Here is a 57,066-nt window from a genome sequence, read left to right as displayed (position 1 = left end):
CAGCCCCACGTCACCGGCGTCGCCGCCCGCCTCCAGCACGGCGAACGCGGCGGCGATCGTCGCCCCGTTGCTGCCGAGGTTCGTCACCACCGCCGATGCGGTCAGGAGGCTGTAGTTGCGGCCCGCCCAGTCGGGGCGGCGTGGACGTGTGGTGGGGGAGCCGGCGGAGGTCACCGGGCGACTATCGCCGCCCACCGCCGACTTGCCAATTCATTTCCTGACCCGCCGCGCCCCGGACCGGCCGGTTTCGGCCGGTCCCGCTCCGTACGTCCCGCACGCCCGCGTCACGCCCCGGTCGGGTCCCCGTGCAGTCGGACCGTGCTCAGGATCTGCATGATCGTCTTCTCGGACACCTCCCCGGTGACGCCTGTGGCGCCGTAGAGGCTCCATGCCACGTAGTCGCCGACCGAGTTCTTGAAACCGAAGGTGATGGCCTTGCCGTCGCTCGCGCACTTCCCCGTCTGCGGGGTGTTCTTCGAGTGGGCCCGGGCGAAACTGCCCTTGATGCCCGACTTCGTCGTGTACGGAGTCGCCTTCTCGTCGAAGACGAGGCTCTTCTTGTCGGGCTGTGTGTAGCCGCCGTAGACCCACCAGGGGACCTGGTTCAGGGCGACCTCGTCGGCGTTCTTGGCGCCGCTCGCTCCCTTGGTGCCCACGGCCGCGAGCGCGGTGTCCGACGTACGGCCGTCCTTGTCGTCGTCCGAGACACACCACTTCGACTTGTAGTACGCGGGCGCCGACATGGTGATGAGCGGCTTGGTGTCGGCCTTGGCGTCGGTCTCCTCGAAGCCGATCAGCGTGCCCGGCGACTTCACCTCCCAGCCCGCCGGTACGTCGAAGGCTGTGCCCCACTTCGGATTCACGACCACCTTCCAGCCGGCGACGGTCGGTTGCTCGGCCTGGGAGTCCCGAGGGTTGTCGTCGGAAGCCGACGGGGACTCGGACGCGGGGGCCGAATCACCGGGGTCCGCCGATTCGGGGGCGGGTGTCGACGCGGGCGCGGACTGCTTGTCCTTGGCCGGGCCCGCGCCCGCCTGCTCGTCCTTGTCGCCGCCCAGGACCAGGAAACCGGTCACCCCGGCCGTGATCACGACAGCGATGGCCGCCACGATCGCGGTGACCTTCGTCCGGTTCCCGCCTCCGTCCGACGGAGGCTGCGGGGCGCCTGTCGGCGCCGGAGCACCCCAGGCCGGTTGCGGCTGCTGCTGCGGGGGCTGGGTATAGGGGTTGGGCTGCGGATACCCGGTCTGCTGGTAGCCGGGTTGCTGGTACGGGTTCGGCTGCTGATAGCCCGCCTGCTGGTAGGGATTGTGCGGCGGGACCTGTGCCTGCTGCGGATGGTGCGGGTCCTGCGGGTTCTGCTCGCCCCCGGGCGGCTGCTCTTCTGGCCACATGGCCGGTAACGATACGGCGATCGGCGGGCCGGATCCGGCCGGAGTGGCCTCGGGGTCGTCGCCGACCGGTGGGACGACGGTGTCGGCGGCGATGCAATGGCGATGAAGTGGCAATGAAACGGATGTTGTCCGCTCCTGTCCGAACATCTGCCGTTACAGGTGATCAACTCGACGCGGATGGGCGCCAGTTGGCTCTGGTTCCCGGCTCGGCGGGGGCGTCCCTCGCGGTGCTGGAAGATGAAGATTGTGTGTGCCACCCGGGTGTTCGTGCACACAACTCGGCAGGCGACGGAGGGGCAATTTCGAATGCTGGTGCGGATACCGTCGGTAACACATCTGAATTCTTTTCGTTTTGAACTTTGGTCACTCGTACTTCTTGTTTACTGTGAGACGTGTGTGCGAGTGTGAGCCAACTCGCGCGGGGGCGGAGGTCAGACCCCCTTGTCCCGCTCGGGATTCCGTGCCGGTCGACCCGAAAGTCCCCCAGCTGACGAGTCGTAGGTACGCACCAATCGGGCACCTGCTTTCCCGTGGATGTGCAATTAGCTCGTGCCGTCCTGCGGCTTGGAAGGAAATAGGTTCTGTGCAATCCCCTCCCCCACCGCGTCCGCCCTACCCGCCTCGTCCTGGCATGAGCCAGGGGGAATCCGACATGAACCTCGCCGCGCGACTGCGAGGGCGAGTGGAGGGCGAGAGCGCCTACGCCGTCGCACTCCTGTTGGCGCGGCACTGGCAGTCGACGTACGACTACGCGGCCATCTGTCTCGCGGTGGAGGGAGACCTTGCCACGATGGCCGCCACGTCGGCCTTCCACCGTGTGCTCGGGTTGCTGGAGCGCGGTGAGTCGAATCGGGCGCTGCGACCCCAACTCCTCGTAGCGGTAAGGGAAACGGTCCGGGAGTGGTCTGCCGACGACGGTATTTCGGTGGTGCTTCCGGAACTCCGCAAACCCACCGGTGGACGTGGTCTACGCGCGGCGAGGGCTCGGACATCCGAAAATCGGCAACTGGCCGAGCGGTCATTCGGTGTCCTGCCGAGAGCGGCCCAATGTCTGCTCTGGCACACCGAGGTCGAGGCCGAGCCCCTTTCCGTACCGGCCGGTCTGTTGGGGGTGGACTCCGTAAGCGCTTCGGCAGCGCTGGAACAGGCCCGTGAGCAATTCCGCACCGCTTGTGCACGCGCCCATCGTGAACTCGCGCCGACCAACGAATGCCGCTTCTACAACCGCCTCCTCGACGTTCCGATCCGACGTGGCGGCGCCCTGTTGCCCGATGTCGAGCAGCATCTGCTGTCGTGCCGTCACTGCCGGCACGCCGCCGAGCAACTCAGCCATTTCGAAGGGGAACTCGGCACGCTCATCGCCGAGGCCGTGCTCGGCTGGGGAGCCCGCCGTTATCTCGACTCCCGTCCGGGACGCGGTGGCCCGGGTGCCTTCCCCCGCAAGCCGGCCGCCCGCGGCGGCGGCAGCGGGCGGGGCCCCGGCAGCGGTGGCCGCCATCGGCTCATGGCCCATTTCCCCCTGACCGAGGACCGGTTCGCCCTCCCGGGAAGGCGCAGGCGCGCCGTGGCCGTCGGAGTCGGTGTGATGTCGTTCGCGCTGCTCGCGAGCGTGCTCGGCGCCCGCAACTGGTCGCACGACAGCACTGTGCCGACGGCCACCTGGGGGACGGCCAGCGGCTACTCGGCCGGACCGGGTGTCGGCTCCCCGAGCCCCGCCGACCCCGGGTCGGCCTCGCCGTCGCAGACCGACGGTTCGTCGCCGGCCCCCGCCGCCTATCCCGGCGCGGGGCAGCACGGCAGGCTGCACCACGACGCCACGGGCCTGTGCCTGGACATCCAGGGCGGCCGGGTCCTGGCCGGCGCCGGGACGCGGCTGGCCGTGTGCTCGTCCGCCGAGACCCAGCAGTGGTCGTACGAGTACGACGGACTCCTGCGCAGCCTCGCCGACCCGAGGCTGTGCCTCGACTCCCACAGCGCCGACGGAGACGTCGTCCTCTCCGGTTGTGTCGGGACCGCTGCCGACGAGGTTCGCTACGACCTCACCGTCCAGGGCGAACTGCTGCCCCGCTGGCGCGAGGAACTGGCTGTCGTGCCCGTCTCGCTCCGGGCCGGTGCGGACGTCGTGGTCAAGCCGAGGTCCGGGTCCGCGGGGGAGACCTGGACGCTCGTGCCCGGGCGGTCCGCCTCCGACTCCGCCAAGAAGGGTGACCGGGAGGAGAGCGACGGGGCGGCGACGGGTGACAAGGGAGACAAGGAAGGCAAAGACGCGAAGGGCGGGGAGACGGGACAGAAGCCGAAGGGAAAGGGGGAGGGGGAGGGTGGTTCGGACGGCACTCAGCAGGGGCCCGAGTCCGATACAGGTGACGGGACTTCGGGGGCACCCGGGGCGTCCGAGCCCTCACCCGAGGCCACTTCCGACCAGCAGTTCGAGACGCGTTATGTCGCGGACGACGGCACCGAGGAGCAGCCCGCGCCCGTTCCGGCGGCGGACCTGCAGCAGCCGATGGACGCGGTGAAGGCCGTCGTGGTCTCGGCGGTGCGGGCGGTCGGCTCGTTCACACAGGTATCGGGTCGCTCGCCCAGCTGACTGACACGAGTCGGATCCGAACGGCAGCGTCAGCTGCGGGCTGCGGGCTGCGGGCGGCGGGCTGCCGGCTGCCGACGCGGAGTCGGTGTCACCTCGACCCGGTAGGCTTCCCGGCGTGTGCCCATGGCCGGGCGCGCGCCGGGAACGCAGACGTACCGGGCGTAAGGCGAGATCGGAAGGAACCGGCGTTGCACGTGCAGGAATGGCTCGAGACGATCCCCGCGGTCAGTATCTACGCGCTGGTTGCACTGGTCATCGGCCTGGAGAGCCTGGGCATTCCCCTGCCCGGCGAGATCGTTCTGGTCTCTGCCGCGCTGCTCGCCTCCCAGCACGGTGAGATCAACCCGTTCGTCCTCGGCGCGTGCGCGAGCGCCGGCGCGGTCATCGGTGACTCCATCGGCTATGCCATCGGTCGCAAGGGAGGCCGGCCGCTGCTGGCCTGGCTCGGAGCGAAGTTCCCCAAGCACTTCGGCGAGGGGCACATCGCCACGGCTGAGCGGTCCTTCGAGAAGTGGGGCATGTGGGCGGTCTTCTTCGGCCGCTTCGTCGCGCTGCTGCGGATCTTCGCGGGGCCCCTCGCGGGAGTGCTGCGGATGCCGTACTGGAAGTTCCTGATCGCCAACGTGCTGGGCGGGATCATCTGGGCGGGCGGTACGACGGCGGTCATCTACTACGTGGGCGTGGTCGCGGAGTCCTGGCTGAAGCGGTTCTCGTGGCTGGGCCTGGTGCTGGCGGTGCTGATCGGGCTGACGTCGATGCTGGTGCTCAAGCGCAAGGCCAAGAAGATGCAGGGTGAGAAGCAGGGTTCTGAGCCTGACGCCGAGACCGTAGGGGTTGCCGAGTAGTTCCGGGCGCGGGCCGTCTGCGGCTTGTCGCGCGGTTCCCCGCGCCCCTCCGGACGGAACGCCCTACTCGTGGATTTCCTGGTGGGCCTTCGCCAGTTCGGCGTACATCGTGCCGTTCAGCGAGACCCCCTCCCTCTCCTCCACGGTCAGCTCACGCCTCACCTTCGCCGGTACACCCGCGACCAGTGAACCAGGCGGGACCTCCATGCCCTGCGGTACCAGGGCCTGGGCCGCCACCAGCGAACCCGCGCCGATGACCGCGCCGTTCAACACGGTCGCGCCCATGCCGATCAGACAGTCGTCCTCGACCGTCGCGCCGTGCACCACCGCGTTGTGGCCCACGGAGACCCGCTCGCCGATGGTCACGGGGAAGCCAGGATCGGCGTGCAGCGTGCAGTTGTCCTGGATGTTGCTCCGGGCACCGACGGAGATCCGCTCCACGTCGCCGCGCAGCACCGCCCCGTACCAGACGCTGGCCCCCGCCTGAAGGGTCACGTCCCCGATCACCGAGGACGTGGGCGCCACGAACGCCTCCTCATCCACCTTCGGCTCCCTGCCGCCGATGCCGGTGATCAACGCCTTGTGCGTCATCGCGCCTCCTCGTCCTCGAATGCGTAGACGGTACGCCACCTCTGTGGGGCGAAGATCACAGGTGTACGGCATGCTGGCCCCACCCGGCCGTGAGTACGGTGTGCGGGTGCCCAAGCCCAAGAACACGTTCTCGTCATGGCGGCGTCGGCAGGCGCAGCGCGCGGTGCACGCGGTCTGGGACTGGGTGCAGCGCACGGGTTCCGTGACCGCCGAGAGCCCCGGGCGGCTGACCTTCCGGGCGATGGGAACAGGTACCAGACTGGCCTTCCCGCTGGGCACGGTCTTCGGTGAACCCTGGATCGAACTGGGCTCGCACTGCATCGTCGGCGAGCAGGTGACCCTGACGGCCGGCCTGATGCCGGACCTCGACCTCGGCCCCGACGCCATTCTGCGTATCGGCGACGGGGTCGTCCTCGGCCGCGGCAGCCATGTCATCGCCGACACGACGGTGACCATCGGCAGCGACTGCTACTTCGGACCGTATGTGTACGTGACGTCCACCAACCATTCGTACGACGATCCGCACGAGCCCATCGGCAAGCAGTGGCCGCGGATGGAGCCGGTGGAGATCGGCCCGGGCTGCTGGATCGGCACCGGTGCGGTGATCCTTCCGGGGGCGCGGATCGGGCGGAACGTGGTGGTGGCCGCCGGTGCGGTGGTACGCGGAACGGTGCCCGACCACGCGGTGGTGGCGGGGGCCCCGGCCCGCGTCGTACGCCGCTGGACGCCGACCGAGGGTTGGTGCCCACCGCTGCGGACACCGGCCCCGACACCGATACCGGAGGGGACCACTCCGGACCAGTTGCGGGCGTTGGCGGAGCTGGACGAGGGGGCTGTGGCGCGGCTCGCGGAGCTGGACGTCGAGGAGCAGGTCGGGGACGTACGCGCCGAGTCCTGATCCCGGCGTATGCCGTGACCGGCGGTCAGCCTGTGGCGAGCAGGAGGGTGCCCACCAGGGCCAGGCCCGCGCCCGCCGCCTGGACCGCGCGCAGCCGTTCGCTGAGGAAGCCGCGTGCCGCCAGGGCGGTGACCACCGGGTAGAGCGAGGCGAGTACGGCGGCCACGGTGACCGGGCCGTGCTGGGCGGCGATCGAGTAGGTGCCGTTGGCGGCGACGTCGGCGAGGCCGACGAAGCCCAGCGCGGGGAGCAGGCGCCAGGGGAAGCCGCCTGCCGGGAGGGCGGCGCCACCGCGCCGGACCGAGACGTACAGTGCGGCGCCACCGGCGGCCACGTTCGTCACGCGCTGTACGAAGAGCGCGAGGAACAGGCCGGTGAGGGTGGTCGACGCCTCCGCGATCAGCGCGAACACCGTGCCGAAACCGAACGCCGCGAGCAGGCTGAGCAGGATCGCCTGCCGTTGCACGGGCGCGCCCTTGAGCTGCGGTCCGCCCGCGAGCACGACCCCGGCGACGGCCACGGCGATCCCCGCGAACTGGAGCAGCCCGGGGCGCTCGCCGAGGAAGAGCCCGACGCTGATGGGGACGGCGACACCGAGGGAGCCGAGGGGGGAGACGACCCCCATCGGGCCGAGGGCGAGCGCCTTGTAGAAGGAGAGCAGGGCCACCGGTCCGGCCAGGCCGGCGGCGACGGCGAACCAGAGCCGGGGGCCCGCCTCGGTCCACCCGCCGGTCAGAATCACGATCGTGCCGAGCACGACCGCCGCCATCGACTGGGACACCACGACCACCGTCAACGCGGACATGCGCCGGGTCAGCAGGCCGCCGCCGAAGTCGGCCAGCCCCCAGAGCAGGCTGGTGACCAGGGCGAAGAATGCGGTCATGAGGACGCCTCGCAGTACAGTGGAGTGAACGATTCGGTGCACCACACGGTAGTACAGTGAAGTGAACCTTGTCATCCAAGATGTTGCACTCAGGATTGTGCGGCAGGATGAGGGCTGAAGCCGAAGCGCTAGCCGCGGCGGATGACTGAGCCGAAGACAAGAGTGTCGGACGAGAACTGGGACGGAACATTGTCGGACCTCGACCTGCTGACCCAGTCCCTGGCGCGCAGCGTGAAGCGCTGGCGCGCCGAGCGGGGCTTCACCCTGGAGACGCTCGCCGCCCGTGCCGGGGTGAGCCGCGGGATGCTCATCCAGATCGAGCAGGCCCGCACCAACCCGAGCCTCGGCACGGTCGTGAAGATCGGCGACGCGCTCGGCGTGAGCATCACCACCCTGCTCGACTACGAACAGGGCCCGAAGGTCCGGATCGTCCCGGCCGACCAGGCCGTGCGGCTGTGGCACAACGACGCGGGCAGCTACAACCGGCTCCTGGCGGGCACCGAGGCGCCGGGCCCGCTGGAACTGTGGGACTGGCGGCTCATGCCCGGCGACAGCAGCCCGTCCGACCCGCACCCGGCGGGCACGTTCGAGATCCTCCATGTCACGGCGGGCGAACTGACGCTCACGGTCGACGGAGTCGAACACCGCGTCCCGGCCGGCGCGAGCGCCACCTTCGAGGCCAACGTCCCCCACACATACGGCAATGACGGCACCCTGCCGATGGAGATGGTGATGTCGGTGTCGGTCCCGCCGGTGAGCTGATGAGCTTCTCCGGTGTCAGTGGTCGGCGTCCCTGCCGATGTACACGTCGGCGAACGCCGCTGCCGCCGCAGGGGAGTTGAGGATGCGGCGTAGACGGGCGAGGGTGGTGCCGGAGCGGAACGGGTCGCCCGACGATGCCCCGTGGTAGATGTCGGACAGCCACAGGGAGAACTCCTGGTACTGCCAGACGCGCCGCAGACACGCCTTGGAGTAGCCGTTGAGGGCGTCCGGGTCGCCCTTCGTGAGGTAGTCGACGAGTCCGTCGCCGAGCAGGAAGGCGTCGTGCAGGGCGAGGTTCATTCCCTTGGCGGCGATGGGCGCGGTGAGATGGGCCGCGTCACCGGCCAGGAAGAGCCGCCCGAACTGCATCGGCTCCACCACGTAGTTGTGCATGTCGAGGACGCGCTTCTCGATCAGACGGCCCTCGTTGAGCGGGGGCGCCCCCAACGCGCCCAGTCGTTCGTGGAGTTCGGCCCAGACGCGGTCGTCCGGCCAGTTCTCCGGATCGTCCCCGGGCGGGCATTCCAGGTAGTAGCGGGTGACCTCGGGCCCCCGCGCCATGTGCCCGGCGAAGCCGCGCGGATGGATGCCGAACATCACGCAGTCGTTGGACGGCGGCGCCTCGGCGAGAAGGGCCAGCCAGCCGATGCCGTAGTCGTGCCGCGCGACCCGGGCGTGCTCCGCCGGGATCGCCGTACGGGTCACTCCACGTGCCCCGTCGCATCCGGCGATGAACTCGCCCTGCACATACTCTCGTTGACCTGTCTCCGCGGAGACGTAGGACACGGCGGGCCAGACGGTGTCGAGGTCGTGGACGAGCACGTCCCGGACGCCGAAGCGGATGTCGCCGCCGCGCACGTCGGCGTACTCGCGCACCAGGTCCGTCACCAACAGCGGCTGGGGATAGGCGAAGTGGCGGTGGCCCGACAGCTCGGCGTACTCGAAACGATGGCGCCGGCCGTCGAACCGGAACTCGCACCTGGTGTGCGTTCCCGCCCGCTCCAGCAACGTGTCGGCCAGGCCGCGCTGTTGGAGCGCGCGCACCGCCCACTCCTCGATGAACCCGGCCCGGGGGTGCTGCTCGATGAACTCCCGGCTCTCCGTCTCCAGCACCACACAGTCGATGCCGGCTGCCCGCAGGATGTTGCCGACGGTGAGACCGGCGGGTCCGGCGCCCACGATCACCACCGGGAAGCGTTGCGCGGAAGGGGAGTTGGGCGTGGGGCCGGGGGGCGGTGAGGCGAAGGTCACTCGTGCATTATGTCGACCCGTCATGTCGACCGCCCGCCGTGGTCGGGTATCCCGCACTTTTCGTTATCGGCGGTCCTGGGGCGCGTCTCCTCTCCGAATGGCCTCTCCGTATCTCCGAGAGCACCTCATCTCCGAGAGCACCTCACCCCCCAGAGCCAAGGACCGGAGCTTTGAACACAGAGATCAGCCGTCGCGGCTTGCTGAAGTTCACCGGCACGACAGCGGGCGCCGTCGCCATCGGTACGACTCTCGCCACCCCCCGGGCCACAGCGGCCGGCGCGAGTCTCGTCCACCCGGGCATGCTGCACACCCGGACGGACCTGGACCGGATGGCGAAGAAAGTGAAGGCCGGGGCTGCGCCGTACACGGCGGGCTTCAGGCGACTGGCCGCCAACCGCCATGCGCAGAGCGGCTGGACGGCCAACCCGCAGGCCACGGTCTACCGGGGCGCGGGCTCGCCGCAGAACTACGCGATCCTCTACAACGACATCCACGCCGCCTACCAGAACGCCCTGCGGTGGCATGTCACCGGCGAGAGCGTGTACGCGGACACCGCCGTCGCGATCCTGAACGCCTGGTCGGCCAGGCTGACCGAGGTGGCGGGGTCGGCCGACCGGTTCCTCGCGGCGGGTCTGTACGGCTACCAGTTCGCCAACGCGGCCGAACTCGTCCGCGACCACGCGGACTTCGACCTCGCCCGCTTCCAGAAGATGATGCTGGACGTCTTTCACCCGCTCAGTGAGGACTTCCTGGCGAACCACAACGGCGCTGTCATCACCAACTACTGGGCGAACTGGGACCTCACGGCCATCGCCTGCGTCCTGGCCGTCGGCATCCTGTGCGACGACCGCGCCAAGATCGACCGGGCCGTCGAGTACTTCAAGCACGGCGCCGGCATGGGCTCGGTCAAGAACGCCATTCCGGTCGTGTACGACGACCAGGGGCTCGGCGAGTGGGTCGAGGCGGGCCGCGACCAGGGGCACGCGCTGCTCGGCGTCGGCCTGATGGGCACGGTCTGCGAGATGGCCTGGAACCAGGGCATCGACCTCTACGGCTACGACGACAGCCGCTTCCTCAAGGGCGCCCAGTACGTGGCCAAGTGGAGCTTGGGCGGCGAGGTGCCCTACACGGCGAACACCCGCAGGAAGGGTGCGGTGAACGGCTGGTCCGGCAGCGAGAGCGCGACCCGGGCCGCCGGTGTGGACCCGGCGATGACCCGCCCGATCTGGGCCATGATCGCCAACCACTACACCAAGCGCCGAGGACTGTCCGCGACCTATCTGACCCGCGTCGCCGCCCAGGCGTCCCCCGAGGGCGGCGGCGGTGACTATGGCCCCAACAGCGGAGGTTACGACCAACTCGGCTTCGGGACACTGGCGTTCACCCGGGACAGGTCGATCGAGAGCGCGAGCCCCAACCCCGGCCTCACGCCCGGAGCGAGTGCCGGCAGTCCGAGTGCCGACGGCCGGGGTGCGGTTGCCGGCGGGGCGGGTGCGTCGCCTTCGGCCGGTGCGACTCCCCAGGGCGGCAAGGGCGAGGACCTCGCCGCCACCGGTACCACGGACGTCGTCGCCTGGACCGCCGCCACCGGCATCACCGCTCTCGCGGGCGGACTTCTGCTGCTGCGCCGGCGGGGGCGGTCCGGCGGCGGTCCGGCACAGTGAGGCTGCCGGAGATCTGAGACCGGGGAGGGTTCCAGGGTCAGCCGAGGCGGGGCAGTTCGATGGCCGGGCAGCGGTCCATGACCATGTCGAGGCCGGCGGCCCTGGTGCGGTCGTACGCGGCTTCGTCGATGACGTCGAGCTGGAACCAGACGGCCTTGGCGCCGACGGCGGTCGCCTCGTCGGCGACGTGACCGGCGAGGGCACTGTTCACGAAGACGTCGACGACATCGACGTCGAAGGGGATGTCGGCCAGCGTGGCGTAACCCTGCTCGCCGTGGACGGTCTCGGCCTTCGGGTGGACGGGGACGATCCGCTTGCCGTGGCGCTGAAGGACCTCGGCCACCCGGTAGGCGGCCCGGTTCGGGTTCGACGACAGGCCCACGACCGCCCAGGTGTCGCCTCCCGCGGTCAGGATCTTGCGGATCGTCGCTGAGTCGCCGTACACGCCCGGCCTCCTGGGAATTCGAACAGCCTCTGTTGTGCGTGACAACAGCGGCTGGGCTGCGGTGATTCCCCGCTGTTGGCGCCGGCTTGGGCGGTCGGGGGCCCGGCCGGGTGAGTACCGGGCGGGTGGTGAGGGCCAGGAAGGGGCGACCTGTACGGGCGGGCCGCGAGGCCCAGGGGGTTCGTGCCGCAGGTGTGGTGGGCGGTGCCGAGGGACCGGTCGTCGTTCAGTGTCTCGGGGGTCGGGTCTACGAAACCGGCCGAGATCTTGCGAAGGCGGGGGTGGCCCGTAGCGCGGCGTTCGTGCGGACCCTCTCGTGCATCCGGCGTCTGTCGTCGGGCGTCCGCTTGGTGTCCGCCGCGGGTGCCGTGGGCCCCTGTACTGGCAGTTCCGACAGTTCCGGCCGTACTGGCAGTTCCGGTCGGCTCAGTTCACCAATGCGGCGGGCTGCCACACGGACTCGGGGTCGAGCGGGTCGCGCTTGAAGGCGGCGGCCTCCTCCTCCACGTCCGGGAGGGTCGCGCCGGGTGCTCCGAAACCGCGCAACAAGGTGTCGCAGTGGCCGACCGCGCCTACGGGTGCGTGTCCGTGATCGCGATGACCTGGTCCAGGCGGTCCAGGGCAGCCCGCAGGTCGTCGGCCCTGGCCTGGATGCGGTCACGCTCGGCGCGCAGCATGGCTCGTTGTCCGGCGTCGGTGTGCCCGGCGTCCCAGCACGGAAGGAGTTCCATGATCTTTCGGCTGGTCAGGCCGGCGGCGAACATCTCCTGGAAGAAACGGACCCGGGGGATGGCGTCCTGCCGGTAGAGGCGCTGGCCGGATGCGCTGCGCTCCGGGATGAGCAGCTGCTGCTGCTCGTAGTAGCGCACGGCGCGTACCGAGACGCCGGCGCCCTGTGCCACCTCGCCGATGCGGATCAGCCGCTCGGTCGAGGGCTCTGTGACGGTCATGGTGATTCCTCTCACCCCGGCCCTGATGACCAGCGCTTGCCTCTGACGTTGGCGTCAGGTTTTAGCGTACCGGGCATGGACATCAACAACTCAGTTGCCCTTGTCACCGGAGCCAACCGCGGCCTGGGCCGCGCCTTCGCCCAGCGCCTGCTCGAACGGGGCGCCCGCAAGGTCTACGCGACGGCCCGCCGACCGGAGACCGTGGACCTGCCCGGGGTGGAGGTGCTGTCCCTCGACATCGCCGATCCCGCATCCGTGAGGGCTGCAGCCGAGGCCGCCCCGGACGTCACGCTGCTCATCAACAACGCGGGAATCAATACGGGCACCGACCTGGTGACCGGTTCGCTGGACGCGGTACGGCAGGAGCTGGAGACCAATGTGTTCGGCCACCTGGGAATGATCCGGGAGTTCGCGCCGGCGCTCGCCAGGAACGGCGGGGGCGCGGTCGTGAACGTCATCTCCGCCATGTCGTGGTTCGGGATCAAGGGCGCCAATGCGTACCATCTGACCAAGGCCGCCGCCTGGGCCATGACCAACGGGGTCCGCCTGGAGCTCGCCGAGCAGGGCACGCTCGTGACAGCGGTGCACCTCGGCCTGGCCGACACCGACATGACGGCGGGCTGGTCCGCGGCCAAGATCGCTCCGTCGGACCTGGCGGACGCGGCGTTCGACGGTGTCGAGGCGGGCTCCGCCGAGGTCCTCGCCGACCAGTGGAGTCGGGACATCAAGTCCCGGCTGCCGCTGGCACCGGAGGAGTTCAACGCCGCGATGGATCGCGCCTTGGCGGCGCTGATGGCAGCCTGAGGGGCCCCTCGGGCCGCGCAGGTGTGGATCTCCATGTGGTGGCCTCGCGTCGGTGCCGGTGCCGGTGCCGGTGCCGGTGCCGGCACCGGTGCCAGTGGCAGTCGCGGGCGGCCTGATGTCGACGACACCACCCCATGAGATCCGCACCTGTGGCCTGCCCCGCAGCTCGCCGGCCGCCTCATCGGCCGCATGTCCGCCGTCGACCCGTCGCCGACCGCAGGTCAGCGCGCTCGCCCGCCAACGGCCGTTCGCCGTCAGCCGCGTGCCACCATCCGTGGCCCTACGTCCCCCCCCGGGCCTCGCTCGCCGCCCCCTCCAGTCGCCGACCGGTCGTCAGCACCACGGTCACCCTCCACCGGCGCCTCCTTGGCGCCCTCGGCGAGCGGCTCGACCTTGACCCACTCACCGCATCACGCCCGGGTACACCCGACACACCACGGCACGCCGGACTCACCACCATCGCCATACGTGCCACGGGCCGGCTCTGCCGACGCCCCTCAAGGGGCGCGAGGAACTGCGCGACGACTCCACCAACCCGGGCCGAACCGACCCGCCGAACCAGCGGAGCGTTACGCTCGGCACCGTGCTCCGCATCTCTGACGCCCGAACCGGCGAGTCCGTCGTCGCCGCCCCGGCCCGCCGGGCCCTTACCCGTGTCGAGGCGCATGCGCCGGGCTTCGGCACCACAGCCCTGCGCGTGGTCCTGGTCGCCGACGTCCTCGTCCGTGCCCTGGAAATCGGCGGCACCCCCGTGTGGCCCGTGCTGGCCGGCGCCGAACGGGTGGCCGAACTCCGGGCGGGTGCCACGGCTCTCGGCATCCGGCCCTTCGAGGACCGGGGTGATGTCGGGACTGAGCCGGCTCAGTCCCGGGTGATCCATGTGGTGAGCCTGGGCGACCGAACGGCGGACGGTGTCCGACTGGATGTCGCTCCCGCCGACTCCGCGACCGACCCCGGAGACATCGACCCCGCCACCCTCCGCCTGGCCCTGCTCACCCGCCCTCGCTCCGAGCCTGTCGACCTGACCCCGGCCGCCCTGGCCGACGCGGGGAGCGCGCTCGCGCACTGGCGCCGATCGGTCGCCGGCTGGGCACGGCAGCCGTCCCGGCCGGTGCCCGAGGAGGTACGCCAGGAGCTGCGCGCCGCCTGGGAGGACGACCTGGACACGCCCGCCGTACTGGACGTCCTGCGCCGCGTCGAGACCCTCGACGGGCTGCCGGACGGCGCCCGCTTCGAGACGTACGCCTACGCCGACCGCATCCTCGGCCTCGAACTCACCCGCGAGATCGGGTCGTTGACGTGACCGCCCGCCACAACGCGGGCCAGCCGCGTCGGCTGGTCGTCCTGCGGCACGCCAAGTCGGCCTGGCCGATGGGCGTCGACGACCATGACCGCCCCCTCGGGCCGCGCGGTCTGCGGGACGCGCCGGCCGTCGGACGCGCACTCGCCGAGGCCGACTGCCTGCCCGACCTCGTCCTGTGCTCCACGGCCGAACGGGCCCGCCGTACCTGGGAGTTGGCGTCGGCCGAGTGGGGTACCCCACCGCCGGTCCGGCACGAGCCGAGGCTGTACGGGGCGGACGTGGCCGAGTTGCTGGCTGTCGTCGGTGAAGTCCCCTCCGGGGTCGGGACGTTGCTGCTGGTCGGCCACAACCCCGGCCTGGAGGAACTGGTGCTGGAGCTGGCCGGGGAAGCGCTCGACGGCGCGCTGAACGACGTACGGACGAAGTTCCCGACCTCCGCGATCGCCGTCCTGGCCTGGCACGGCGACAGTTGGCGCGACCTCGCGCCCGGCACGGCCCTGCTCACGGGCATGACCGTGCCGCGCGGGACGACAACCGGCTGATCCGAGCCGGTCAGCCCACGTGGACGCGCGGACGCCGATCGAGGTCCGGTTCGGCGCGGCGCAGGACCTCACGGGTGACCGGGGCGACCTCGCCGTGGCCGAAGATCAGAAAGCGGACCAGATGGCTGAAGGGGTTGCCCTCGGTCCAGTTGAAGTAGGCGTGCGGAACCTGGCCGGTGCGGTCGCGCAGCTGCATCAGCACCGCCGCGATGGTGTTCGGCACGGTCGCGCCCTCGACCCGCAGCCGGCGTGCCCCGTGCTTCTCGTCGCCGCGCACGGCGAGGTCGGTCGTGAAGTCGGAGGAGTCCCGCACGAACACCTCGAGGAACAGCACGGGACGGCCGTCCGGGATGTGGGTCTGTTCGCGCTGGCTCTGTTCCTTGGCGCGGTACTCCCGCGTGCTGTGTTCCTGCGGCTCGTTCGCCACCAGGAGAAGCGGGCCGCTGGCGGCCGCCTCGTCGATGATACGGACGGCGGCCTGGTCGAACGTCACTTCCGCGGCCCGCAGTTCGAAGGCGCGGCGCACCCGTGACGCGAACGACAGGACAAGGATCGCCAGGATGAAGATCATCGCGATCTTGATGCCGTCGGGACGCTCGATCACGTTCGTGACCAGGGTGTACCCGAACACCGCGGTGATCGCGCCGAAGCCGATCGTGGCAGCCCGGTGGCCGCGCTGGTGCACGGCCACCGCCGACGCGAACGCCGCGGACAGCATCAGCACCAGCACACCGGTCGCGTAGGCGCCGCTCTGGTCGTCGACGTTCGCGTTGAACCAGAGCGTGATGAACACGGCCGCCGCCATGAACACCAGCACCAACGGCCGGACGGCCCGCGTCCATTCGGGCGCCATGCCGTAGCGGGGCAGATAGCGCGGTACGAGGTTCAGCAGACCGGCGAGCGCGGAGGCGCCCGCGAACCAGAGGATCGCGATGGTCGAGATGTCGTAGACCGTGCCGAACGCCTCGCCCAGGTGCTCGTGCGCGAGGTAGGCGAGAGCGCGCCCGTTCGCCGGGCCGCCGCTCTCGAAGGCGGACTGCGGGATCAGGATCGTCGTCGCCAGACTGGACAGCAGCAGGAAGCAGCTCATGATGACGGCGGCCGTGGTGAGCAGCTTGCGCGTCTCCCGGATCCGTCCCTCGGGCCGTTCGTAGGTGTCCGTCGCGTCGCCCTTGACCTGTGGCATCACCGCCACGCCCGTCTCGAAGCCGGACATGCCGAGCGCCAGTTTCGGGAAGACGAGCAGTGCCACGCCGATCATCGCGATCGGCGAGGAGTGCTCCGCGGTCATCGCGTCCGTCCAGTCGCCGATCTTGGTGGGGTGGCTGAACACCTCCCAGGCGGAGACGGCGAGGACGACGACATTGAGGGTGAGGTAGGCGCCCACGAGTGCCACGGCGATGCCCATGGCCTCCTTGAAGCCCTTCAGGAACACCGCGCCGAGGCCGAGGACCAGGACGAGTGTGATCCACACGTTCCCGTTGTGCGTCCAGTGCGGGGCGAAAGGATTCTCCACGACGTGCGCGGACGCGTCCGCCGCCGACAGGGTGATCGTGATCATGAAGTCCGTGGCCGCGAAGCCGAGCAGCACGAGTACGAAGATCTTCCCCGACCACCAGGGCAGCAGCCGCTCCAGCATGGCGATCGACCCCTCGCCGTGCGGACTCTCCCGCGCGACGAGGCGGTAGACCGGCAGCGCTCCGAGGAGCGTCAGGGCGATCAGCACGAGGGTGGCGAGCGGCGAGAGGAGACCGGCCGCGAGGGCGGCGATGCCCGGCTGGTAGCCGAGCGTCGAGAAGTAGTCGACGCCCGTCAGGCACATGACCCGCCACCACCGGTGGCCCTGCTGGTCCTCGGCCGGAGTGGCGTGCGGCCCCGGATGCCGGGCCGACTGCTCGCTGAGCCCCTCCAGCAGCCAGGCCCGCCAGCGAGGTGCGGGCTGCGCGGACACCGTCGCGGAGGACCCGGGCTCCCCGGGCCCGGCGCTGTCCATGCCATCCACCTCGACGCCGGTCATGCGGTGATCTCCTTGGGGTCTTCTTTGTGTGTTGTTTGCTTCTTTGTTGCTTCTCTGCGCATACGGAATGGCCTGCGGCCTTTTGGCAACGAGGAGTGAGTATCCACCACGTCTGCCCCCGTAAGGTGGCCGGATGCCGGACGAGTACCGAACAGTCGCCCAGGCGGGCTTGCACGAGACCGAGGTCAACCGCTCCCGCTTCCTGTGCGCCCTCTCCCCGGCGGCCACCGAACAGGAGGCCCAGGAGTTCGTCGCCGCCGTCCGCAAGGAGAACGCCGACGCCACCCACAACTGCTACGCCTACGTCATCGGCGCCGACGCCTCCGTCCAGCGGGCGAGCGACGACGGCGAACCGGGCGGCACCGCCGGCGTCCCCATGCTCCAGATGCTGCTGCGCCGGGACATGCGGTACGTCGTCGCCGTCGTCACCCGCTACTACGGCGGCGTCAAACTGGGCGCGGGAGGCCTGATCCGGGCCTACGGGGGAGCGGTCGGCGAAGCCCTCGACATCCTCGGCACCCGCACCCGCCGCCGCTTCCGGCTGGCCACGGTGACCGTCGACCACCAGCGGGCCGGAAAGGTCCAGAACGACCTGCGGTCCACCGGCCGCGAGGTGCGCGACGTGCGGTACGGGGAGGTCGTCACGATCGAGATCGGGCTGCCGGACGCCGAAGTGGACGCCTTCAGGGCCTGGCTGGCGGACGTGACGGCGGGGACCGCCGGGTTCGAACTCGGGGGAGAGGCGTACGGGGACGCGTGAGCAACACGACGCCCTCGGGGGCCGCACAACGGGCCGATACGGGAGTAACCGCCCGTGATGTCAGACCCGGCTGTTAGTTTCGGGGATCATGAGACTGCTGCACACCTCCGACTGGCATCTCGGCCGCGCCTTCCACCGGGTCAACATGCTCGGGGCGCAGGCCGAGTTCATCGGCCATCTCGTCTCCGTCGCGCGGGAGCGCGAGGTGGACGCGGTGGTCGTGTCGGGTGATGTGTACGACAGGGCGGTGCCTCCGCTGGCCGCGGTCGAGCTCTTCGACGACGCCCTGCACCGGCTAGCCGACCTCGGTGTGCCCACGGTGATGATCTCCGGCAACCACGACTCCGCCCGCCGCCTCGGCGTCGGCGCCGGGCTCATCGACCGCGCCGGCATCCACCTGCGCACCGACCCGTCGGCTGCCGGCACCCCCGTGGTGCTCCGCGACACCTTCGGCGACGTCGCCTTCTACGGCCTGCCGTATCTCGAACCGGCCCTGGTGAAGGACGAGTTCGGCGTGGAGAAGGTCGGCCACGAGAGCGTCCTCGCCGCCGCCATGGACCGGGTCCGCGCCGACCTCGCCACGCGCGCGGAGGGCACCCGTTCCGTCGTCCTCGCCCATGCCTTCGTCACCGGCGGCGAGGCCAGCGACAGCGAGCGGGACATCACCGTCGGAGGGGTCGCCGCCGTGCCCTCCGGGGTGTTCGACGGCGTCGACTACGTGGCGCTGGGTCATCTGCACGGCTGCCAGACCATCACCGGGCGCGTGCGCTACTCGGGCTCCCCGCTGCCGTACTCCTTCTCGGAGGCCGACCACCGCAAGAGCATGTGGCTGATCGACCTGGCGGGCGACGGCTCGCTCACCGCGGAGCGCCTCGACTGCCCGGTGCCGCGCCCGCTCGCCCGTATCCGGGGGGCGCTGGACGACCTGCTCGCCGACCCGGGCCTCGCCCGCCACGAGGACGCGTGGGTCGAGGCGACCCTCACCGACGCGGTGCGCCCGGCGGACCCCATGGCCCGGCTCATGGAACGGTTCCCGCACACCCTCGCCCTCGCCTTCGATCCGGAGCGCTCACCCGGGGACCCGGACGTGACGTACGCACGGCGCCTGGCGGGGCGCGGGGACCAGGAGATCGCGGAGGACTTCGTCCTGCATGTGCGGGGCGCGGGAGCCGACGAGCACGAACGGGGCGTGCTGCGGGAGGCGTTCGACGCGGTGCGGGCCGACGAGACGGTACGGGAGGTGACGCGGTGATCCCGGCGCGGGCTGTGGGGATGGGGCGGAAAAGTGCGGGGCAGCAGGGCGGGCGCGGGCCGGTGGGGCTTCTCGCGCAGTTCCCCGCGCCCCTGAAAGGCGGGGGCTGCGCCCCTCGCCTTTCGGACCACGACACGGGCCGCACCGATTCGCACAGCGACTGGCACACGGAGGGCGCCCGGTGAGGCTGCACCGGCTGGACATCACAGCCTTCGGGCCCTTCGGCGGCACCCAGCGGGTCGACTTCGGCGAGCTGTCCGCCGCCGGGCTCTTCCTCCTGCACGGCCCGACGGGCGCGGGCAAGACCTCCGTCCTGGACGCCGTCTGCTACGCGCTGTACGGCTCGGTGCCCGGCGCCCGCCAGGGCGGCTCGCTGCGCAGCGACCACGCCGAGGCCGGCACCCGCACCGAGGTCACCCTCGAACTCACCGTCGCCGGACGCCGGTTGGAGCTCACCCGGCAGCCACCCTGGGAGCGGGCCAAGAAGCGCGGCGCGGGCACGACGCTGGACAAGGCGCAGAGCTGGCTGCGCGAGTACGACGCCTCGGCCGGCACCTGGAAGGACCTCAGCCGCTCCCATCAGGAGATCGGCGAGGAGATCACCCAGCTGCTCGGGATGAGCCGCGAGCAGTTCTGCCAGGTCGTGCTGCTGCCCCAGGGCGACTTCGCCCGCTTCCTGCGAGCCGACGCCGAGGCCCGCGGCAAGCTGCTCGGCCGCCTCTTCGACACCCACCGCTTCGCCGAGGTCGAGAAACGCCTCGCGGACCGCCGGCGCGCCGCCGAGGCCGAAGTGCGGGACGGGGACACGGAGTTGCTGGCCGACGCCCACCGTATGCAGCAGGCCGCCGGGGACGCCATGGAGCTGCCCGGCCTCGCGCCGGGTGAACCGGGGCTGGCCGAGGCCATCATGGGCGCCGCCGCCGTCGCCCGCTGCACCGCGCGTGAGCTGCTCACCATCGCCCACTGCGCCCGCTCCGCCGCCGAGTCCGCGCAGGGCGTCGCCGACCGGGCGCTGGCCGACGTACGCGAAGTGGCCCGGCTGCAGGGCCGGTTCGCCGAGGCACGGGAGCGGGCCGGGAGGCTGGAGGAGCGCGCGGACGCCCATCGGGAGGACCGGGCGCGGATGGAGCGCGCCCGCAAGGCCGAGGCCGTGGCCCCCGCGCTGGAGTTGCGGGAGGCGGTCGAGAGCGAGCATCGGCGCGCGGCCGACGCCGAGACCCGCACGCGTGCCCTGCTGCCGGGCGGTTTCGCGGACGCCGGCGCCGGTGGACTGGCCGCCGCCGCGCGCCGGACCGCCGAGGAGCTGGGCGGGCTCGAGTCCGCCCGCCGCGCCGAACAGCGGCTGGGGCGACTCGTCGCCGAGCGCGCCGACCTGGACCGCCAGGAGCGCGCCGACGAGGACGTCCTGCACGACGCCGAGACCTGGCTCGGTGAGTGGGAGACGACAAGGGCGGGCCTCCAGACCCGCATCGAGTCGGCCCAGGAAGCCGCCACCAGGGCCGAACAGCTCGCCGTCCAGCGGGAACCCGCGCAGAACCGGCTCAGGGCCGCCCGGCAGCGCGACACGTTCGCCCGCGACACGGACGAGGCCCAGACCCGTGTGCTGGCCTCGCGCGAGAGGGCCACGGAGGCCCGGGCGCACTGGCTCGACCTCAAGGAACAGCGGCTGAACGGCATCGCCGCCGAGCTGGCCGCCGGCCTGAGCGACGGCGAACCCTGCGCCGTCTGCGGAGCCACCGAACACCCAGCGCCCGCACGGAAGATCGCCGGGCACGTCGACCGTGACGCGGAGGAGCGGGCGCTCGCCGCCTACCAGCGGGCCGACGAGCGGCGCACCGAGGACGAACGCCGGCTGGGCCTCGTACGCGAGGCACTGGCGGCTGCCACCGCCGAGGCCGGAGACACGCCCACCGGTCAACTCACCGAACAGTACGAGGAGTTGGAGCGGAGTTACGACGTGGCCAGGCGGGGCGCTTCCGGGCTGCACGCCGCACACGAGGAACTGCGCCGGGCCGAGCAGGAGCACCAGCGCCGCAGCGCCGCCCGGCAGGAGGCAGCGCTCAGGGCGGCGTCCAGGGCCGCCCGCCGGGACACGCTCGACGGCGAACGGGTGTCCCTGGAGAAGGAGTTGGCGCAGGCCCGGGGCGACGCCGAGAGCGTCGCCGCGCGAGCCGCGCAGTTGGAGCGGCAGACCGCGCTGCTCACCGACGCGGGCGAGGCGGCGCGGGCCGCCGAGGACACCGCCCAGCGGCTCAAGGACGCCGACGCCCGGCTCGCCGACGCCGCCTACCGGGCCGGCTTCGAGACACCGCGCGCGGCGGCGGACGCCCTACTGGACGACGCGGCGCATCGCGAACTGCAACGGCGGCTGGACGCCTGGCAGTCCGAGGAGGCCGCCGTACGGGCCGCCCTCGCCGAGCCGGACACGGTGGCCGCCGCGCAGCAGTCGCCCGCCGACCTCGCGCGCGCGGAACAGGCCGCCTCGGACGCGGCCCGGCGGCTGCGGCAGGCCGCCTCCGCGCGCGACGCCGCCGCGAGCCGTTGCACCGAACTCGACCGGCTGTCCGCCCGCTCGGCCACGGCGGTACGCCGGCTCGCGCCGCTGCGGGCCGCCCACGACCGGGTGGCCCGCCTCGCCACCCTCACCGCGGGCACCTCGGCGGACAACGAACGCCGGATGCGGCTGGAGTCGTACGTCCTCGCGGCCCGCCTGGAACAGGTGGCCGCCGCCGCGACGGCCCGGCTGCGGCGCATGTCGTCCGGGCGCTACACCCTCGTCCACTCCGACGACCGGGCCGGGCGGGGTCGCAGCGGCCTCGGGCTGCATGTCGTCGACGCCTGGACCGGCCGGGAGCGGGACACGGCGACCCTGTCCGGCGGGGAGACGTTCTTCGCCTCGCTCGCCCTCGCCCTCGGTCTCGCGGACGTCGTCACGGACGAGGCCGGCGGAGTCCGTCTCGACACCCTCTTCATCGACGAGGGCTTCGGCAGCCTCGACGACCAGACGCTGGACGAGGTCCTCGACGTCCTCGACTCGCTGCGCGAGCGCGACCGCAGCGTCGGCATCGTCAGTCATGTGCCGGACCTGCGCCGGCGGATCCACGCCCAACTGGAGGTGGTGAAGGAGAGATCGGGGTCGGTGGTGCGGCAGCGGGGCGGTGAGTGAGGGGCGGGGAGTGCCGCTCTTTCAGTGAGGCTCACTGACCGACGGGCCGGCGGGGGAGCGGCGAGGAGTAGACGACGCTCGTGGTCACCGAGCCCAGCGCGCCGATCTTGCCCGACACCTCCTCCAGATGGCGCATCGACCGCGCGACGACCTTGATGACGAAACAGTCGTCGCCCGTGACGTGGTGCGTCTCCAGGATCTCCGGCGTCACGGCGACCAGGTCGTGGAACGGCTTGTAGTTGCCGGTCGGGTACCTGAGCCGGACGAAGGCGAGAATCGGCAGGCCGAGCCGCTCCGGGTCGACGACCGCCGCGTACCCCTGGATGACACCGGCCTCCTCCAGCCGCCGCACCCGCTCGGTGACCGCGCTCGGCGACATCGCCACGGCGCGTGCCAGCTCCGCGAAACTGGCGCGGCCGTCCCGCTGCAGGACGTCGAGGATGCGCCAGTCGGTGGCGTCCGGGGAAAACATGCTCATGCCCGAGGAATAGCAGGGGAATCCCCGGCTGATCAAGAAGAAGGCCGTGGATCACTCCTTCAGGTGAGGTGATCGTCGGCCGTAGATTTCTGGCCATGGAGCCCTGCCCCGGGCTCCCTTCAGGGAAAGGACAGCAGCTGATGAGCGTCAGTACGACAGTCGTCAACCCCGTTCTGCGCGTCGCCCCCGCGTCCCCGGCCGACGCCGCCGCCTATTTCGGCGCGAGCCTCGCCTTCCACGCCGACGTGTCCGACGTGGCCGCCGCACTCGCGGCCGACGGAGACCCCGGGTTCGTGGTCGTCGACTCGCGCTCCACCGAGTCCTGGGACCAGGGCCACATCCCGGGCGCCCTCCATCTGCCCACGGCCCTGATCCCCGAGCGGGCCGCCGGGCTGCTCGACAGCTCCGTACCGGTGGTGACGTACTGCTGGGGACCCGGCTGCAACGGGGCGACCCGTGCCGCCCTCGCTCTCGCCCAACTCGGCTACCAGGTCAAGGAGATGCTCGGCGGCTTCGAGTACTGGGTGCGCGAGGGCTTCGAGTTCGAGACGTGGGAGGGACGGGAACGCCGCGCCGCCGACGCGCTGACGGCCCCGGTGGACGCGGCGGAGTGCGGCTGCTGAAGCAGCGAAGCCGGGCCACCGAGGGCCCGGCCCCGCCTCACGGGGCGCCTCAGTCCCGCACGACTTCGGGCAGCGGACGCAGAAAGGCACGGTCCGCAGGGCCGAACTCCCCTTCCGGGCGGGCAGCGTGGAGGACGACATCGAGGGCGGCATCCGGATCGCAGGCGTAATGCCCGCTCGCCCAGGCCGCGTTGGCCTCGACGACCGCCCACCGCGACCCCTCAACTAGCAGCCCGACGTCCACGACCACGGCACTCGGCAGATACGGGGACGCGAGGTGCTGCGCGAAGGCGAGTACCTCCGCGCGCCGAGGGTCCTCGTCGAGCGGGACGACATCCAGCTCGCCATGGGTCAAGTACCGGCTGCCGGTGCGGACTTCACCGTCCAGCAGAAACAGCCGGTACTCCACGGCGAACGCCACGATGTCGCTCACCAGCACCGGCGTGCCGTCGTCGACCGCGTCGGGGCCCGGCAGCCGGCTTCCGTCCGGATAGACGCGCGCGGGGAAGCTCTTGTCGTTGGGCGGCTTCACGAAGGCGGGCCGCCGCAGCTGCCGGGCAACGCCGACCGTGCTGAACTCGATCTCCCTGCACGTGAGTTCGTACGGCAGCCGGGCCAGCCAGTCCGGCGGCGCCTCCAGCAGCCCGAGCCCCAGCCCGGTGGCCACCGCGTCCGCGAACAGCGGCCCGGCGTACAGGGTCGCGCCCTGGGCCGCTTGCCACTCCTCGGGCACGCGCCACTCGCGCAGGACCTCGGTACGCATGCCGCGCCGACGCGCCGCGTCGGCCAGTGCGTGTCCGGTGGCGGTGACCCGGGGGGAGAGGAACAGAGTTCGGGCGTTCATGGAACCGAGGGTGGCCCACGGGGAGGGTCGTCCGACACCGAATTTACTCGCGCGTACACCGTGTAGGTTGCTGCGTATGGCAGTTGAGTGGGTGGAGTCGGGCGGTGGACCGCTCATCGCAGTACCGGAAGCGGTGCTGCCGTTCTGGGCGGGGGCGGACGGCGACGAGCTGTCGACGGACTACGACCGGGCCTGTGAAGTGGACGGCCTCATCGGCTTTGTGCCCGTCGGCGACACCACCGCTCTGGTCCTCGGCGGCGAACCCGCCTCGACCGCGTTCCTGCCGGAGCACGACACCTTCGTACGGTGGTGCGCCGCCGACTCCGAGGACGAGGTGCTGGCCTGCGTCCCGGCAGCGCTCGCCGCGGCCGAGTGGGAGCCGGACACGGCGTGGGAGACACCGGGAGACGTGCTCCTCTTCGACTCCGCCTGGCCCGGCAAGGAGACCGACCGGACCGATCACCTGCGGGTCGAGCTGACGCCGGGACGGTACGCGGTGCGGGCGGCGTACGTGGAGCCGGGACCGGAGACGTGGGTGGGCCTCGTACAGCTGCGACGGCTGTCGGACTGACCCGCGAGCGAGGCGGGGGCCGGGGGTGCGGGGTGTACCCCCGAACCCCACAACCCCCGTTTCTCGTCGCCGAGTTGACCTTGGCGAGCTACCTCACAGCCGGGACAGCTCGTCCACCAGGTCGTCCAGTCCCAGTGAGCCCTGCGACAGCGCGGCCATGTGCCACGCCTTCGCGTCGAAGGCGTCGCCGTGGCGGCGCTGGGCGTTCTCCCGGCCCAGCAGCCAGGCCCGTTCGCCCAGCTTGTAGCCGATCGCCTGCCCGGGGATGGTCAGATAGCGCGTCAGTTCGCTCTCCACGAAGTCCGCGGGGCGGCTGCTGTGGGAGCCGAAGAACTCCTGCGCCAGTTCCGGCGTCCAGCGTTCACCGGGGTGGAACGGGGACTCCGCCGGGATCTCCAGCTCCAGGTGCATACCGATGTCGACGATGACCCGGGCCGCCCGCATCATCTGCGCGTCGAGGTAGCCGAGTCGCTGCTCCGCGTCCGTGAGATAGCCCAGCTCGTCCATGAGACGCTCCGCGTACAGGGCCCAGCCCTCACAGTTGGCGCTGACGCCGCCGACGGTGGCCTGGTAGCGGGAGAGGTTCTCGGCGACGTGCACCCACTGCGCGAGCTGGAGATGGTGGCCGGGGACGCCCTCGTGGTACCAGGTCGAGACCAGGTCGTACACGGGGAAGCGGGTCTGGCCCATCGTGGGCAGCCAGGTGGTGCCCGGGCGTGAGAAGTCCTCCGACGGGGCCATGTAGTACGGCGCCGCCGCGCTGCCGGGGGGCGCGATACGGGACTCCACCTTCTTCACCCGCTCGGCGAGTTCGAAGTGGGTGCCGTCCAGTGCCTCGATCGCCTGGTCCATCAGGCCCTGGAGCCACTCGCGGACCTCGTCGACGCCCTCGATGTGCTTGCCGTGCTCGTCGAGATGGGCCAGCGCCACCCACGGTGTCGCGGCGCCGGGCAGTACGTTCTCGGCCTCCTGCTTCATCTCACCGAGGAGCCGGTGGTACTCGGCCCAGCCGTACGCGTACGCCTCGTCCAGGTCCAGATCCGTGCCGTTCCAGTAGCGCGACCAGTGCGCGTACCGCTCGCGGCCCACCGTGTTCGGCGCGCCCTCGATGGCAGGTGCGTACACCTCCCGCATCCAGTCCCGCAGCTCGTCGACAGCCGTGTCCGCACCCCGGGCCGCCTCGTCCAGCTCGGTGCGCAGCGCCTCGGGGCCGGCCGACGCGAAGTCCGCGAACCAGCCGACGCCCTTGCCGTCCAGGTCGGACCACTCGCCGAGCTGCCCGATGAACGTGGCGGTGGGGCGCGGACCCGCGTACAGCCCGCGTTCGAGGCCCAGGGTCAGGCTCTCCCGGTAGCCCAGCAGGGCGGCCGGGACCGCGCGCAGCCGCTCCGCGACCGCCGTCCAGTCCTCGTCGGTCTCCGTCGGCGTCACGGTGAACACCTCGCGCACCGAGTGCGCGGCCGTGTGCATGTTGCCGACGGCGCGCAGGCTCTCACCGGCCTCGTGCACGGCGAGTTCGGCGGTGAGCCGCTCGCGCAGCAGTCGCCCGCAGCGCCGCTCGATGTCACTGTCCGCGCCCGGCCGGGCCTCGGCCTCGTCGAGCCGGGCCAGCGTCGTCCGCGCCAGCTCCGCCAAGGCCTCCTGGCCTGCGGGCGAGGTGTCCGGAAGCCTGCTCGAACTCTCCTTCACGCCGAGGTACGTTCCGGTGACCGGGTCGAGGGCGATGAGATCGTCGACGTAGGTGTCGGCGACCTCGCGGGGCAGCGGGTTCTTGATGTCTGACATGCACTCATCCTCGTACGCGACGGCGGTCGACGTCACCTCGATTCGCGCCGGAACGGTGATCAGTACAGGAGATCAGTACGGCAAGTCAGTCCCGCGCGCTGTGGTCGTACGGCCTCGGGGTGGTGGTCTGGGTCGTGTCCAGGCGGGCCGTGATGACGAGGGTGCCCTCCTCGATCTGGTAGTCGAGGGGCAGACCGAGGCCGCGCATCGCGGCGACCATCCCGGTGTTGGAGGACTGAGTGACCGCGTACACGTGCTCGCAGTTCGCCTCGCGCGCCATCGACACCAGCCGGCGCAGGAGTTCCCCGCCGACGCCGCGCCGCTGCCACTCGTCCTCGACGAGCAGCGCGATCTCGGTCTCGTCGCCGTCCCAGAGGAGGTGACCGAGGCCGACCACCCGCCCCGACGCGGTCTGTACGGCGAGTGTGCGGCCGTAGCGCGGGCTGAGCAGGTGGCCCAGGTATCGGTCGGCGTCGCCCATCGGGCCGTGGTAGCGGAGCGAGAGGGTGCGCGGCGAGCAGCGCTCGTGCATCGCCTTCGCCGCGTCCAGGTCGCGCGCGTCGGCGCGCCGTACGGTGATGGGGTTGCCCCGCGGCAGCGTCAGCACGTCCTGGCCGTGCGGGACGCGGGGACCGAGCCGCGCGTCCAGCTCCACCAGTGCCCGCGCCCGCGCGAACTCGGTCGGGGTGAACGGCAGATAGGGCCGCTCCACGGTGATCACTCCGCCTTCCGGCGCGCGCAGCCGCATCACCGTGTCAGTTTCGTCGAGGGCGCCCTCCACCGGTACGCCGCCCCTGGCCGCCACATCTGTGCCGGGCAGCGAACGGATCGTGCACCGCCCGAGCAACTGGCGCAGCGCGAGCGGCAGTTCGGCCGCGTCCAGGGCCGTACGGGTGGCCAGGCCCAGGACCCGGGTCGGCGCGTCGACGAGATCGTGGGCGTCGGCCCGTTCGATCCACGTCCCCTGGCCGCCCGCCCGGGACACCGACCCGGAGATCTCGGCGGCGGAGAGGTCACCGGGGGCACGCAACAGGAACTCGTCGACCGTGCCCAGGGCCAGCGGATGCGTCTGGAGGCTGAGAATGTCGATACGTCGCTCGGCGAGGGCGATGCACAGCGAGGCGAGCGATCCCGGCTGGTCACGCACTGTCGTCCGCATCCGCCACAGGACACTCGCGCCGGAGTCGGCGTCGGTGTCCGCGTCGGTGGCGCCCGGCGGTGCGTGACCGTGGCGGCTTGCCCACCATGTGCGCAGCAGGGCGGCGAGTTCGACGACGTCCCGCCGCCACCGGCGTACCGGGTGGCGGCCGTCCGTCATAGGGGTTCCCTCAGATATCTCTCGAGTCATGCAGCCACCATGCGCCAACGGTGTTGCGTGATCACGAACGGACTGTGACCGAAGGGTTAAGTTGCATTCCGCCCCTTTTGTTTACTCCTGGACGATTACCGCCCTGTGTGCGCCTACTGGCCCACCCGCCCCGGCTGGAGCACCTTCGTGAACAGCACGGTCCCGTCCTGCTCGCGCAGCCTTACCGTCAGCTCGCCGCTGCCGCCGTCGATGTCGACCTCGCCGAAGAACTGGTAGCCGCCCGCGGGCGAGACGTTCGCCGCGGTCGGCGCCTTCACGAAGACCCGCTCGGGACCGAACGTGTTGTCGAGCGCGCTGGCGGGGAACGCCCCGGCGTTCAGCGGGCCCGACACGAACTCCCAGAACGGCTCGAAGTCGGTGAAGGCCGCCCGCGAGGGCTGGTAGTGCTGCGCCGAGGTGTGGTGGACGTCGGCGGTCAGCCAGACCGTGCCGGTGATCCGCCGGTGCTTGATGAACCGCAGCAGCTCGGCGATCTGCAGCTCACGCCCGAGCGGCGCACCCGGGTCGCCCTGCGCGACGGCCTCGATGTTGGCCTTGCCCTCCGTGGCGTCCGGTACGACCAGGCCCAGCGGCATGTCGGCGGCGATCACCTTCCACACGGCGCGCGAGCAGGACAGCTCCCGCTTGAGCCACTCCAGCTGCTCGGCGCCGAGGATGCCCTGGGGGTCGACCGTCTGGTCGTCGGGCGAGTTGGCGTTGCGGTACGTCCGCATGTCGAGGACGAACACGTCGAGCAGCGGGCCCTGCCGCAGCACCCGGTGGACGCGGCCCTCCCGGGCGCCCGGCCGGAGCGTGGAGATCGGGAAGTACTCGCTGAAGGCCCGCCGGGCCCGGCCCGCGAGGACGTCGACGCTCTTCTCGGTGTAACGGGTGTCCGAGTCGAGGACCCGTTCCCCCGGGTACCAGTTGTTGCGCACCTCGTGGTCGTCCCACTGGATGATCGACGGGACCTGGGCGTTGAACCGCTTCAGGTTCTCGTCGAGCAGGTTGTACCGGAAGTTGCCGCGGAACTCGGCGAGCGTCTCGGCGACCTTCGACTTCTCCTCGGTGGTGATGTTCCGCCAGGTGGAGCCGTCGGGCAGGGCGGCGGTCGCGGAGATCGGGCCGTCGGCGTAGATGTTGTCGCCGCTGCACAGGAAGAAGTCGGGGTCGAGCTTCCCCATCGCGTCGTAGATCCGGTAACCACCGAGGTCCGGGTTGATGCCCCAGCCCTGACCCGCCAGGTCCCCCGACCACAGGAACCGCACCCCGTCCCGCCGCCGTGCCGACGCCGTACGGAAGGTGCCGGTCACCGGCTCGCCGGTGCGGCGCGGGTCGTCCGGGTCGGCGAGCAGTACGCGGTAGTGGATCTGCTCGCCCGGCGGCAGACCGTGCAGCCGCGTCGTACCGGTGAAGTCGGTGTCCGCTCCGAGCAGCGGACCGTGCCAGCGGCGGGGGTTGCGGAACGACTCGGTGGCGGACGTCTCGACGACCATCCGGGCCGGCCGGTCGGACCGCACCCACACCAGCCCCGAGTCGGCGGTCACGTCGCCCGTCTGGACCCCCCACCCGGCCTTCGGCCGCCCGGACAGCGCGAACGCGGGCGCCGCCGCACCGATGGCGCCGGGGAGGGTCAGGGCCGCCGAAGCGGCGAGCGAACCGCGCAGCACGCTGCGACGACCGGGCAGGGAGAAAGCTGACATGGGGCGTGCCTCCGGGGACAGGATCCGGCGAGTGTGCACAGCCACAACTACTGGGGCGTCGCAGCGCCCACGCAAACCACAGATGAACAACCACCGGCGGGGACAAGGGAACCGGTGTGCGAACCGCCGTCAGGGAGCGAGAGCTTCGGCCATCAGCCGGATCCCCTCCCGGATCCGTGCGGGCGACAACTGCGCGTACCCCACCACCAGTCGTACGCCCCGGCTCCGCACCGCCGCGTGCGTGAAGTCCGTCAGCGGCCGGACCGCGACCCCGGCCGCCGCCGTCCGCTCCAGGAACCGGTCCTGCGGCCCGTACCGCTCCGGCAGCGCGGCGATCACATGGAGCCCGGCCGCGATCCCCGACACCTCGGCCGCGGGAAAGTGCTCCGCCAGCGCCGCTACGAGGGCATCGCGCCGTTCCCGGTACGCGCGCTGGCACCGGCGCAGATGCCGGTCGTAGTCGCCGCGTTCCAGGAACCGCGCGAACAGCTCCTGGTCGAGGGCGGGATGGCCCAGGTCCGTCGTCCGCTTCCGTTCGACGACCTCCGCGGCGAGCGACTCCGGTACGAGGAGCCAGCCGAGCCGCAGCCCGGGCGCCAGCGACTTGCTGACGGACCCCGTGTAGGCGACGCGCTCGGGGTCGAGCCCCTGCAGGGCGCCCACCGGGGCGCGGTCGTAGCGGAACTCCCCGTCGTAGTCGTCCTCGATCACCAGCCCGTCCACCGACCTGGCCCAGTCGAGGACTTCGGTGCGGCGGCCCGCCGAGTAGGCGATCCCGGAGGGGAACTGGTGGGCGGGCGTGACCACCACCGCCCGTACCCCGGAGACGCGCAGCACATCGAGGTCGAGGCCCTCGGCGTCCAGCGGCAGCGGTACGGCCTCCAGGCCGGCCGAGACGTACAGGGAGCCGTGTTCCGGGCTCCCGGGATCCTCCACGCCGATGTCCCGCATCCCGCGCGCGTGGAGGACGTGGCCGAGCAGTGTCGTCGCCTGCGCCACCCCGGAGACGACCACCACCCGTTCCGGGTCCGCGACCACGCCCCGGCGCCGCGCCAGCAACTCCGACAGGGCCGTCCGCAACCGGGGCAGCCCGCGCGGATCCGGATAGCCGAGGGCGTGATGCGGGAGCTCCGCGAGCACCGAGCGCTGGGCGGCGGCCCACGCGGCACGCGGGAACAGTGACAGGTCGGGCGTCCCCGGGAGGAAGTCGGCCCGGGCACCGGGGGAGCGCGGAGCGAGGTCCCGCGCGCGGGGACGGGCGGCCCGGGTGGCGTCACCCACCCAGGTCCCGGCCCCGCGCCCGCTGCGCAGATAGCCCTCTGCGGTCAACTGCTCGTACGCCTCCGTGACCAGCCCCCGCGACACCCCGAGGTCGGCCGCGAGATCCCGGCTCGACGGCAGCCGTGTCCCCGGAGCGAGCCGGCCGGACCGGACCGCTTCCCGGAACGCCTCCTGCAGCGAACGCCCCCGCGCGCGAGGCGGCGCGGCAGCGGCCGGGAGCAGCAACTCCCAGGCGGCGGAGCCCGGCAGGCCATCCGGACTGGTCCCCGATGACGTCATGGAAGTGGACCTTAATCCGGTCCGCCGCGATCCCTAGCGTCACCTTCATGAACGCCCTCCCCGACCCCGCCGACATCACCCCCGCGCGTGGGGCCCTTCTCACAGCCCTCGCGGCCGTTCTCGTCGGCTGCTCCTTCACCGCCAACAGCGTCCTCGGCGACTACCCGTACGCGGGCGGCCAGTTCCTCCGCTACGGCCTGGCCTGTCTACTTCTCGTGCCGCTGGTCGGCCGGGGTGGGGCGGCCCCGCTCAGAGTGCTCGCCGCCCGCCACTGGGTCCGCCTCGCGCTGCTCGCGGCCGTCGGCATGGTCGGCTTCAACCTGGCCGTCATCGCCGCCGAACACAGCGCGGAACCGGCGGTGCCCGGGGTGTTCGTGGGCTGCGCGCCCGCAGTCGTGGCGGTCCTGGTGCCGTTGTCGGACCGGCGGAGGCCTCAACCGACCGTCCTGTGCGGGGCGTTGACCGTCGCGGCGGGCGCGTTCGCGGTCCAGGGATGGGGCCGCACGGACGGTGCCGGTCTCGCGTTCTCCGGGTGCGCGCTGGCCGGTGAGGTCGGTTTCGCGCTGCTCGCCGTGCCCTTGGTGCGGCCCCTGGGGCCCCGGCTGATGTCCGCGACCGTGTGCGGTCTCGCCGCCGCCGAGTCCGCGCTCGCTGGCGTGGTCCTCGACGGCGCCGACTGGCTGCGGGTGCCCGACACCACCGAGGCCGCCGCACTGCTGTGGCAGGCGGCGGTCGTCACCGTCGTCGGCTTCGTGTGCTGGTACATCGGCCTGCAACGGATCGGCGCGGAGCGCGCCACGCTCTTCTCCGGCCTCATCCCGGTCGCCGCGGCCTGCACCGCCCCGCTCGTCGGCACGGGCTCCTACGGCGCCCCGCAAGCCGTCGGAAGCGCCCTGGTCGGCGCCGGAGTCGCCCTGGGATCCGGCGCGTTCACGTTCTTCCGCCGGTCAGCGGCTGCCGTCGAGGATCACCCGGGCGACCAGCGCCGGGTCGTCGTTCATCGGGACATGGCCGCAGCCGGGGAGCCGGATCAGGCGGGCCTTGGGGATGATCCGCTTGGCGCGGATGCCCTGGCGGCGCACGAGCAGCAGGTCCCGGGTGCCCCACGCGACGGTGACCGGGATGCCGGGGATGTCGTCCGTGAAGCGGATGTCGCGGCCGGCCGCGAGGGTCTCGGTGAAGCGCTGGGCGTTCGCCAGGGCGAGCGTCTCGGCGACGACGGCCTCGGGTGACCGGCGGCCGGGACGGGCGTAGATGCTGCTCGTCAGGACGGCCCGTCCCGCCGCCGAGCGCGACAGCCGCTCGACCAGCGGCAGCGGCATGCTCCGCGCGGCCCGCCGCATCGCGAGCAGCACCCCGAACGCGTACCGCCGCTCCGCCTGCGACCAGAACCCCGCGGGGGAGAGCGTGGTGACGGACCGTACGCGCTTCTCGCGCCCGAGTTCGAGAGCGAGCAGACCGCCCAGCGAGTTGCCCGCCACATGCGGCCGGTCCAGGTCCAGCGCCTCGCACAGGGCGGCGAAGACGGCGGTCATCGTCGGCAGGTCGTGCACGAAGTCGTCCGGCAGCGCCGGGGACGCGCCGAACCCGGGGAGATCGACGGCGATCACCTCGCGCTCGGTGGCCAGGATGTCGATCACCGGGTCCCAGGCCTGCCGGTGGTGCCCGATGCCGTGCAGCAGCAGAAGCGGCTCGCCGGCACCCACGCGCGCGTAGGACAGGGTCACGGTCCTGGTCCCGGCCGGCGGGCCGTACGGAGAGGGGACCTCGAAGGCGACGGTGGCGGACATGGGGCTGCTCCTCTTCGTACGCGTCTGCGTATCGGCGTGGCTGTCCGCGTGGCTGTCCACGGGGACCGCGTAGACAGCTTGTCAGCAATTACTACCGACGGGTAGCCCCCAATGGGCGTCGGCCGACAACTCGCTGGACATCACCCGCGGTGCCGGGTTGGGTTGGAGTCGTGACCGCCGACACCGTGACCGACGTCTTCGAAGAACACCGGCCCGTCCTCATGGGCGTCGCCTACCGGATGCTCGGCCGGGTGGCCGACGCCGAGGACGTCGTCCAGGAGGCGTGGCTGCGCTGGTCCGGCGCCGACCGGACCGACGTACGCGAACCGCGCGCCTATCTCGTGCGCGTCACGACCCGGCTCGCCATCGACCGGCTGCGCCAGGTGAAGTCGCGCGGCGAGACCTACGTCGGACCGTGGCTGCCCGAGCCGTACGTCACCGAACTCACCGGCGCCGCGCGCACCGTCCCGGACGCCGCCGAGCGGGCCGTGCTCGCCGACACCGTGTCCCTCGCGGTCATGGTCGTCATGGAGTCCCTCTCGCCGCTGGAGCGCGCGGTGTTCGTCCTCCGAGAGGCGTTCGGATACCCGTTCGCGGAGATCGCCGGCATGCTCGACCGCTCCGAACCGGCGGTGCGTCAGCTCGCCGGACGCGCCCGCCGCCACGTCGACGAACGGCGCCCCCGCTACGAGGTCGACCCGGTCCAGCGCCGCGACCTGACCGAACGGTTCCTGGTCGCCGCCGAACAGGGCGATCTCGCGGGCCTCATGGAACTGCTCGCCCCGGACGTCTGCCTCGTCGCCGACAGCGGCGGCCTGGCGCAGGCGCCGCGCCGGATCCTGGAGTCCGCCGACCACGTGGGCCGCTTCGTCGTCGGCGTCGCAGGCAAGGGCCTCGCGGACGCGTCCTTCCGCTTCATGGAGGTCAACGGCGGCTTCGCCGTACTGGTCCTGGACGGCGACAAGCCCGACGCCGTGTTCCAGATGGATGTCGCGGACGGCCGTATCCAGCGCGTGTACATCATCCGCAACCCGGACAAGGTGCGCTCCCTGGCTCTTCCCCAGGACGGCTGATTGGTCTTGACCAAGCATCGGGGCCGCCCTATGGTCGCAGGAAAGTGCAACAACCTTTAATAAACAAGGGCGCCAAAACGCCGATGGGCCACGGCGATTGCGGAGGACACGGTGGGGACCACGCAGTTGGAGACGGTGCCGGAGCCGAAGTACTGGCATCTGAAGACAGTGCTCAGTGAGGCACTGGACTCGGAGTTCACGGTGGGCGAGATCCTGCCGAACGAGCGCGACCTCGCGGCCCGCTTCGGCGTCGCCCGGGCCACGCTCCGCCAGGCACTGGAACAACTCGAACTCGAAGGCCGGCTCCAGCGCCGCCGAGGTGTCGGTACGACCGTCGCCCCGCCGCGCATGGGCGTCGCCGTCGGCACGGCCCAGCACGCGTGGCCGGGCGCGGCGGGCGACGCCTGGCAGGCCGTGGACAGCGGACTGGCCGTACCGGCCGTGGGGGTGGCCGCCGCCCTGGAGACGGGCCCGGACGAGCCGGTCCACACCGTGCGCCGTTCCCGCGTCTCGCACAACCAGCCGGTCGCCGCCGAACTGCTCTACGTTCCGGCCGCGTCGGTGCCCGAACTGTCGGGGATAGACGCTCCGTCCGGCGCGGCACGCGCGCGTGCGGTGCTGCGCGAACTCCAGCGACTTGAGCTGGAGGGCCAGGACCGCTCCGTGGAGCTGGGTTCGGCCCGCGCGGACGACGCCAAGGAGCTGGACCGCCTCCCCGGGGCCCCCGTCCTCGTCGTCACGACCCGCTTCTTCGCCCAGGGCCGCACAGCCGCACTCTCCGTGGCGACCTACCGGGCTGACACGTGCCGCCTGACTTTCGGCGACACCGGAGGAGTGGAGATCCACCACGGCCCGGAACGCCGCGCGTCCTGACGCCCCAAAGGGGCGCGGGGAACTGCGCGACCAGCCACAACGGACCCGCAGCTCATAAAACCGCGCCCCCCGCGGAGCGCTCAGCGGCGGGCCGTCACCGTCCCCTCCACCGCGAACAACTGCTCCTCGACATGGTCGAGAGCGAGCCGTAGCGCGCCTGTCGCCACGGCCGCCTCACCGAGGAGCGAGAGGGCCACGCCGGGCGGGCGCAGACAGTAGCGCGCCAGCTCGTCGCGCAACGGCTCCAGTACGCCGTCCAGCCCCGCGGCCCAGCCGCCGACGACGACCAGCTCGGGGTCGAGGGCCAGCACGAGCGCGGCCACGTCGTGGACCAGCCGCTGGATGAAGCGGTCGACGGCGGCACGCGCCTGCTCGTCACCCTCGCGGGCGCGGCCGAACACCCCGGCGACCGCCACCTCGTCGAGCGGGTGCAGCGGCTTCCCCGTGGTCGACAGCAGCGCCTCCGGGGTGGCCTCCCGGCCCAGCAGATGCAGCGCGCCGATCTCCCCGGCCGCCCCGCCGTACCCCCGGTGCAGCCGCCCGCCGATCAGCGAACCGGCGCCCGGACTCAGCCCGGCCAGGACGAACACCACGTCGTCGGAGTCGATCGCCGCGCCCTTCCAGTGCTCGGCGACAGCAGCCGCGTTGGCGTCGTTCTCGACCAGCACCGGGCACTTGAAGGACCGGCTGAGCCGCTCACCGAGGCGCAATCCGGTCCACTCCGGCAACGCGGTGCACAGCCGTACGACCCCGTCGGCCTCCACGATCCCGGGTGTGGCCACGCCCACGGCCCGCAGCGAGTCGCGGGCCACCCCGGCCCGGCGCAGCAACTCGGCGACCGCCGACCGCAGCCGCTCCAGCCGCTCGTCTGCGGGCGCCGCCTCGTCGACGTCCTTCGAGATCGACCCCAGAAGGTGCCCGTCGAGGTCGGACAGCAGCGCGGCGACCCGATGGGAGCCGATCTCCAGCCCCAGCAGATGCCCGGCCTCCGCCCGGAACCGGAACCGCCGCGCGGGCCGCCCCTGCCGTCGGGCGACACTCTCGTCGGCGGCCTTCTCGACGACGAGCCCGTTCTCGATGAGCCCCTCGACGACGCCCTCGACTGTCGGCCGGGACAGGCCCGTCACCCGGGTGATCTCGGTCAGTGTCGCGCAGTCCGTGGCACGCAGCGCGTGCAGCACCACCGCGGAGTTGATCCTTCGCAGCAGCGAGGGATCCCCACCGGTCAGCTGCCCCAACGTCCGTCCTCCCAGCCAGGCGGACCTGCTGAAAGCAGGCGCGCAGGTCCGACACCGCGCTTCCAGCGGAGCGCTCCGTGCAGTGTGGGGCGGATCGTACTCGGCGTGGAGCAGCCGGGCGAGAGCCGCCCACCCCCGACCTTTCGGACGGGCCGGGATCAGCCGGGCGCCACGAACCCGGACTCGTACGCCACGATGACGGCCTGGGTACGATCCCGGGCCGCCAGTTTCGCCAGCACCGCGCTGACATGCGACTTCACGGTCTCGGTCCCGACGACCAGCCGGGCGGCGATCTCCGCGTTGGACAGGCCCCGGGCCATCAGCCGCAGCACCTCCGCCTCGCGCTCGGTCAGCCGCGCCCGCTCCAGAACGGCCCGGGCGGCCCGATTTCCCCCGTCCCTGCCGCCGTCCCCGAACTCGGCCGCCAACCGCCGCACCGAGGCCGGGAACAGCAGCGACTCACCCTCGGCGACCAGCCGCACCGCGTGCACGATCTCGGCCGGCCGGGCCCGCTTGAGCAGAAACCCGTCGGCACCGGCCCGCAGCGCCTCGTACACGTACTCGTCGTTCTCGAACGTCGTCACGACCAGGATCTTCGGCGGCTCCGGCACGGTCCGCAGCACCGCGCGCGTGGCCTCGATGCCGTCCATCAACGGCATCCGTACATCCATGGCGACCACATCCGGCCGCAACCGCCTGACCAACGGAATGACGGCGGCCCCGTCCGCGGCCTCCCCGACGACCTCGATATCGGGCTGAGCCTCCAACACGGCCCGCAGACCCGCGCGTACGAGGGGTTCGTCGTCGACCAGGAGCACGGTTACGGGCATCCGGTCAGCGTAGATCAGCGCAGCGGCAGCTCGACGTGCACCTGCCAGTCGCCCTCGTCGGGCCCGGTCCGCGCACGGCCGCCCAGCAGCGCCGCGCGCTCCCGTATGCCGCGCAGGCCACTGCCCCGGCCGGGCCCGCGTATCGCGGCGGTGAGCGGATTGCGGACCTCCAGGGCGAGAGTGCCGTCGGCGACCCCGATACGGACCCGCACGGGAACGGCCCCCGCGTGCCGCAGCACATTGGTGAGGGACTCCTGAAGGATGCGGTAGCCCTCGCGGGACACCGGCCCCGGCACACCGTCGACGGGACCGGTCACCTCGATGTCGACCTTCGCCCCGGACAGGCGCGCGGACTCCAGGAGCCGGTCGGCCTCGGTGAGGGCGGGGCGACCGCTCGCGGGGCCGCCCGACTCGCGCAGTACGCCGAGAACCCGCTCCAGGTCCTCCAGCGCGACCCGGCCGGTCTCCTCGATGGCGGCCAGCGCCCGGTCGGTGAACGCGGGATCGCCCGCCGCACGGGCCGCGCCCGCCTGCACCACTGCCACCGTGAGAGCGTGCCCGATGGAGTCGTGCAGCTCACGGGCGATGCGATTGCGCTCCAGGAGCTGCTCGGTGCGCTCCTCCAGCGCGGCGAGCCGCTCGGACGGGGAGGGGCCCAGCAGCCCGCGCGCGACGGCGGTGACCAGTTCACCCAGGCCGACCACCACGCCGTAGAAGGCGAGCAGCGGCAGCGGTGCGAGCAGGGCGTACACCCAGCTCGGCTGCGCCACCGGCACGAACGGGTTGTCGTCGGGCCGGTTCCCCGTCGCGGCCAGGACCAGACCGACGGTGGTCATCGGCAGCCAGACACTCGCCCCCGCCGCGACCACCCCGAGAGCCATCCGCACCTCCAGCCACAGCACCGTCCGCAGCCGGTCCCGCCAACTCGCCGAAGGGGCGACGGAGATCGCCGACTCGCGTGCGCCCGGCGTCAGCAACAGCCGCGCCTGTACCCCCTCGCCCAGCCGCACGGCCGGAATCAGCCCGACCGGCAGCAGAACCACGGCGGGAACCCACGGCTTCGACATGTCGATGAACAGCCACACGCTCACGACGAGCATCGGCACCCACAGGTGCAGTAAGCGGGTGTACGTCGTCCCGCGCAGCAGCGGGCGCAGGAAGCGGGCCATGGGGACATCGTGACAGCCGCCACTGACAACGGGCCTCCCCCGGACGGGGGAGACGAAGCCCTCCGGCGGGGGAGGCGCGCACCCCGGGCCGGCGGCCAGGCTGCTGCCATGACCAGCATCGACGTCCAGAACCTCACCAAGGAGTACGGCGCGACGCGAGCCGTCGACCACCTCACCTTCCGTGTCCTGCCCGGCCGCGTCACCGGTTTCCTCGGCCCCAACGGCGCCGGAAAGTCCACCACCATGCGGCTCGTGCTCGGCCTGGACCGGCCGACGTCCGGCACCGCCACCATCGGCGGTCGGGCCTACGCCACCCTCGACGAACCGCTGCGCCACGCGGGCGCCCTCCTCGACGCGCAGGCAGCGCACGGCTCACGCACCGCACGTGACCATCTGCGGGTGCTGGCGACGAGCAACCGCATCCCGGAGCGCCGGGTGGACGAGGTCCTGGAGGAGACGGGCCTCGCGTCGGCCGCGAGGCGCCGCGTGAAGACGTACTCCCTGGGCATGCGCCAACGCCTGGGCATCGCGGCCGCCCTCCTCGGTGATCCGCCCGTGCTGCTGCTCGACGAGCCCTCCAACGGCCTCGATCCGGAAGGCATCATCTGGATCCGGGAGTTGCTGCGCCGACTGGCCCAGGAGGGGCGTACGGTCCTGGTCTCCAGCCACCTCATGAACGAGACCGCGTCCTTCGCCGACCACCTGGTGGTCCTGGGCCGCGGCCGTCTTCTCGCCGACACCCCGGTGCGGGAGTTCATCCACGCGCGCGTGCAGCCACGTGTCCGGGTGCGTACGACAGAGGGCGCCGCGCTCAAGGGGGCCCTCGCCCGCCACGGATACGAAGCCGCCGAGCACGCGGACGGGCACCTGACGGTGCACCACGCCCGGGTGGACGACATCGGGCGACTGGCGTCGGACGCCGGTGTACCGGTCCTCGAACTGGCCACGGAGGAGGGCACGTTGGAACAGGCCTACCTCGATCTGACGACGTCCGAGACCGAGTTCACCGCCCAGCGACACTCCGCGCAGTCCCCGGCGCAGCCTCAGGAGGCCTGACCATGCCGTTCGCACCCGTGCTGCGCTCCGAGCTGCTGAAGATCCGTACGCTCCGCTCGCTCTGCTGGGCGCTGCTGGCGGTGCTCGCCGTCTCCACGGCGTTCTCCGCGCTCGCCGGGGTCTCCAGCACCTCCGACCCGGAGTTCGACCCCCTGTTCACGGCGCTCTCCGGGGTCTGGCCCGGCCAGATCGCCGCCATCGCCTTCGGCGCGACCGCCGTCTCCTGCGAGTTCCACGGCGGACTGCGACTCACCCTCGCCGCGGTGCCCCGGCGCAGACGGTGGTTCGCGGCCAAGATCGCGGCCATCGCCGTACCGACCCTGCTGGTGGGGCTGGTCACCGGCCTCGCCTCGCTCGCCGCCGCGAGGACGGGGCTGGGCGACGCGGCGAACGGCCTCACGCTGGGCGAACAGGCGCGTGGTGTCGCCGGCTGCGGCCTCTACCTCACGCTGATGGCACTGCTCGCGGCCGGACTCACCGCCCTGTTGCGCAGCGGCGTCGCCACGCTCAGCATCCTGATCCCGTTCATCCTCATCATCTCGTTCGTGATCGGGGACGTGGCAGGCGGACTGACCGACTTCCTGCCCGACCGGGCAGGCCAGGTGATCCTCTACGAGACGACCGACAGCTCCCTCGGCCCCTGGACCGGCCTCACGGTGACCGCGCTCTGGACGGCGGCAGCGCTGCTCGCGGGGGCATGGAGCGTACGCCGCCGGGACGCGTGACGGACGGACGGCGCCGTCGTCACCGCCCACCGTGCACGAGCTCGTCAGGCGGTGACGACGGCCAGGTTGAAGTCCACCGGGCCGAGCACCCCGTAGAGCCGCAGCCACAACGCCATCAGAGCTTCGGTGGCGCGGGCGCTCGAGAGGTCGCCGAGGTCGGTGATCTGCTCGGGTGCCCAGCCGAAGGACCGCAGGAGCGCGGTGGTTTCGGCCTTCGCGTCGGCGTCGTCGCCGCTGACGAAGACGTTGTGCATGCCGGGGACGCGGGCGGGCTCCACCATGACGGCGTTGTTCATCGTGTTGAGGGTCTTCACGACGCGGGCTTCCGGAAAGGCCGTCTGCAACTGCTCGGCGACACTGCGGCCGTCCGGGGTGACGACCTTGGGCGGAAACCCCTCGGAGAAGTCCAGTGCGTTGGACACGTCGACGATGGTCTTCCCACGCAGGTTCTCCGCCCCGGCGGCCTCCAGCACGGCCAGGGAGACCAGCCCGCCGGTCGCGTTCACGACGAGATCGGCGCGGGCGCAGGCATCGGCGAAGGTCCCGTGGGCGCCGCCGGTCTCGGAGGCCCACTGCTTGGCGTCGGCGTTGTCCGCCATGCGGGAACCCATCGTGACCTCGTGGCCGAGGGAGACGAGCTTGCCCGCGAGCCGTCGGCCGACCTCGCCGGTACCCAGTACTGCGATCCTCATGTGCGTCCTCATGTCGGTTCGTTGCGAATCCCAGCCCGGCCGCGGCCGTTGGCGTAACGCGACCCTAGGCGGATGCGCAACGGAACCCAAGCTTCCGCCGCGCCCGACAGCTCCCTCTGCCCGAGGGGTCGGAGTACCATTCGGACCATCCCCTGGGCTGTCATCGCCCACTGTCTTCTGAGTCCATGATCTTGGAAGCCGTGCCCCGGGGCTGGTGCCCGCGTTGCTGGCGCTGGTCGAGCCGGACCAGCGCGGCGCGTCAGGGACACCGGGTCGGTTCGGACACGGTGGCCGCGCTGTTGAAAGAGGAGCGCTTCTCTCTGCAGGGCACCTCCAGGACCACCGAGGGGCCCGGCATCCGGACCGTGACGCCCAGTTCCGCTACGTCAGCGACCAGGTCACGGCCTGCCTCGCGGACGGCAGCCGGTCATGGGCGTGGACGCGAATCTGTCCATGCCGAGTTCGACCCCGGCGCCTACCCCACCGGCGACAAGCTCCCCATGGGGCTGCGGCACCCCAGCCTCAATTGTTCGGCAGGTCCCTGCACTCCATCCTCGTCCCGGTCAGGTGGCGGGCCGTGACGGCAGTCATCATCAAGGAGTGACGTCTATCTACCTTCGTCATCAAGTTCAGGGCTTGAATTCTTCTTCTTCCGATTGCGTGCTCGGGTCACGAAGAGGGCTATCACGGGGATCAGTAGGATCACTGTCGCATATGTCGCGACCCTGACGGCGACATGATACCAACTCCGCTGGTGCTGGAACCCCTCGTACACCGGCATAAGCGCAAAAGCCAGGAACAGAGCGAACAAGGGTGGAAGAATTTTCCTGAGTGTCTTCTTCATTCCGAAATCCTCAATTATTTTGCGTGAATATCCGGCGGAGGATCGGCGGGAACTTTGCGGTTCCTGTAAATCCTCCGCCGGAGGCTTTCTGCGTCACTGGAGTGCGGATCTGATCGCCGATGGTCGTTGACTCAGTGTGTGAAGTTTTCCAGCGCGGCGGCCAAACGCGTCAGGACACTGGTTATCCCGCGTGAAGAGACGTGGACTCGGTGCAGGAGTCTTTCGAGTTTCACGCCCAGGGATACGATCTTGTTCGCTATCCACGTGATGACCCTCCTTCCTGGGCTTGTTCTTGAGAGGCGTTTGATAGCGCCACCAGCAATAGTGCCGGAAACCAGGCCGGCGATGAACTTCTGACTGGCTTTCTTCCAGCTCCATCCGCCGTCGAACCTCGTTTCGACGAAATACCCTGCGACATTTGCGACGCCGCCCATGGCGGCTGCGCAGACCAGGAATCCGGGGCCGCTGACCGCGGCACAGATGGTGTCGCCGGCAACGCCGAGGGACACCAGCCCCGCGGCGATTTCGCAAGTCGTCCCCGAGATCAGGCTGGAGGGGCACTGGCCGTTCAGGTCCGAGCAGTTGACCGGGTCGCCGTTGCAGTAGTCGTACGAGGTGGCGCTGCCGTTCTGGACGGGGTCCGTCTGGAGGAAGCGGCCGGTGGTCGGGTTGTAGAGGCGCAGGCCCATCAGGGTGATGCCGGTGGGGGTGTCACTGGCCCGGAGGGCGTCGCCCTGCCAGCCGTAGCGTGGTGTGTTCGTGGTGTTGCCGTACTCGTCGTAGGAGTAGGCGGTGGCGGTCGTGGTGGCCGTGGCCAGGGTGACCGCTATGTCGCCGTGCAGGTCCGCGAGCTGGAGGGCGATGGCGCCGTTCGCGGAGGTCGTCGCGCCCAGGGCTCCGGCCACGTCCAGGACCGAGCGGGTGACCGTGCCGGAGGAGTCGGCGGTCCAGGTCGGGCTGTCGGTGTCGTCGGCGTAGTGGTTGGTCGCCGTCGTGCCGTCGGTCCAGGTGGTGCCGCCGTCGGTGCTGGTGGCGTTGGCGGTGACGGCCTGGCGCTGCTCCGCGTCCAGTGTCCAGGTCTGCCTGGTGGTGCTGGTCGCCTCGCTGCGGGCCAGGTCGTTGGTGTAGTAGGCGAGCGTCGCGTCGGGGGTTGTCAGGGTGCGGCCGTAGGCGTCGTACGTGTAGCCGGTGTCCGTGATGCGGTCCGCGCTGTCGTAGGTGTGCGTGGCCGTCGACGTCGTGGTCGTCGTCGTGTCGGCGCAGTCCGTAATGCCGGTACTGGTGGTGAGCTTGGTGCGGTCCCAACTGGTCGCGGACGCGAACGTGTAGGCGCGGGTGGTGCAGGTGGCGCCCGTGTCGTCCTGGGCCTGGGTCAGGCGGCCGGCCGCGTCGTAGGTGTAACCGGTGCCGGTGGAGGCGCCGTTGTTCTCCGCGTGGCCGGACTCGGTGCCCAGGATCGTGTAGTCGGCCTGGTCGTCGAGGACGGCGGTGTGGGAGGAGTCGGTGTAGGTGCGGCCGGTGGGCGCGCCGTTGGTGTCGTATGTCAGGGCGAAGGTGTAGCCGCCGGGCAGGGTCTCACCGGTCAGGTTGCCGTCGGCGTCGTAGGACGTGGCGGTGAAGGTGCCGGCGACGGAGTCGGTGGTCTTGGCCGGATAGCCGGTGGTGCTGTCGTAGCTGTACGTGGTCGTCGACGGAACCGAGTCCGTGACCGTCACCAGGCGGTTCGCGCCGTCGTACGCCGTGGTCGTGGTGTTGCCGGAGCCGTCGTTGTAGGAGATCTGCCGGCCGAGGCTGTCGTAGGTGTGGACGATCGTCTGGGCATTGCTGGTCTGAGTGGCGAGCAGACCGGTGGCGGAGTCGTAGGTGTAGGTGGTGTCAGGGATGGCGGTGCCCTTGCCGCCGCTGATCACCTTCTTGATCACACGGTCGACTGCGTCACGGGAGTAGGAGGTGGTGCGGGTGGAGCCGTTCGCGGTCTCGGTGAGGGTGTCGGGCGCGCCGTAGCGGTCGTAGGTGTAGGACTTGGTGACCAGTTCGGACGGGTTGGAGCCACCGCCGGTGATGGCGCCGCCGGGCGCGACGCGGCAGGTGAGGCCGGCCCACTCGGGGTGGCCCTGACAGGCGCCTGAGCCCGTCGCGGACCAGTAGGTGGTCACCGTCTGGGTGGTGGAGTTCTTGTTCGGCCCGGTCGTGGACAGCAGGTTGCCGTCGCTGTCGTAGGTATTGGTGGTGGTCAGAGCCAGACCGGACGGGTCGGTGACGCTGGTCAGTTGGAGGCCTGTCGACCAGTCGTAGGTGCTGATGTCCTTGGACTTGTCGCCGTCGGCCGGGTAGCCGGTGACGCTCGCGCCGACCGTGGTCGAGGTGAGCAGGTCGGAGACCTTGGCGTCGCTCGGACGGCCCTCGTCATAGGCGTAGACGGTGTGCGCGTGGGCCAGGGTCTCGGAGCCCGCGGCCAGGTCGACGTCGCTGGTGCCGCCGGAGAGCGCGTGCTGGAGCGTGACGGTGTGGAGTGGTTCCCGTACGTCCGAGACCAGGGACACACCGTCCGCGCTGGTGGTGTAGGTGGTGATCGTGGACAGGAGGTCGGCCGCAACTGCCGTGTTGTTCGGGGCGGCGATCGCCCCCGCGAGCCGAGGGTCGGAACTGGTGGTTGTTCCGAGTGCCAACTCGCGGTTTCCTGCGGTCAGTTCACGGATCACGTTGCCGTCGGCGTTGTACTCCGTGGTCGCTATGTGTCCGCCGGGCACGGCGGTGTTGACCTCGTGGCCGTTGGCGTCGAGGTAGCTGATCTTCGCCGTGGTGTAGTCGCCGGAGCCCAGTGTGGCGCCGTCGTGGGAGGACGGGGCGGGGGCGGAAGCGGGGAAGACGGCTGCGCCGTAGACCGGGTTGTCGTGCTGGCCCCAGGCGGTGGTTGCGGTCGGGGCGAGCTGGTTCGGCGCGGAACCACCGGAGACCGGGACGTCGTAGACCACGCTGGTGGTGGCGGTGCCGTCGGTGGTCGACGCGGTGCCCTGCTTCAGGGTCGGACGGGAAGCGGACAGCAGCATGCCCTCGCCCGCGTCACCGTTGTTGCCGACCTTGTCGTAGGCGAAGGTCCAGGGCAGGTCGCCGGGGTCGGTCTCGGTGGCCACCCGGCCCTTGCTGTCGTAGGTGTACGCGGTCTTCAGCGGGGTGCTCAGGCGCGGGTCCCAGACTTCCCGGAGGCGGCCCGAGGAGTCGTACGTGTACTGCGCGACGGGTGTCGAGGTCGCGGCCGAGCCGCCGGGGGCGGTGGCCCACAGCCTGATCTCCTGGACCTGCCCCGCGTAGTTGCCGAGTGTGGAGGAGGTCGCGGTGGTACCGGAGGCGTAGACGAATTCCAGGACCCTGCAGTAGGCCGTGGAGGGCTGGGCCACGCAGGTCGCCGCACTGACCGCACTCGTGGGCGCGACGACGTACTGCGGCTCGGCGAGGACCCTGCCGTCGGAGAGACTGACCGCCCGTGAGAGTACGGTCGTGGTGTTCGCGGAGGAGTCGTTCACCGTGTACGAGGTCTTCATCTGCCACGTCTGTGTCGCGCCCGGCACCTTGTCGAAGGTGGTGACGCTGCCGCCGGAATCCTTCAGCGTGTACGTGTCGCCGGCGAGGGTCAGAGTGAGGCTCTCGGCACCCGGCTCGGGTGTCCAGCCGTGGGCCGCGTTGAGGGTGAAACCGGTCTGGCCGCCACTTGAGTCCATCACCGCCACCGAGGTGGGCGTGGTCTGGCGGATGTACGTCCAGTTGGACGTCGACGCGGTGACGCCGGAGGCCCAGTTGGGGCCGAAGACGGCGACCTGGCCGGGCTGTCCCGCCCCGGCCATCGGGTCGCGGGAGGAGAACGTACGGGTCACCGCGGGCGCCGAACGCGCCGACGTCCGTGGCGTCGAGGGAGAAGTCACCGGTGAGCAGGTTGACCGTGCCCGGGCCGATCGCGCTGACCGGCGCGTTGTCCGCCTTGCGGTCGACGGTGACCGTGGCCGCGTCGGTGCCGTAGGTGTTGGTGCCGTCCGTGAACAGCGCTCTCACCTGCACGGGACCGTCGTCGGCGAGCTGGCCGGTCGCCGCCCAGGTGAGGTCTCCGGGGTTCGCGGAGGAGGAGAAGGAGACCGGCCAGGAAGAGATCGCCGAGCCGTCGCTCTTGGTCACATACGTCACCGGGATCGGCTGCCAGCCGACGCTGTCGCCGATCCGGTACTGGTACGTCACCCCGGTGAACGCGCCGGACTGAGTGGCGGACAGGGACACGTCGTCGTCCGTGGTGTCACCCGTGACCGGGGAGGTGAGCCCCGCCTTGCCGACGCCGAAGGCGTAGGAGGTGGCGGAGGCGGAGAGGTTGCCGCCGGAGTCGATGGTCCGTGCGTAGAGGGTGTGCCAGCCGTTGCCCGGCTTGATGGTGATGGTCTGCGAATCGCCGCCGTTGCCGTCGCTGGTGTCCAGGGCATGGTTGGGGAGGGTCTTGTCGTCCAGCCCCCATTGGTAGCCGGCGCCGTCGGTGGAGGACGTGCTCAGCGTGCAGGTGGCACCGCTGCTCGACTGGTCCGTCCAACTGCCGGAGGAGTAGGGCGAGCAGGAGATCGTCGACGGGTTCGGCTTGGCGACGTTCGGCACGAAGTAGATGTAGGAGGACCAGGCGCCGTAGTCCGTCCCGTCATACCCTCGCACCCGCATCCGCAGATGCGAGGCGGCCAACTGGTTCGCGGACGGGACTGCCAGGGTTGCGGTGGAACCGGAGGGGACGGAGGCGGAGGTGGCGGTGTAGGAGTACGAGGTCTCGCCCGAGTAGGCCGGGTCGTTGGTGATCTCGAACTGGGCCTTGACCGTCGAGCCGTCCGGGTCGGAGACCTTCGCGGACAGGGTGGGGGTGTACGTGGTCACGTACTGCTTGCCGCTGTAGGCGTTGACGGCGGAGGGTGACACGCCTGCCGAAGTCGGCTTGGCAGGGTACGAGTTGTAGGTGACCGTCAGCTTCGGGGCGTAGCCGGTCGTGGTGTAGTTGGCGGAGCGAAAGCGGCGCCAGGTCTTGGAGTCGGTTTCGTTGGTGCCGTAGACCATGAGGCCGTAGTTGGGGGTGCCGTCGGCCCAGGCCTGCACGATGGAGTCGATGTCCCAGGTGGACCAGCCGGCCGGGCAGGCGGAGGAGTAGCCGCGCGGCACCAGGTTGTTCACGGCGCCGGTGCCGGTGGACGAGGGCCGGGTGGCCCAGGTCACCGAGGTCGAGGACCAGTCCGTCGTGATCCGGCGGACGGTGGTGCCCGATCCGTCGGTGGCGCAGGTCGCGGAGTAGTAGTTGTAGAGGGCGAGGTTGGTGTCAGTGATGTGCTTGCCGGCGAACTTCGACACGTCGAACTTCAGGAACGACCGCGCCAGGTCCGTGCCGCCGTCGTAGGTGCCCGACTTCAGCTCCTGGGAGGAGACCTGGGAGTCCAGGTAGTCCGGGGTCTGGATCCAGGTGTCGGTCGTGACCGCGAGGGTGGTGGTCGGGTCGACCGTCACCGGGTAGGTGGCGGTGGCCAGGAAGGTCTGGTCGGGGGTGAGGACGAGGGTCTGCGTGCCGTCGGCGGCGGTCTCGACCCTGGCGGCGACCTGCTCCTGGTGCGCGGACTCACCGGAGGCCGGGTCCTTGCTTGCGTCCCACATCATCGGCGCGGGCGCCTCGGCGACCAGTTTGCCGGTGGAGTCCTTCAGCAGGAGGTGGCCGGAGTCGGCCCGGGAGAGGGTCAGGCCTTTCAGGTTCAGCGGAATCCGGTACGTCAGGGACTGGTCGGCCGGGCGCGCGGCGAGGGCGATGTTCTCGGAGAAACCCTGCGCGAGCGCGGTCGCCGTCAAGGTCTGGCCGGCGCCCAGGGCGTAGGAGGCGGTCGCGTCGCGCACGGTCGGCGTGGGCAGCTTGTCCTCCCAGCCGAGACCGAAGGACCTGCCGCTCTTGGTCACCGAGGCGAGAGCGGTGTCACCACCGTCCGACACGGAGATGTCCGCCGCGGCCACCCGGGGCTCCAGGGCGGGGCCGGTGTCGGACAGGTCGGTGTCGATGTCGTGCCAGTCACCGTCCTGCTTCACCCTGATGGGGCCTGCGTAGGCGGCCGTCTGCATGCTGCCGTCGGGCAGCGCGTACGTCGTCGAGTCCGGCGTCCGCTCCGACAGGATCTCGATCTTCCGGTTCTGCAACCGGGCCATCAGCAGAGCAGAGGTGGCGTCCTGAGCCTCGGCGGCGCCGTACTTCGCGGCCTCCGATTTCAGGGCAGACGTCGACGCGACGTTGTCCGGCAGAGCGACGGCTGTCCCGGTGCCGGCGACGGTCATCGCTGTCTCGACGACAAGGGCTGCGGCGGCGATCATTCCGATCGCACATATTCTGGACCGGGACCAGCCGGGACTGCTCGGTCGGCTGGTTCCGCTGGATCTGCCGGTTCTGCCGGATCTTGATCTGCTGCGCACGGACAATCCCCCGTGATCTTTCCATTGGCGAAGGCTATGGGCAGATCTTCACATCGATCACACACAGGTTCACGTAACGGGCATTCAGGTCGTCAAGCGGGGGCAAAAGGTGCCTCAGGAATCAACCGGGCGGGCCTCGGGGGGGCGAGCCTGGAGATCATTGCAAATGGTCATATTCACCCCGGGGCGTGCTTGCCGGTCGTGACCTTGCGCCGGTTTCCGGGTGGGTGTTTTTTGATTGGATCTTTATCCAAAATCATTTGAAATCGCTATAAAGGGGTCATGGATGGTGAAGATCTGATGTTGTGTCGCGTCGGCCCTGGGAGGGGATCGGTGCTCGGCAGATCGATGAACTCGGTCCGGGGAGTGGTGGATTGAGTGATCGGCGCGTCCACCGCCTGTGTCTGCGTCGGTGTAGCCGTCACCCACTCCCTCGGCCACTGTGCGCTCCGCAGTGTGGGCCGAGTTGCTCTCAGGTTCTGGGCTGCGTAGAGGTGGCCCCTGTGGTTCCTGCGGGGACCCCAGCGGGGTGCTCGACGCGGAGGCAAAGGCGGAGACGGGAACCGGACCGGGACTGGAGGCCGAGGCCCTGCGGCTGCGGTGGCTGGCCGAACAGGGGTTTCCGACGGCCCGAGTCGCCGACCTGGGCTCCGCCGGCAAGGCGCCATGGCTGGTCACGGAGGCGGTGCCCGGGGTCTCCGCGGCGGAGGAATGGCCGCGTGAACAGCGCCGGTGCGTGGGGGAGACTGGAAGAAGGCGCAACGGTGACGACAGACTCCTGTCCCGCCCTCCGCGCACGCCTCCTGGAGGCGGACACCCTGCTGTCACGTCGGTGGGTCGAGTGCGTCAAATGCATCGAACGCAAGTCGTTCGACGACGGAAACACCGACGTGCAGGAATGGGCGGCGGACCACACGCGTCTGTACGCGGGACACGACCGGTACCGGATCGTGAGCCAGGTCGGTCTCATTCTCGCCCCGACGATGGCGCCCTGATCCGACGTCAAGGGCCGTCCGGTGCAGTCACTGTGAGTGGTTACCCCTTGAGCCCGCGGCCTGGCACCTTGCGTCGGCTCGCGGTGGGAGCGGCAGGGGTCGGTGAGCCGGTGAGGTCGGCCCTCCCGGCTCCTGCCCGCTTCCCGACATGCGGGGCCCATGAAGCCGCCTCCCGCAGCCGCCCGTACTCCTCGGCCATGGTCGCCGCCGTCCAATGCGCGTTCAGGCCACTCGGGTTGGGCAGAACCCACACCCGCGTGTCGCCGAACCGGCGTTCCTGCGGGCCCACTTGAGCCTTGCGCTCGTCGAAGGCGGTCCGATAAGCCGTCACGCCCACGACGGCCAGCCAACGTGGGCGCAGCCGCGTCACCTTCTCGGCCAGCAGGCGTCCGCCCGCGCGGTACTCCTCCGCCGACAGTTCGTCGGCCCGTGCGGTCGCCCGGGCGACGACGTTCGTGATGCCGAGGCCGTACGAGAGCAACTCGTCCTGTTCGGCGGGCATCAGCAGCCTCGGGGTGAACCCGGAGAGGTGCAGGACGGGCCAGAAGCGGTTGCCGGGGCGGGCGAAATGGTGTCCCGTCGCCGCTGTCATCAGGCCCGGGTTGATGCCGCAGAAGAATCTCCTGAGCTGGGATACGGCAGGTCAGAGCGGCGCCGATCCCCTGACCTGCAACGCAGCATGCGTGTTCGGGTAGTTCGCTGCGTCTTCGTGTAGTACGGCGCCGAGATTTGCATGATCGTTTTCCCATAGGTTTCCCAGTTTCCCGCCTGATCGGGCGGGAAACTGGGAAACGCGAGCGAGGCGTCACAGGGGCCGGAGGTCAGCAATGGCCTCCGGCCCCCGGCCTCACGCGCGGGCGGCTACCTCATCTGCACTGCGGACCGCACGTCGTGCCAGCCAGTCCGCGAGCTGCTTGACGCCGGCTCGCTGCAGGGCGGCCGGGGTCTGGTACTCGGACAGCAGGACGACCGGCCCCTTGGCCGCTGAGTAGTCGAAGGCCCGCTCCAGAGCGGGGCACACGCAAAGCTACGAAACCGCAAGCACCAACCAGGAAACCGCAGACCAAAGGCGTGTACTACCAGCACAGAAATCACCCGGATGATGCACAGCCGGGGACGCCGCGGCCGCGCTCAAAACTGCCGCGTGCAGGCCAGACAGAGCCGCGCCGCCTTCCACTCCGACAACGCGCCCCGATACCGCTCGCCCGCCGCACGGCCAGCCGCACCCCACACCAGACCCGCCACCGCCAGCAGCACACCCAGCAGCACCATCCCCGACGACAAGAACGCGACACCCGCGGCCACAGCCAGCAGCGACTGCCACAACTGGCCGGGCACCTCAGCCGGCGGCGCATACCGCTTCTTTAACGGCGACCCCGCAGGCAACGACTCCCAAAACAGGCTGAGGCTCTGCACGTTCACTGACGAACACGTCTTGCACTCCACGGCCAACTCCCTGCACCCTCAAGACACTTGGCGGAAGACTGGCCAGCTGGGAGGACGGCGGCAAGACGTACCGGCGAGTGTGTGAGCGGCATCACCGAAGGCCCGCACCAGGCGCCCCGCCAGACACGGGCGGAGCGCACGCGTGACGACGCCACTACCCGCTGACGAGGCCGGCCTCAACCGATGACGGCATAGACTCAAAGCTCCGCTACGCGGGCCCGTATCGAAACGAGCCCGGCTGGTTCGCCTGCGCCCTCTTTCTCCTGAAAGGTCGAAGCATCCTGAGCAGCGGGCCGGACGGGAGACTGCGCACCGTCTTCACGTTGTTCTGGGGCGAAGTCGCCGGCGCTGGCCCGGTATTCCGTCGCTGTCGGATCAGTGGGGACCCAGCAGGTCAGGGCAGCCTCGGGTAACGGTTGCGAAGCAGGACCCTGTCCAAGGTGCTGTGCGGCTGTACGTTCCGGTGTAGTCCGAGTAGGTAGCCGGCGGCGCCACCGCGTAGTTCTCGGGCTGCCGTGTGGGCCTGCACGGCCGACGAGAGAATCAGTGCACCCAGGAGTCCCGCCTGCGCCGCGGTGTCAGGGATCGCGAGCGTGGCAGCAGCGAAGGCGGGCAGTAGGGGCAGCTTGAGTGACTTGATTCCCATCGTCGCCTGGACCGGTTGGAGCCCGACACTGCGCAGCCCCCGTCGGAGCTCCGCCAGCGGCGCCCTTACATGGCGATCGGCGAGTGCTTCCAGGCGCGTGGTGAGAATCCCCGGGTCATCTGTCTCGGCCAGTCTGGTGAACTCGTCGGTCAGCGACTCCAGGTGATCCCGGAACGCGTCGAACTCGGCATGGAGCGTCTTCCGCGCGGCCACGATCTTCTCGACAGGAACGTTCTCCAGGGACGCCGGCACCACGGTCTGGATGGCGAGAACCGCATACATTGCGGCAACCCCGTCGGCCGAGTACGGCTTCGGCCTTCCCCACGCTGGGCCGTCGAGTATTGCTCCCGCGATCGCCTCGGAGGTCCAGCCCTCCACGTCGCCGAGACTGTCCGGCTGGTCCGTGACGAGCTTGGCCTGGTTGGCATCCGCGACACGCTGCGCTAGCGCAGTGAGGAACACGGCCGCAAGACGCGGGTGCATGCCAAGCCATCGTCGACCGTAGCGGTCGTCGGCCGTCACCGCGAGCCCCGCCTCGACAAGTATGTCCTCAGCCACGCACATGCCCTTGGAGTCGAGATCGACCCACTCCAAGAGGTGGCGGGCCGGTGTCCCCGGCACTCGGTGGAACGGAGCGTCGCGAACCGTCCGCGACGGAAGAGCTGGTAGCTGCTCACGTAGGTCGTGGACCCGGCTCTCTACAAAGTGGAGGAAGTCCCTCCCGGTTTCTTGGCTATACCACTCCGGGGAGACGTTGACCATCAGACCGAGCTCGCCGTTCAGGACCTCGGCCGTGCGGCTCTCCTGAATGGGATAGTCCTCCGGAACGATCCGGCCGATGTTCGGCCAGTACAAAGCTGCCGCCTTCAGCCATGTGTCGTCCTGGATGTGAATGTACGGGTAGTAGATCGCGAAATCGCGCATTCCAGCCTCCCCCATGGCATCCGCAAGATTGCTCCGCCTCAGGATAGACGCGGCCATGCCCTCCCCGAGACGCGAGAATCTCGTACGACTGGCCCAGGGTGTTCCATTCGAAGGTGGAGCATTCCCGGTCGAGGTCGCGGGGAGCCGATTTCCACAGGACAGACAGGGCGCCGCCCCGGGGTCATCTGCCTCACGCGCCGTGGGAGGTGTCGGACTGGGCCTCGCGGGCGGCCTGCTTCGCTCGGCGCTGAGCTCGCGTGCCCGTGCCGGACTTGTCCAGTGCTTCCCAGCCGGGTTCCGGTCCGGGATCCTTCGTGGGGATCTTGGTCACCTCCAGACCGGCTGCCCGGCCGCGGGTGTGCTGTCCGGTGTCGCAGGTCAAAAGCCGTACCCGGCGTGCGGCAAGCGACTGGATAGCCACGGCCCGGTCGATGATCTCGTCATCCGCGATGGGGAGGCGCACATGGCCGGGCGGATCCAGGACGATCTCCATGTTCACCTCGCCCCGTACCTCGCCGTCGTGCGAGATGAGCTCTTGGCGGTGCAGGATCCCGAACGTTGAGCCATCGAGAATTTGGTCGAGGAGGCCAAGCGTGTGGGGGGCGCGCCAGCGAGCCTGTTGCTTGCCCCCCTCTTTGAGGGCATCGAGTTCGTCGACCACGACCATCGGGAACAGCAGCCGGATGTGCTCGCCGCTGGGAAGCCCGAGCACCTTGTGCAGGTCGACGTCTGCCAGCTTGATGGGGTTGTGGATGTAAAAACTGGAGTCCGCGACGACGAACCACTCCGGGCCGTTCCAACGGCCGATCTGTGCGTCGAGGGCCGCCTGGGCCTCCTCAAACGCCTGGACGCGTTCAGTGATTTCGAGGTCCACCAGGCCGTTGACGAGTCGTTCCTGGGCCGTGCCGGCGAGCGTCCCGCACTTGGCGAGCAGAACCTGGTAGCGGCTGGTGAAAACCAGGGTGTCGATGTCCTTGGCGCTGACCTGGGAGCGCAGGACACTCGCCGTGTCCGTGGCCCAGTTGAGGTACCGCAAGAGGCGCTTGTAAGCGTTCGCCTCTGGAAGCCGGAGGTTGAGGGCGTTGGTGTGGGCCTCTGCAAGTAGGCGGCGGATGTATTTCCGGTCAGCCCCCGGTCGGGGTGTTATGAGCATGGCGTTGATCCTGTCAGGGAGACCGACAGCTTCGTCCTGGTGGGGGCGGACCGTTCAGGAGGTGCCTCGGGTCCAGGCCGAAGCTTGACGGGGCGCTTGTGAGAGACGATCAGTCTTCACGAGCGGACAGGCCGTTCTCAGAGTGCGGTACGTGATCTTCTGTCCGGCTTGTGATCGCTCGATGGTGTGATGTTGGGGCATCGCGGCCGGTTGGGCGTTCGGGGTTCGCTTGGGTTGTGGCATGAGCATGCGCAAGCCGTACTCGAGTGATGCTTCCGACGAGCAGTGGGCCCTGGTCGGTGCGACACGAAGTCGCGCATTTCGAGTGAACTCGCAGATCGGAGGCCGGTTATAGACCGGATGCGTAGTTCCTGATCAGTGTTCGAGATCAGTCCCCGCCCTGGCGTGCGTTCACAGGTCCCGCTTGTGAGGGTGCGAAGCCCAGGGAAGAAGCCCAAGGGCCCCCGCTCCGTCCGGGGGAGCAACCGGGCGAGGGGAAGGCCGGACGGGCGAACGCAAGTGAACCCCCGATGATGCCTCGTCAGCCCAAGCCTTGGGTGACGGGACGAGGACCAGGGTGCAAGGGCCTGGCCGCTGGAAGAGGCGGCAAGCGGCGGCCGGGGACGATCAACCGGTCGTGGGAACACCGCTGGCCCCGGGGTGTAGGGGGCGCCCTCCCCGGCCGTGTCTCGTGTGCGCGGAACGTGGAAACCCCGTCGGGGTCCGGACCTTTTGGCTCGGTAGGCCGATCGTGAGAGGGGCGGAACTCTTCGGCGGGACAGGAAGCCCAAGAAGCAGATGCCGGCGGCCGAAAGGCAGCGGGACTCGGGACATGTGGTTGCCTCTCCAGGCGGCTGTCTCGGGGAACCGGCCGGATGCCGGTCCTGGCGGCCGGGTCCCGAAAGGGGAGCTGACGTGGGCTGGTGAGCCTTTGACGACCGAGGCCCGGGGCCTCCCGAACCGAGGGGCAAGTTGGACACCGCGGTGAACGGACCCAAGGACGTTGGCGAATGGGACGACGTCGCATGGCGTCACCACGAGGACAACGTAGTGAGGCTGAGGCAGAGGATCTTCAAGGCGACGCGGGAAGAGGACTGGGCCCTGGTCCGGTCCTTGCAGAGACTGATGCTGAGATCATGGTCGAACACGCTGATCAGCGTGCGGCAGGTGACTCAGCGCAACGCTGGACGTCGGACGGCCGGGATCGACGGGGAGACCGCCCTGTCACCCGAGGCCAGGATGGACGTGGCTTTGCGTGTGCACCATACGCGCTCGTCCTGGAATCCACTGCCGGTCCGACGCGTGTACATTCCAAAGGCCAATGGAAAACAACGGCCGCTCGGTATCCCCGTGATTATGGACCGATGCCATCAGGCGCGCGTCCGTAACGCACTGGAATCCGAGTGGGAAGCGCGCTTCGAGCCGAAATCCTATGGGTTCCGGCCGGGCCGCAGCTGTGCGGACGCCATCGGCGCCCTCTACTCCACGCTGAAAGGCTCCCGGGCCAGGAGGCTGTGGATCCTGGATGCCGACTTGTCCGCCGCGTTCGACAGAATCGACCACGAACAACTGCTCAAAGCGATCGGGTCCTTCCCGGCCAGGGAAATGATCCGGGGATGGCTGAAAGCGGGAGTGGTCGAGGACGGCCTGCACACGCCGACCGAAGAGGGATCACCTCAAGGCGGTGTAATCAGCCCGCTGTTGATGAACGTTGCACTCCATGGCCTGGAGGAAGCTGCCGGAGTCCGCTATCTCGCATCCGGACGTACTTCCGGAGAAACGGCGCGAGGAGCTCCGGTGCTGGTGCGATACGCCGACGATATGGTCGCCTGCTGTCACTCTCGGCAGCAAGCAGAGCAGGTCAAGGTACGGCTTGCAGCGTGGCTGGCCCCCAGAGGACTGACCTTCAACGAGGAGAAGACGCGCATTGTGCATCTCTCCGAAGGTTTCGACTTCCTGGGATTCACTCTCCGCCAGTTTCACGGGTCCAAGCTGATCATCAAACCAAACAAGAAGGCGATCAAGCGGATACGGAAAAGGCTCACGGACGAGATGCGAAACCTTCGCGGATCGAATGTGGTGGCGGTCATCGCCAAACTCAACCCGATCATTCGGGGCTGGGCGGCCTACTACCGTGGGGTGGTGTCCAGCCGGGTCTTCTCGGATCTGGACTCTCATGTGTGGCGGCTCACATACAAGTGGGCCAAGCACTCCCACCCCAACAAGCCGAAGAAGTGGATTGTGCGTCGCCACTACGGCAAGTTCAACAAGTACAGGAACGACTACTGGGTGTTCGGCGATCGCGGCTGTACCAGCGAAAGCGGCGGCACCTTTCACGTGGTCAAATTCTCCTGGACGAATATCGTCCGGCACCAGCTGGTCACGGGCGGGGCGTCACCCGACGACCCCGGCCTGCAGGACTACTGGGCCAAAAGGCGGAGGAAGGTCAAACCCCCGCTGGACAACTACAACCTGAACCTGCTCGCCAAGCAGGAAGGACGCTGTCCACTCTGCGGGGACTACATCCTCACTGCCAACCAGCCACCGCAGTCCCCGCACGAATGGGAACGCTGGTGGCTGAACACCGTCCGCAGAGCGGTAGCCGCCAGCTACCTCACTCACCACGGGCGGAGCGGCACGCCGGACGGACCGCAGACTCGCCTGGTACACGCCTCTTGCCATCGTGGTCTCCGAGCCAGAACACGCAGGAGACTCGCAGTCTCTGCATCACCGTGAAGCCCTCGGGGCTTGCTTGAGCCGTGGTGCCTGGAAAACGGGCATGCCCGGTTCTGAGGGGGCGGGGACGCAGCAATGCGTCCCCGCTACCCGACAGGCCGTGATCACAGCCTGGAAGGCCGCGCATCCGTCGGTCAGCGGCCATCAGGGCAGATACGAAATGCGGGAGATCGTGAACGCGATCCTGTACCAGAACCGCAGTGGCTGCCAGTGGGACCTGCTGCCCCACGACCTGCCGCCCGCCGGCGCGGTGAAGTACTACTTCTACAAGTGGCGCGATGACGGCACCGACCAGACCATCCACGATCTGATGCGGTGGCAACTTCGGGAGAAGAAGCGGCGGTTAGCCGATCCGAGCCTGGTGGTCCTGGACACGCAGAGTATCCACGTCGCGGTCGGCGTCCCCGCCACCACGACCGGCAAGGACGCCGCGAAAAGAGTGCCGGGCAGGAAGAGATGCCTGGCCGTGGACGTGTTGGGCCTCGTCATCGACTGCGTCGTCCTGCCCGCCTCCGCGCACGACAACACCGCCGCCATCGCCCTGCTGGACGGTGTCGCCGCACAGTGCGACACGGTGACCAAGGCCCTGGTCGACCAGGGCTTCAAGAACAAGGTCGTCGAGCACGGCAAGACCGTGGGCATCGACGTCGAGATCGTCGAACGCAACCCGGACCAGCGCGGGTTCGTTCCGCAGGCCAAGCGGTGGATCGTGGAGCAGACGAACGGGATCCTGATGTTCTACCGCCGTCTCGTACGCGACTACGAACACCGTCCCGCCTCCTCCCGCTCCCGCGTCCTGTGGGCGATGACCTCCGTCATGAGCCGCCGCCTCACCGGAGCCACCCTTGCCTCCTGGAGGACCGCATGAGCGACAACCCGCAGGTCAAAGCTATCCTGGAACACATCGCGGACCGTGAGCGTGAACTAACCGACCAGGCCGGGCAGTTCCGGGCCCGCATCGAGGAACTCACCCGGCAACTCGGCGAACTCGACGCGGAGAGCGAGAACCTGCGCATCACCCGCAAGACCCTCCTCACTCTCCCACTGCCCTCACCCGCCACCGAGCCGGAGGGCCCCGACATCCCGGACCACCCCGCCTACCAGCAGATCCTCACCGCCCTGGCCGACACGGGCCGGCCGATGCGCGCCCGCGACCTCTGCCAGGCCCTCGACCTGCCGATCCTCCCGAAGAACACCGAAGGCATCCGCTCGAAACTGAAGCGCCTGGTCAGCCGCGGCATCCTCGCCGAGCCCGAACCCGGCCTGTTCGCCCGCCCCGGCGCCTGAGGGCCATCTCGCGCCCATGACCAGCGATCCTTGTCCAACCTCAACTACGAAACGGACAAGAGCTCACGTTCCGCACTCTCAGACCTCCCGAGGATCCTGCTGGCTGA

The 57,066-nt window shown here is 70.3% G+C and carries 47 protein-coding genes and 4 pseudogenes (2 of these 51 cut by a window edge); 23 read left to right on the top strand and 28 right to left on the bottom strand.

Annotation, left to right across the window (positions count from 1 at the left end; genetic code table 11):
• Both OG241_RS09815 and OG241_RS09810 read right to left on the bottom strand, forming a co-directional pair.
• Window positions 1-174, bottom strand: partial view of an MFS transporter gene (locus OG241_RS09815; RefSeq protein ID WP_405814806.1) — the 5' portion only. Its footprint begins 1,128 nt before the window's first position; only the first 174 of its 1,302 coding nucleotides appear in the window; its start codon is at window positions 172-174; its stop codon lies off the left edge, out of view.
• A gap of 110 nt (window positions 175-284) precedes the next feature.
• Window positions 285-1,394, bottom strand: coding sequence for a hypothetical protein (locus tag OG241_RS09810; protein ID WP_405814805.1), 1,110 nt, complete (start codon window positions 1,392-1,394; stop codon window positions 285-287).
• Between the two features lie 631 nt (window positions 1,395-2,025).
• On the opposite strand from OG241_RS09810, the gene OG241_RS09805 reads away from it, so the two are divergent.
• Both OG241_RS09805 and OG241_RS09800 read left to right on the top strand, forming a co-directional pair.
• Complete coding sequence (locus tag OG241_RS09805) at window positions 2,026-3,981, top strand: RICIN domain-containing protein (RefSeq protein ID WP_405814804.1); 1,956 nt, start codon at window positions 2,026-2,028, stop codon at window positions 3,979-3,981.
• A gap of 188 nt (window positions 3,982-4,169) precedes the next feature.
• Window positions 4,170-4,826, top strand: coding sequence for a DedA family protein (locus OG241_RS09800; RefSeq protein WP_405814803.1), 657 nt, complete (start codon window positions 4,170-4,172; stop codon window positions 4,824-4,826).
• A 63-nt stretch (window positions 4,827-4,889) separates the two neighbouring features.
• On the opposite strand, the gene OG241_RS09795 is transcribed toward OG241_RS09800, so the two are convergent.
• Window positions 4,890-5,417: a gamma carbonic anhydrase family protein gene (locus OG241_RS09795; protein ID WP_405814802.1), complete on the bottom strand. Its 528-nt coding sequence runs from the start codon at window positions 5,415-5,417 to the stop codon at window positions 4,890-4,892.
• 106 nt (window positions 5,418-5,523) lie between these two features.
• On the opposite strand from OG241_RS09795, the gene OG241_RS09790 reads away from it, so the two are divergent.
• The gene (locus OG241_RS09790; protein WP_405826108.1) at window positions 5,524-6,315 is read left to right on the top strand and encodes an acyltransferase; all 792 of its coding nucleotides are present in this window, start codon (window positions 5,524-5,526) and stop codon (window positions 6,313-6,315) included.
• Between the two features lie 25 nt (window positions 6,316-6,340).
• On the opposite strand, the gene OG241_RS09785 is transcribed toward OG241_RS09790, so the two are convergent.
• A complete protein-coding gene (locus OG241_RS09785) occupies window positions 6,341-7,198 on the bottom strand; it encodes an EamA family transporter (protein WP_405814801.1) in 858 nt (285 codons plus the stop codon).
• A gap of 189 nt (window positions 7,199-7,387) precedes the next feature.
• Here OG241_RS09785 and OG241_RS09780 point away from each other — a divergent pair, with 189 nt between their 5' ends.
• Complete coding sequence (locus tag OG241_RS09780) at window positions 7,388-7,960, top strand: XRE family transcriptional regulator (RefSeq protein ID WP_405826106.1); 573 nt, start codon at window positions 7,388-7,390, stop codon at window positions 7,958-7,960.
• 15 nt (window positions 7,961-7,975) lie between these two features.
• On the opposite strand, the gene OG241_RS09775 is transcribed toward OG241_RS09780, so the two are convergent.
• The gene (locus tag OG241_RS09775; protein ID WP_405826104.1) at window positions 7,976-9,148 is read right to left on the bottom strand and encodes a 4-hydroxybenzoate 3-monooxygenase; all 1,173 of its coding nucleotides are present in this window, start codon (window positions 9,146-9,148) and stop codon (window positions 7,976-7,978) included.
• 233 nt (window positions 9,149-9,381) lie between these two features.
• Here OG241_RS09775 and OG241_RS09770 point away from each other — a divergent pair, with 233 nt between their 5' ends.
• Window positions 9,382-10,875 carry an alginate lyase family protein gene (locus OG241_RS09770; RefSeq protein WP_405814800.1) on the top strand — a complete coding sequence of 498 codons (1,494 nt, stop codon included), beginning with the start codon at window positions 9,382-9,384 and terminating at the stop codon, window positions 10,873-10,875.
• A 37-nt stretch (window positions 10,876-10,912) separates the two neighbouring features.
• Here OG241_RS09770 and OG241_RS09765 read toward each other — a convergent pair whose 3' ends face one another.
• Complete coding sequence (locus OG241_RS09765; protein ID WP_405814799.1) at window positions 10,913-11,320, bottom strand: CoA-binding protein; 408 nt, start codon at window positions 11,318-11,320, stop codon at window positions 10,913-10,915.
• 572 nt (window positions 11,321-11,892) lie between these two features.
• The gene (locus OG241_RS09760; RefSeq protein ID WP_405814798.1) at window positions 11,893-12,270 is read right to left on the bottom strand and encodes a MerR family transcriptional regulator; all 378 of its coding nucleotides are present in this window, start codon (window positions 12,268-12,270) and stop codon (window positions 11,893-11,895) included.
• 75 nt (window positions 12,271-12,345) lie between these two features.
• Here OG241_RS09760 and OG241_RS09755 point away from each other — a divergent pair, with 75 nt between their 5' ends.
• The 3 genes from OG241_RS09755 to OG241_RS09745 all read left to right on the top strand — a co-directional run bounded on the left by OG241_RS09755 (window position 12,346) and on the right by OG241_RS09745 (window position 14,919).
• Complete coding sequence (locus OG241_RS09755; protein WP_405814797.1) at window positions 12,346-13,074, top strand: SDR family oxidoreductase; 729 nt, start codon at window positions 12,346-12,348, stop codon at window positions 13,072-13,074.
• A 583-nt stretch (window positions 13,075-13,657) separates the two neighbouring features.
• On the top strand, window positions 13,658-14,377 hold the full coding sequence (locus tag OG241_RS09750; RefSeq protein WP_405814796.1) for a hypothetical protein: 720 nt from the start codon (window positions 13,658-13,660) through the stop codon (window positions 14,375-14,377).
• On the top strand, window positions 14,374-14,919 hold the full coding sequence (locus tag OG241_RS09745) for a SixA phosphatase family protein (RefSeq protein ID WP_405814795.1): 546 nt from the start codon (window positions 14,374-14,376) through the stop codon (window positions 14,917-14,919). The genes OG241_RS09750 and OG241_RS09745 overlap by 4 nt, the downstream gene beginning before the upstream one ends.
• Window positions 14,920-14,929: 10 nt before the next feature.
• On the opposite strand, the gene OG241_RS09740 is transcribed toward OG241_RS09745, so the two are convergent.
• On the bottom strand, window positions 14,930-16,936 hold the full coding sequence (locus OG241_RS09740) for an amino acid transporter (RefSeq protein ID WP_405814794.1): 2,007 nt from the start codon (window positions 16,934-16,936) through the stop codon (window positions 14,930-14,932).
• A gap of 133 nt (window positions 16,937-17,069) precedes the next feature.
• Between OG241_RS09740 and OG241_RS09735 the strand changes: the two genes are divergently transcribed.
• The 3 genes from OG241_RS09735 (at window position 17,070) to OG241_RS09725 (ending at window position 22,114) form a co-directional block, all read left to right on the top strand.
• Entirely contained in the window at window positions 17,070-17,696 is a 627-nt protein-coding gene (locus OG241_RS09735; RefSeq protein WP_405814793.1) for a YigZ family protein, read from the top strand.
• An 88-nt stretch (window positions 17,697-17,784) separates the two neighbouring features.
• Complete coding sequence (locus OG241_RS09730) at window positions 17,785-18,948, top strand: exonuclease SbcCD subunit D (RefSeq protein ID WP_405814792.1); 1,164 nt, start codon at window positions 17,785-17,787, stop codon at window positions 18,946-18,948.
• 181 nt (window positions 18,949-19,129) lie between these two features.
• Complete coding sequence (locus tag OG241_RS09725) at window positions 19,130-22,114, top strand: AAA family ATPase (RefSeq protein ID WP_405814791.1); 2,985 nt, start codon at window positions 19,130-19,132, stop codon at window positions 22,112-22,114.
• Between the two features lie 31 nt (window positions 22,115-22,145).
• Here OG241_RS09725 and OG241_RS09720 read toward each other — a convergent pair whose 3' ends face one another.
• The gene (locus tag OG241_RS09720) at window positions 22,146-22,592 is read right to left on the bottom strand and encodes an Lrp/AsnC family transcriptional regulator (protein ID WP_405814790.1); all 447 of its coding nucleotides are present in this window, start codon (window positions 22,590-22,592) and stop codon (window positions 22,146-22,148) included.
• 140 nt (window positions 22,593-22,732) lie between these two features.
• On the opposite strand from OG241_RS09720, the gene OG241_RS09715 reads away from it, so the two are divergent.
• The gene (locus OG241_RS09715) at window positions 22,733-23,215 is read left to right on the top strand and encodes a rhodanese-like domain-containing protein (protein WP_405814789.1); all 483 of its coding nucleotides are present in this window, start codon (window positions 22,733-22,735) and stop codon (window positions 23,213-23,215) included.
• Between the two features lie 49 nt (window positions 23,216-23,264).
• Here OG241_RS09715 and OG241_RS09710 read toward each other — a convergent pair whose 3' ends face one another.
• Window positions 23,265-24,059, bottom strand: a complete 795-nt coding sequence (locus tag OG241_RS09710) for an ATP-grasp domain-containing protein (RefSeq protein ID WP_405814787.1) — start codon at window positions 24,057-24,059, stop codon at window positions 23,265-23,267.
• A gap of 76 nt (window positions 24,060-24,135) precedes the next feature.
• Here OG241_RS09710 and OG241_RS09705 point away from each other — a divergent pair, with 76 nt between their 5' ends.
• Window positions 24,136-24,630: an immunity 21 family protein gene (locus tag OG241_RS09705; protein WP_405814786.1), complete on the top strand. Its 495-nt coding sequence runs from the start codon at window positions 24,136-24,138 to the stop codon at window positions 24,628-24,630.
• 93 nt (window positions 24,631-24,723) lie between these two features.
• Here the strand turns inward: OG241_RS09705 and OG241_RS09700 are convergent, their stop codons facing one another.
• The 4 genes from OG241_RS09700 to OG241_RS09685 all read right to left on the bottom strand — a co-directional run bounded on the left by OG241_RS09700 (window position 24,724) and on the right by OG241_RS09685 (window position 31,026).
• Window positions 24,724-26,415 carry a DUF885 domain-containing protein gene (locus tag OG241_RS09700; RefSeq protein ID WP_405814785.1) on the bottom strand — a complete coding sequence of 564 codons (1,692 nt, stop codon included), beginning with the start codon at window positions 26,413-26,415 and terminating at the stop codon, window positions 24,724-24,726.
• Window positions 26,416-26,500: 85 nt separating this feature from the next.
• Complete coding sequence (locus tag OG241_RS09695; protein ID WP_405814784.1) at window positions 26,501-27,763, bottom strand: GNAT family N-acetyltransferase; 1,263 nt, start codon at window positions 27,761-27,763, stop codon at window positions 26,501-26,503.
• A gap of 113 nt (window positions 27,764-27,876) precedes the next feature.
• Window positions 27,877-29,466, bottom strand: coding sequence for an alkaline phosphatase D family protein (locus tag OG241_RS09690; protein WP_405814783.1), 1,590 nt, complete (start codon window positions 29,464-29,466; stop codon window positions 27,877-27,879).
• Window positions 29,467-29,595: 129 nt separating this feature from the next.
• Entirely contained in the window at window positions 29,596-31,026 is a 1,431-nt protein-coding gene (locus OG241_RS09685) for a PLP-dependent aminotransferase family protein (RefSeq protein WP_405814782.1), read from the bottom strand.
• On the opposite strand from OG241_RS09685, the pseudogene OG241_RS09680 reads away from it, so the two are divergent.
• Window positions 31,017-31,931: pseudogene (locus OG241_RS09680) on the top strand (DMT family transporter); the annotation flags it as partial. The gene OG241_RS09685 and the pseudogene OG241_RS09680 overlap by 10 nt on opposite strands.
• Before the next feature lie 42 nt (window positions 31,932-31,973).
• On the opposite strand, the gene OG241_RS09675 reads toward OG241_RS09680, so the two are convergent.
• Window positions 31,974-32,816, bottom strand: a complete 843-nt coding sequence (locus OG241_RS09675; protein WP_405814781.1) for an alpha/beta fold hydrolase — start codon at window positions 32,814-32,816, stop codon at window positions 31,974-31,976.
• A 170-nt stretch (window positions 32,817-32,986) separates the two neighbouring features.
• Between OG241_RS09675 and OG241_RS09670 the strand changes: the two genes are divergently transcribed.
• Window positions 32,987-33,889 (top strand): RNA polymerase sigma-70 factor, encoded by a 903-nt coding sequence (locus OG241_RS09670; protein ID WP_405814780.1) that lies wholly within the window; start codon window positions 32,987-32,989, stop codon window positions 33,887-33,889.
• Window positions 33,890-34,000: 111 nt separating this feature from the next.
• Window positions 34,001-34,762, top strand: coding sequence for a GntR family transcriptional regulator (locus OG241_RS09665; RefSeq protein ID WP_405814779.1), 762 nt, complete (start codon window positions 34,001-34,003; stop codon window positions 34,760-34,762).
• 80 nt (window positions 34,763-34,842) lie between these two features.
• Here OG241_RS09665 and OG241_RS09660 read toward each other — a convergent pair whose 3' ends face one another.
• From OG241_RS09660 to OG241_RS09650, 3 genes are all read right to left on the bottom strand, one after another.
• The gene (locus OG241_RS09660) at window positions 34,843-36,000 is read right to left on the bottom strand and encodes an ROK family transcriptional regulator (protein WP_405814778.1); all 1,158 of its coding nucleotides are present in this window, start codon (window positions 35,998-36,000) and stop codon (window positions 34,843-34,845) included.
• Window positions 36,001-36,158: 158 nt separating this feature from the next.
• Window positions 36,159-36,830: a response regulator gene (locus OG241_RS09655; protein ID WP_405814777.1), complete on the bottom strand. Its 672-nt coding sequence runs from the start codon at window positions 36,828-36,830 to the stop codon at window positions 36,159-36,161.
• 14 nt (window positions 36,831-36,844) lie between these two features.
• A complete protein-coding gene (locus OG241_RS09650; protein ID WP_405814776.1) occupies window positions 36,845-37,999 on the bottom strand; it encodes a sensor histidine kinase in 1,155 nt (384 codons plus the stop codon).
• Window positions 38,000-38,107: 108 nt separating this feature from the next.
• Here OG241_RS09650 and OG241_RS09645 point away from each other — a divergent pair, with 108 nt between their 5' ends.
• Complete coding sequence (locus OG241_RS09645; protein ID WP_405814775.1) at window positions 38,108-39,055, top strand: ABC transporter ATP-binding protein; 948 nt, start codon at window positions 38,108-38,110, stop codon at window positions 39,053-39,055.
• Window positions 39,056-39,057: 2 nt separating this feature from the next.
• Window positions 39,058-39,780, top strand: coding sequence for an ABC transporter permease (locus tag OG241_RS09640; protein ID WP_405814774.1), 723 nt, complete (start codon window positions 39,058-39,060; stop codon window positions 39,778-39,780).
• A 44-nt stretch (window positions 39,781-39,824) separates the two neighbouring features.
• Here OG241_RS09640 and OG241_RS09635 read toward each other — a convergent pair whose 3' ends face one another.
• Window positions 39,825-40,472: an NADPH-dependent F420 reductase gene (locus OG241_RS09635; RefSeq protein WP_405814773.1), complete on the bottom strand. Its 648-nt coding sequence runs from the start codon at window positions 40,470-40,472 to the stop codon at window positions 39,825-39,827.
• Window positions 40,473-40,677: 205 nt separating this feature from the next.
• Here OG241_RS09635 and OG241_RS09630 point away from each other — a divergent pair.
• Window positions 40,678-40,893 (top strand): annotated as a pseudogene (locus OG241_RS09630) (ISAzo13-like element transposase-related protein); the annotation flags it as partial.
• A 186-nt stretch (window positions 40,894-41,079) separates the two neighbouring features.
• Here the strand turns inward: OG241_RS09630 and OG241_RS09625 are convergent.
• The 3 genes from OG241_RS09625 to OG241_RS09615 all read right to left on the bottom strand — a co-directional run bounded on the left by OG241_RS09625 (window position 41,080) and on the right by OG241_RS09615 (window position 47,673).
• A complete protein-coding gene (locus OG241_RS09625) occupies window positions 41,080-41,316 on the bottom strand; it encodes a hypothetical protein (RefSeq protein WP_405814772.1) in 237 nt (78 codons plus the stop codon).
• Window positions 41,317-41,447: 131 nt separating this feature from the next.
• A complete protein-coding gene (locus tag OG241_RS09620) occupies window positions 41,448-44,366 on the bottom strand; it encodes an RHS repeat-associated core domain-containing protein (protein WP_405826102.1) in 2,919 nt (972 codons plus the stop codon).
• 13 nt (window positions 44,367-44,379) lie between these two features.
• Window positions 44,380-47,673, bottom strand: coding sequence for a DNRLRE domain-containing protein (locus tag OG241_RS09615; protein ID WP_405814770.1), 3,294 nt, complete (start codon window positions 47,671-47,673; stop codon window positions 44,380-44,382).
• 863 nt (window positions 47,674-48,536) lie between these two features.
• On the opposite strand from OG241_RS09615, the gene OG241_RS09610 reads away from it, so the two are divergent.
• Window positions 48,537-48,767, top strand: coding sequence for a hypothetical protein (locus OG241_RS09610; protein ID WP_405814769.1), 231 nt, complete (start codon window positions 48,537-48,539; stop codon window positions 48,765-48,767).
• A gap of 163 nt (window positions 48,768-48,930) precedes the next feature.
• Here the strand turns inward: OG241_RS09610 and mug are convergent.
• The 5 genes and pseudogenes from mug to OG241_RS09585 form a co-directional block, all read right to left on the bottom strand.
• Window positions 48,931-49,395, bottom strand: a pseudogene (mug, locus tag OG241_RS09605) (G/U mismatch-specific DNA glycosylase); the annotation flags it as partial.
• A 222-nt stretch (window positions 49,396-49,617) separates the two neighbouring features.
• Window positions 49,618-49,788 (bottom strand): annotated as a pseudogene (locus tag OG241_RS09600) (IS110 family transposase); the annotation flags it as partial.
• A gap of 110 nt (window positions 49,789-49,898) precedes the next feature.
• A complete protein-coding gene (locus tag OG241_RS09595) occupies window positions 49,899-50,213 on the bottom strand; it encodes a hypothetical protein (RefSeq protein WP_371658335.1) in 315 nt (104 codons plus the stop codon).
• Window positions 50,214-50,607: 394 nt separating this feature from the next.
• Window positions 50,608-51,783, bottom strand: a complete 1,176-nt coding sequence (locus OG241_RS09590; RefSeq protein ID WP_405814768.1) for a DUF6236 family protein — start codon at window positions 51,781-51,783, stop codon at window positions 50,608-50,610.
• 190 nt (window positions 51,784-51,973) lie between these two features.
• The gene (locus OG241_RS09585; protein WP_405775395.1) at window positions 51,974-52,819 is read right to left on the bottom strand and encodes a PIN domain-containing protein; all 846 of its coding nucleotides are present in this window, start codon (window positions 52,817-52,819) and stop codon (window positions 51,974-51,976) included.
• A 1,089-nt stretch (window positions 52,820-53,908) separates the two neighbouring features.
• Here OG241_RS09585 and ltrA point away from each other — a divergent pair.
• The 3 genes from ltrA to OG241_RS09570 are packed head-to-tail and all read left to right on the top strand — an operon-like array spanning window position 53,909 to window position 56,959.
• The gene (gene ltrA / locus OG241_RS09580) at window positions 53,909-55,672 is read left to right on the top strand and encodes a group II intron reverse transcriptase/maturase (RefSeq protein ID WP_405775397.1); all 1,764 of its coding nucleotides are present in this window, start codon (window positions 53,909-53,911) and stop codon (window positions 55,670-55,672) included.
• Between the two features lie 43 nt (window positions 55,673-55,715).
• Window positions 55,716-56,540, top strand: coding sequence for an IS5 family transposase (locus tag OG241_RS09575; protein ID WP_405775399.1), 825 nt, complete (start codon window positions 55,716-55,718; stop codon window positions 56,538-56,540).
• Window positions 56,537-56,959 (top strand): hypothetical protein, encoded by a 423-nt coding sequence (locus OG241_RS09570; protein WP_405775401.1) that lies wholly within the window; start codon window positions 56,537-56,539, stop codon window positions 56,957-56,959. Before OG241_RS09575 ends, OG241_RS09570 begins: the two co-directional genes overlap by 4 nt.
• 78 nt (window positions 56,960-57,037) lie before the next feature.
• Here the strand turns inward: OG241_RS09570 and OG241_RS09565 are convergent, their stop codons facing one another.
• Window positions 57,038-57,066: the end of a hypothetical protein gene (locus tag OG241_RS09565; RefSeq protein ID WP_405775403.1), read on the bottom strand. The gene runs 946 nt beyond the window's last position; 29 of the gene's 975 nt are visible here — the last part of the coding sequence; its start codon lies beyond the right edge, outside the window; the stop codon is at window positions 57,038-57,040.

The organism is Streptomyces sp. NBC_01390, assembly GCF_045040105.1.
Classification (GTDB): Bacteria; Actinomycetota; Actinomycetes; order Streptomycetales; family Streptomycetaceae; genus Streptomyces.
Note: the sequence above shows the minus strand (reverse complement) of the source record. Positions and strands in the feature narration are given on the sequence as shown.

What these genes read in the sequence shown, in the direction of transcription:
- OG241_RS09810 (WP_405814805.1), bottom strand. Translation starts at nt 1,394, where the DNA reads ATGTGGCCAGAAGAGCAGCCGCCCGGGGGCGAGCAGAACCCGCAGGAC.
- OG241_RS09805 (WP_405814804.1), top strand. Translation starts at nt 2,026, where the DNA reads ATGAGCCAGGGGGAATCCGACATGAACCTCGCCGCGCGACTGCGAGGG.
- OG241_RS09795 (WP_405814802.1), bottom strand. Translation starts at nt 5,417, where the DNA reads ATGACGCACAAGGCGTTGATCACCGGCATCGGCGGCAGGGAGCCGAAG.
- OG241_RS09785 (WP_405814801.1), bottom strand. Translation starts at nt 7,198, where the DNA reads ATGACCGCATTCTTCGCCCTGGTCACCAGCCTGCTCTGGGGGCTGGCC.
- OG241_RS09760 (WP_405814798.1), bottom strand. Translation starts at nt 12,270, where the DNA reads ATGACCGTCACAGAGCCCTCGACCGAGCGGCTGATCCGCATCGGCGAG.
- OG241_RS09755 (WP_405814797.1), top strand. Translation starts at nt 12,346, where the DNA reads ATGGACATCAACAACTCAGTTGCCCTTGTCACCGGAGCCAACCGCGGC.
- OG241_RS09740 (WP_405814794.1), bottom strand. Translation starts at nt 16,936, where the DNA reads ATGACCGGCGTCGAGGTGGATGGCATGGACAGCGCCGGGCCCGGGGAG.
- OG241_RS09735 (WP_405814793.1), top strand. Translation starts at nt 17,070, where the DNA reads ATGCCGGACGAGTACCGAACAGTCGCCCAGGCGGGCTTGCACGAGACC.
- OG241_RS09730 (WP_405814792.1), top strand. Translation starts at nt 17,785, where the DNA reads ATGAGACTGCTGCACACCTCCGACTGGCATCTCGGCCGCGCCTTCCAC.
- OG241_RS09720 (WP_405814790.1), bottom strand. Translation starts at nt 22,592, where the DNA reads ATGAGCATGTTTTCCCCGGACGCCACCGACTGGCGCATCCTCGACGTC.
- OG241_RS09715 (WP_405814789.1), top strand. Translation starts at nt 22,733, where the DNA reads ATGAGCGTCAGTACGACAGTCGTCAACCCCGTTCTGCGCGTCGCCCCC.
- OG241_RS09710 (WP_405814787.1), bottom strand. Translation starts at nt 24,059, where the DNA reads ATGAACGCCCGAACTCTGTTCCTCTCCCCCCGGGTCACCGCCACCGGA.
- OG241_RS09705 (WP_405814786.1), top strand. Translation starts at nt 24,136, where the DNA reads ATGGCAGTTGAGTGGGTGGAGTCGGGCGGTGGACCGCTCATCGCAGTA.
- OG241_RS09700 (WP_405814785.1), bottom strand. Translation starts at nt 26,415, where the DNA reads ATGTCAGACATCAAGAACCCGCTGCCCCGCGAGGTCGCCGACACCTAC.
- OG241_RS09695 (WP_405814784.1), bottom strand. Translation starts at nt 27,763, where the DNA reads ATGACTCGAGAGATATCTGAGGGAACCCCTATGACGGACGGCCGCCAC.
- OG241_RS09690 (WP_405814783.1), bottom strand. Translation starts at nt 29,466, where the DNA reads ATGTCAGCTTTCTCCCTGCCCGGTCGTCGCAGCGTGCTGCGCGGTTCG.
- OG241_RS09685 (WP_405814782.1), bottom strand. Translation starts at nt 31,026, where the DNA reads ATGACGTCATCGGGGACCAGTCCGGATGGCCTGCCGGGCTCCGCCGCC.
- OG241_RS09675 (WP_405814781.1), bottom strand. Translation starts at nt 32,816, where the DNA reads ATGTCCGCCACCGTCGCCTTCGAGGTCCCCTCTCCGTACGGCCCGCCG.
- OG241_RS09655 (WP_405814777.1), bottom strand. Translation starts at nt 36,830, where the DNA reads ATGCCCGTAACCGTGCTCCTGGTCGACGACGAACCCCTCGTACGCGCG.
- OG241_RS09650 (WP_405814776.1), bottom strand. Translation starts at nt 37,999, where the DNA reads ATGGCCCGCTTCCTGCGCCCGCTGCTGCGCGGGACGACGTACACCCGC.
- OG241_RS09645 (WP_405814775.1), top strand. Translation starts at nt 38,108, where the DNA reads ATGACCAGCATCGACGTCCAGAACCTCACCAAGGAGTACGGCGCGACG.
- OG241_RS09640 (WP_405814774.1), top strand. Translation starts at nt 39,058, where the DNA reads ATGCCGTTCGCACCCGTGCTGCGCTCCGAGCTGCTGAAGATCCGTACG.
- OG241_RS09635 (WP_405814773.1), bottom strand. Translation starts at nt 40,472, where the DNA reads ATGAGGATCGCAGTACTGGGTACCGGCGAGGTCGGCCGACGGCTCGCG.
- OG241_RS09625 (WP_405814772.1), bottom strand. Translation starts at nt 41,316, where the DNA reads ATGAAGAAGACACTCAGGAAAATTCTTCCACCCTTGTTCGCTCTGTTC.
- OG241_RS09620 (WP_405826102.1), bottom strand. Translation starts at nt 44,366, where the DNA reads ATGCTGCTGTCCGCTTCCCGTCCGACCCTGAAGCAGGGCACCGCGTCG.
- OG241_RS09615 (WP_405814770.1), bottom strand. Translation starts at nt 47,673, where the DNA reads ATGATCGCCGCCGCAGCCCTTGTCGTCGAGACAGCGATGACCGTCGCC.
- OG241_RS09590 (WP_405814768.1), bottom strand. Translation starts at nt 51,783, where the DNA reads ATGCGCGATTTCGCGATCTACTACCCGTACATTCACATCCAGGACGAC.
- OG241_RS09575 (WP_405775399.1), top strand. Translation starts at nt 55,716, where the DNA reads ATGCCCGGTTCTGAGGGGGCGGGGACGCAGCAATGCGTCCCCGCTACC.
- OG241_RS09570 (WP_405775401.1), top strand. Translation starts at nt 56,537, where the DNA reads ATGAGCGACAACCCGCAGGTCAAAGCTATCCTGGAACACATCGCGGAC.